A 56,620-nucleotide genomic window follows, 5' to 3' on the forward strand; every position below is an offset into this window, starting at 1 on the left:
TTTCGCCCCCTCCGCCCCTACCCGTCCCGTCCCTGGGGGCTCCGCCCCCAGACCCCCGTATCGCGCTAACGCGCTCGTCCTCAAACGCCGGACGGGCTGAAGTCTCCAGCCCCGGCCGGCGAAAGTTCAGCCCCTCCGGCGTTTGAGGAGCGGGGTCTGGGGCGGAGCCCCAGGGACGGGACGGGTAGGGGCGGAGGGGGCGAAGAAACTCACCGCCCCTGCAGCCGGGCCGCCAAGTCGCGGATCTCGGGGAGGCGGGCCGTCAGGGCGGCGCCGGGGCAGCTGGTCATGAAGCCGTCGTTGTGGCCCGCCACGGTGGGCAACTCGGCGGCGGTCCCCGCCCGGTACCGGGCAAGGTTGTTGCTGGACACCAACCGCACTTTTGCTCGCGGATCGATCCCGGACAGCCCGAGCTTCCACGCCGCCAGCGCAGCTATCGCCTCGGTCATCGCCCGCGGCACCACCGTCCCCGCCGTGAACGTACCGATCGCCGCAACCCCCGCGGTCCGATGATTGAAGCCCTGCGCATGCGCCCCGGTGACGGGCCGGTCGACCCCGCCCGCACGCCCCTCGTAGATCGTGCCGCAGCGGTCGACGAGGAAGTTGTAGCCGATGTCGTCCCAGTTCTTGGCGTCGGTCTGGCCTGCGTAGAGGTAGCGGATGATGCGGGGCGTGTCGGCGCAGTTGTACCCGTTCGGCGAGTCGGTGTGGTGGACGAAGATCGCGACGACCCGGTCGTCGTAGCGGGGCGCCGGCTGGGCGTGCGCGCTCGCGGCGTCCAGCCAGCGCGACCGCGGCACGATGGGCGGCCGGGCCGCCGGGTGGGCGGTCCCGGCGGGCCGGGCGGGCCGAGCGGCGGCCGGCGGCGGCTCGGGGCGGGCCCCCGTACGGCCCACCCCGATCGCGCACATCACCAGCGCCATGACCGCGACGAGACCGAGCACGCACCCGAGTGCCACGAGGACCGCCCGCGGCATCCGCACGCTCCACGGGAACCGCGCCGCTCGCGCGCCCCGCCCCGACGACGGCACCCGAACATCCCGCGAGGCCCGTTCCCGCCACGGCACCCGTTCCCGGCGTGAAAGCCGAGACGGCCGTACAGCCCGCAGCACACGGGTCCCACGAGCCCCACGAGCCCCACGAGCCCTAAGAGCCCCAAGAGCCCCACGAACCGCACCGCCCCCACCCGCCCGGCGCCCCCGTCGCACCGCACGCGACACCGGCCCCACGGCCCGTGTTCGTGCCCCCCGCGCCTTCCGGAAGACACGCATGGACCCACCCTGACCCCGATCCGCTCCCTCCGCGATGTGTGCTGTGCCACCCGGTGGAACCATCGTCCCGGTTCGGGACGTTTTTACAGGTCCACGCACGTGTGGTGAACAGGTCCACGCACGTGTGGCCGTTCCCGACGGCCACGCGCGCGTGCCTGATCACTGGGCCCGCCCCGCGCGTACTAAGGGGCCCAAGAGAAAGGCGGCTCCGTGGACGTGCTCGACCTCCTGCTGATGCTGGTGATCCTGGTCTACGCGGCGTCGGGCTACCGTCGCGGCCTGGTCGCCGGCTGTGTCTCGCTGGCCGGTTTCGTGGGCGGCGCCGTCATCGGCGTATGGGTGCTGCCGTGGGTGATGGAGCTGGCCAGGGCGGGGACGGCGGCGGCGACGGTGACGGCCGTGCTGACGGTGCTGGTGCCCGCGGTGGTGGGCCACGAGCTGGCGGGACGGCTGGCGCTGAAACTGCGCCGCGAGCTGGACCGCGGTCCGCTGCGGGTGGCCGACGGCATCGGCGGGGCCGCGGCGAACACGGTGGCGGTGCTGCTGGTGGCCTGGGTGGCCGCGAGCGTCCTGGGCGCGTCCTCGTCGACGGTGGTGACGCAGTCGATCCGCAGCTCGGCGCTGCTGGGCGCCGTGCAGAACGCGATGCCAGAGACCACGCCGACCTGGTTCTCCCGCGCGACCTCCGCGCTCACGGAGGCGGGCTTCCCGCAGGTCTTCAACCCGTTCGAGAACGAGCCGGCGGCGGGCGTCGCGAAGCCCTCCGGGGACAGCGTCACGGCGACCGCGACGAACGCGGCCAAGCTGAGCACCGTGAAGGTCGAGGGCGTCTCCGGCGACCAGGGGCGGGAAGGCAGCGGTTTCGTCTACACGTCCGAGCATGTGATGACCAACGCCCACGTCGTGGCGGGCATCGACCGGCCGACCGTACGGGTGGGCGGGGTCGGACGCGCGTACGACGCCAGGGTCGTGCTCTTCGACCCGCAGAAGGACGTCGCGGTCCTGTACGTACCGGGGCTGCGGGCGCCCGTGCTCGGCTTCGACGACGGCGCCAGGCGCGGCGACTCGGCGGTCGTGGCGGGCTACCCGCAGGACGGCGGCCTCGACCTCCAGGCGGCCACCGTCGCGAGCCGCATCGACGCGACGGGCCAGAACATCTACAACACGGACACCGTCACGCGCCAGATCTACTCGATCCGCTCCACCGTCCGCCCCGGCAACTCGGGCGGCCCCCTCCTCACCACCGACGGCAAGGTGTACGGCGTCGTCTTCGCCCGCTCGACCTCGGACGACGAGACGGGTTACGTGCTGACGGCGGACGAGGTCGCGGGCGACGCCCAGCGCGCGGCGAACGCCACGGCGCCGGTGGACACGGGCGACCTCGTCACCTCCTGAGTCCCGCTCCGGGGCTCAGAAGCGGCCGTCCAGCAGGGGGTGATCAGCCCCAGAACGGTCAGGGTCGATCAGAGAGAGCGCCCCATGAGTACGTCATCCACGTACGCGCCGTCCAGCAGGAACTCCTCGGGCAGGATCCCCTCCACCACGAACCCCTCCGACTCGTAGAGCTTCCGCGCCGGGGTGTTGTGCCCGAGGACGCGCAGCGTGATGCGCCGGGCGCCCTGCCGGCGGGCCTCGTCCTGTACCGCCCGCAGCAGCGCGCGTCCGACCCCGGCGCCGCGCGCCTCGTCGGCGACGACGAGCCCCTGGATCTGGCGCACATGGGAGTTGGACGCGAGGGACGTGGGAAATCCCAGCCGGATGTAGCCGACCACCGTGTTGTCGATCTCGGCGACGAGATGATCCCGCGGGCCGAACCGTTCGCTGTAGAAGGGCTCGTACGGCGGCCGGGGGCGCGGCATCACGGCGTGCAGCGGGGACCAGGTCTTGCGGTCGAGCCGGCCGAGCACGTCCTCGTCGTCGAAGGTGGCGGTGCGTATGTACGGAGCTGGCATGCCGATCACTGTACGGCGGCCGTACGCGGGCCCGTCCCGCTATTTCCCAGGCCGCCCGGGCAGGATGGACCCCATGAGCGACTCCCCCCTTCCCCCCGGTTCCCGCATCGCGATCGCCGGCGCGTCCGGCCTGATCGGCTCGGCGCTGACGCGCTCCCTGACCGCGGACGGACACGAGGTGGTCCGCCTCGTCCGCCGCGCGCCCCGCTCGAAGGACGAGGTCCAGTGGGATCCGGAGGGGCAGCGGATCGACGCGGCGGGGCTCGTCGGCTGTGCCGTGGTGGTCAATCTCGCGGGGGCGGGGGTTGCTTCGCGGCGCTGGACGGAGGCGTACAAGCGGAAGATCCGGGACAGCCGGGTGCTGGGCACAGCAACACTCGCCGAGGCGGTGGCGTCGCTCGACGAGCCGCCACGGGTGTTCGTCAACGGGAGCGCGATCGGCTTCTACGGCGATACGGGCGAGCGGGCGGTGGACGAGTCCGCGCCGCCCGGGGACGGGTTCCTTCCCTCGGTGTGTGTGGAGTGGGAGGAGGCGACGGGTGCGGCCCAGGAGGCGGGCATCCGCACGGTCTTCGCCCGTACGGGCCTGGTGGTGGCCCGCAAGGGCGGGGCCTGGGGGAAGCTCTTCCCGCTCTTCAAGGCGGGGCTCGGGGGGCGGATGGGGGACGGGCGCCAGTACTGGAGCTTCGTTTCTCTGCACGACGAGGTGGCCGCGATCCGTCACGCCATCGACACGGAGTCGCTGTCGGGTCCGATGAACGTGACGGCCCCCGACCCGCTGACGAACCGTGAGATCACCGAGGCCATGGGCCGCGTGCTCCACCGCCCGACCCTCTTCACCACCCCCGCCCCCCTCCTCCGCCTCGCCCTCGGCGACATGGCCGGCGACATCCTCGGCAGCCAACGCGTCCTCCCCACCCGCCTCCTGGAATCGGGCTTCACCTTCGCGTTCCCGTCGATCGAGGGGGCGTTGCGCGCGGCCGTCGGCTGACAGAGTCGCTAAAAGACTGCGCAGTTCCCCGCGCCCCTGAAGGGGCGCGGGGAACTGCGCGACAAGCCCCCACCCACCCGCAGCCGAAGGATCATGTACGGGACGGGCAGGGGCGGAGGGGGCGAAAAAACCTCCCCCAACCCCCGCCGGACAGGTACATGCACCCCCCATGCACCCGTGCACGCCCGCCACGCGACTTCCCCTCACCGTCGACACCCCACACCCTCGACCCGAACTCGGGTATCCCAGACGCTTGTTGGGGGCATGACGTTCCCACCGGCCGCGCAACCTCGAGGAGGGGCACGTGCTAGAGCCCGCACGCCAAGCCGCACACATCGCGGAGATCGCGGAAGACGTGGACGTCGTCATCGTGGGAGCCGGGGTAGCCGGCCTCGCCGCCGCCCGACATCTGACCAGGGCGGGTCTCACCACCACCGTCCTGGAGGCGGCGCCGAACGTCGGCGGCCGTATGTCCACGGAGAAGGTCGACGGCTTCCGGCTGGACCGACTGGGCCGGCTCCTGTCCACCTCGTACCCCGAACTGCGCCGCACCCCGGGCCTGAACTCCCTGACCCTGCGCACGTTCTCCCCGGGCGTCCTGCTCCACAGCGACGGCCACCACCACCGCGCCGCCGCCCCCCGGAGCGCAAGGGGCGCACTCACCACCGCGCGCGCCCTCGCGAGCGCCCCCCGCCTCCCCCTGCCCCGCCCCCAGCGCGGAGCAACACGCCCCGGCCCCCTCGGCGGCCCGCTCGACCAGTCCCGTCTCGCCACCGCCCTCGCCCGCCTCGCCACCACCCCACCGGACCAGCTCCTCGCGCGCCCGGACCGCACCGCCGCGCAGGCGCTGACCACCCAAGGCCTCCCGGCGCGTACGGTCAACGGTTTCCTCCGTCCCCTCCTCGCGGCGCTTCTGTGCGACCCGGCCCTGCAGACGTCGAGTCGCTGCGCGGACCTCGCCCTGCACTCCTTCGCGTCGGGCCGTCTGTGTCTGCCGGAGGGCGGCGCGGACACGCTCCCGGAGCTCCTCGCGGCCGGCCTGCCGCCGGGCACGGTCCGCACGGGCGTTCAGGTCACCGCGGTCTCCACCACCACCGTGACGACGAAGGACCACGGCGAACTCACCTGTCGCGCCATCCTGCTCGCCACCGGAGCCCGCGCGGCCGCCCGGCTGCTGCCGGGTCTGCACGTTCCCGCCTTCCACCCGGTGACGGTCCTGCACCACACCACGGACGAGCCCCCGCTCACCGACCCGGCCCTGCTCCTGGACGCCGACCGGAGCGGTCCGGTGGCGCACACGGCGGTCATCAGCCAGGTCGACCCCACGCGGGCACCCGCGGGCCGCGCCCTCATCTCCTCGACCGTGCTGGGCACACCACCGGCCGCCGCCCACCTGGACGCGACGGTCCGCGCCCAACTGGCCCGCCTCTACGGGACGTCGACCACCCGCTGGGAACTCCTCGCGGTCCACCACGACCCCGAGGCGGTTCCGGCGATGCCGCCGCCGCACGACCTGCGCCGCCCGGTACGGCTGCTGTCGGGCCTGTACGTGTGCGGCGACCACCGGGACACGAGCACGGTCCAGGGCGCCCTCCACTCGGCCCGCCGGGCCACCCACGCCCTGCTCACGGACTTGGGCGCCCTGCCGACCACGTTAGAGGAGCCTTTGGAGACGGCCGAGACCGCCGCGGCCTGAACCGCCTCAGCTCAGCGCCGCCACCTTGTCCCGGTATCCGCGCACGGGCGCCGCGTCCTTGTAGGGCTCCAGGCGGCGCTCGAATTCACGTACGTACTCGATGGCCCGTACCGACCGCATCTCCGCCGCCTGGCCGGCGGCCTCGGCGCCCAACTGGCAGGCCTGGTCGAGCTCTCCGAGCCCGAGCCGTGCCGAGGCGAGCACCACGCGGCAGAACAGCCGGCTGCGCGCATAGCCGGGCGCCCGCAGTTGCAGCGAGCGCTCGGCGTGCTGCGCCGCGGCGCGGAACTGCTGAAGGTCCCGGTGGCAGTGCCCGAACTCGTCGGCGAGCTGCGCCTCGTCGAAGAACCGTGCCCAGTAAGGGACTTCGTCGCCGGCCCGGGACGCCTCCAGCGCGCGCTCGGCGCGCACGAGGGACGCCGTGCAGGCCCGCACCTCCCCCAACACGCCGTGCCCGCGCGCCTCGACGGAGTGCAGCAGCGCCTGCACCACGGGGGGCGCCGCCGATCCGACGCCCTGCTGGGCGACCCGCGCGAGCTGCACGGCCTCCCGTCCGTGGCCGAGGTAGACGGCCTGGCGGCTCATCGTCACCAGCACGTAGGAGCCGTACGCCCGGTCCCCGGCCGCCTGCGAGAGGCGCAGCGCCTGAACGAAGTACCGCTGCGCGAGCCCGTGCGCGGCGATGTCGTACGAGGTCCAGCCGGCGAGCCGGGTGAGGTCGGCGGCGGCGGCGAACAGGCGCCGCCCGGTCTGCTCGCCGTACGCACCGCGCAGCATCGGCTCGGCCTCGTGCTCCAGATAGCGGACCAGGGCCTGGCGGGCGTGGCCGCCGCCGTAGGCGTGGTCGAGGGCGCGGAAGAGTTCGCCGACGGAGCGGAGCGCGGCGATGTCGCCGCCGGTGACCTTCTGGCCGGGGCCGCGCTCGGTCTGGCTGCGCTGCCGGGGCACAGCGGGGCGTCCCTGCGCGGGGATGCGCGAGGGCCCCGAGTCGCCGCGGCCGACCCGGTCGTCGGCCCGCCCGATCAGCCAGTCCCGGCTGGGGACGACGAGTCCGGCCGGGGTGAAGGCGATCTTGCGCAGCTCGGCGTGGCTGCCGGAGTCCTTGCGCCACAGCCCGCTGACGATGTCGACGGCCTCTTCGGGGGTCGCGGCGAACTCCAGCCCCGCGTACACCGGGGCGCACGCGTCGAGCCCCAGGTCCTGCGCGCTGAGCCGACGGCCGAGGCGCCGGGTGAACACCTCGGCGATGAGCGCGGGCGTGGTCCCGCGAGGCTGCTGTCCGCGCAGCCACCGCGTCACCGATGTCTTGTCATATCTCAGGTCGAGTCCGTGTTCGAGGCCGAGCTGGTCCACGCGACGGGCGAGACCTGCGTTGGAGAACCCCGCTTCTGCGATGAGCGCGGCGAGCTGGCGGTTGGGGGTGCGCTGCGCGGGTCGTTCCGTCATCTGCGGTGCGGTCTCCTGCCTTCAGGTCCCCCAGCGGCCTCGGGGAGGTGCGTGGACCTCCCCGAGGCCCGCTGGGTGCCCGGATTGCCTGTGAGCAGCCCTTATGGCCTCGTGAACGGCGCGAATGTAGCGGAGCGTAAGCACCCCATCGCACACTTCGGCGTGCATTCATCCGATCGTGTGAGGATTAGCCGCACGGCTGACGGTCACCGGCCGGACGTACAGTGGCGTGGGCGCGTTACGTACCTGACGAAGGGCCCCTGCGTACCGGCGAAAGGTTCTTTCGCGTGCCCCACACGGGCACCGCCGTGTGCCTGACGAAGCTTCTAGGGAGGCGCTTGCCGTGAGTGAGTTGCGGTTCGTCCGTATGGGATTCGGTGCCGAGGCCGTCGAGTACCAGGAGGCGTGGGACGAGCAGCGGCGTGTACATGCCGCCCGTTTCCTGGACGAGGTCCCCGACACCTGTCTACTCCTGGAGCACCCGCCGGTCTATACGGCGGGCCGGCGTACGGCGGACAACGAGCGGCCCCTCGACGGCACACCCGTCGTCGACGTGGACCGCGGCGGCAAGATCACCTGGCACGGCCCCGGCCAGCTGGTGGGGTACCCGATCCAGAAGCTGCCCCGCCCGGTGGACGTCGTAGCACATGTCCGCCGCCTGGAAGAGGCACTTATCCGTACGTGTGCGGAGTTCGGGCTCGAGACCAGCCGTGTCGAGGGCCGCAGCGGCGTCTGGGTGCTCGGCGACCCGGTCGAGCAGCGCCCGTCACTGGGCGGGCTGTCGCTGGACTTCGACCCGCGCCTGCAGGACGAGGAGTTCGACCCGCGGCTCAACGGGCCGGAGTACGCCCCGTCCAACGCCGGGCAGCGGCGCGAGGACCGCAAGATCGCCGCGATCGGCATCCGCGTCGCCAAGGGCGTCACCATGCACGGCTTCGCCCTGAACGTGAACCCGGACAACGCCTGGTTCGACCGCATCATCCCGTGCGGCATCCGTGACGCCGGCGTCACCTCCCTCGCCAACGAGCTGGGCCGCGACGTGACCATCGCGGAGGTCCTTCCCGTGGCGGAGAAGCACCTCAGGGACATCCTGGAGAACGCGGACCTGAGGCCACGGGTGGTGGAACGGGCGCCGGCGTAGGGCTTTTTCGCGCCGCCGCGCCCCGTCAGGGGCGCGGGGAACTGCGCGACCAGCCCCCACCCACCCGCAGCCGAAAGACAACCAGGGGTCTGGGGGCGGAGCCCCCAGGTACGGGACGGGTAGGGGCGGAGGGGGCGAGAAACCCTCCGGGAATGCACCCCCGCTCCCCAAGGTTGCCCACCCCGGGGACCGAGAACCGCACGGGCGTACCCTGGTGTACGCCGAAGAATCGAAGCTACAGGGAGCCGATGTGTCCGCAGTCGCACCCGACGGACGCAAGATGCTGCGCCTGGAGGTCCGGAACAGCCAGACCCCCATCGAGCGCAAGCCCGAGTGGATCAAGACCCGGGCGAAAATGGGCCCCGAGTACACGAAGATGCAAAGCCTCGTGAAGAGCGAGGGTCTGCACACGGTCTGCCAGGAGGCGGGCTGTCCCAACATCTACGAGTGCTGGGAAGACCGCGAGGCCACGTTCCTCATCGGCGGCGACCAGTGCACGAGGCGTTGCGACTTCTGCCAGATCGACACCGGCAAGCCCGAGGCGCTGGACCGCGACGAGCCCCGACGCGTGGGTGAGTCCGTGGTCACCATGGACCTCAACTATGCGACGATCACCGGCGTCGCCCGCGACGACCTGGAGGACGGCGGCGCCTGGCTGTACGCCGAGACGGTCCGCCAGATCCACCAGCAGACCGCGCACCGCGAGGCCGGCCGCACCAAGGTCGAGCTCCTCGCCCCCGACTTCAACGCCGAGCCCGACCAGCTCGCCGAGGTCTTCTCCTCCCGCCCCGAGGTCTTCGCGCACAACGTCGAGACGGTCCCGCGGATCTTCAAGCGCATCCGCCCCGGCTTCCGCTACGAGCGCTCGCTCAAGGTCATCACCCAGGCCCGGGACTACGGTCTGGTCACGAAGTCGAACCTGATCCTCGGCATGGGCGAGACCCGCGAAGAGGTCAGCGAGGCGCTCCGGCAGCTGCACGAGGCGGGTTGCGAGCTCATCACGATCACGCAGTACCTGCGCCCCTCCGTGCGCCACCACCCCGTGGAGCGCTGGGTCAAGCCGCAGGAGTTCGTGGAGCTGAAGGAGGAGGCCGAGGAGATCGGCTTCTCCGGCGTCATGTCGGGCCCGCTGGTCCGCTCCTCGTACCGCGCCGGGCGGCTGTACCAGATGGCCGTCGAGCTGCGTCAGTCAGCTGCTCCGCAGCGGGGCGGCGCGTACGTCGCCTCACAGGCCGTCTGAGACGACGTACGACACCAACCCACAACGAAGCGGTGGCACTGAGTGCCACCGCTTTTGTGTGAATCGGCGCACAAGCAACTCCCCCTTCAAAGTGGCCCGTTCCCCCCGTCCCGACCGTCCCCGCAGATGGGGACGCCGTTTGGAGCACATCAAGGTGCGGGCTCGCCGCATCAAGGTTTCATTGGTGTTTGACCGGTCGGTCACGCCCTGGTAACACCAATCAGTGACCCTGGTCTTACGCCACGTACAACCCCGGTAGAGCCGCCGATCCCGAGGGGGGACCTCCATCATGCAGGCCGCGCCCGTACGCGCCACCGCCATCCCGTCGTTCACCGATGCACTCCGTGCCGTCGAGTCGCTGCTCATGAGCAGCGGTCAGCGCACGGCCCGTCGCAATGCCTGGACCTCCGTCCTGGAGGACCGCCGCCGTGCCAAGGACCGGGTCGAGGCGCAGCGCGTACTGGAAGCCGTCGCGACGCGTTCGTGACGCCCCCTCCCCCGGTACCGCGGCCCCGCTCCCTCGGTACTGCCGTCGTCGGCGTCTCCCGGGCCACGTAGACTTCGTGGCATGGCGAGGAAGGAAACTGCAGCGGACGCTGCGAACCCCGGGCGACTCAAGCAGATCGCCCTTACCTACAAGATGACTCGCAAGGCCGACTCCAAGATCGGTCTTGTACTCGCGGCTGTCGGAATCGTCACCTTCGGTGTCTTCCTCGCGATCGGCTTCTTGATCGGCCACGAGATCTATCTCGGCATTCTCGGCCTTCTGCTCGCCTTCCTCGCGACGGCGATCGTCTTCGGGCGCAGGGCCGAGCGCGCGGCCTTCGGGCAGATGGAGGGACAGCCGGGCGCCGCCGCGGCCGTTCTCGACAACATCGGCCGAGGCTGGACCACGACCCCGGCGGTGGCGATGAACCGCAGCCAGGACGTGGTGCACCGCGCGGTCGGCAAGGCCGGCATCGTGCTGGTCGCCGAGGGCAACCCGAACCGGGTGAAGAGCCTGCTGGCCGCCGAGAAGAAGAAGATGGCGCGGATCGTCTCGGACGTCCCGGTGCACGACATTCTCGTGGGCACCGGCGAGGGCCAGGTGGAGCTCAAGAAGCTCCGCACGACGATGCTGAAGCTGCCGCGCGTCCTCACCGGCCCGCAGGTCACCACGACCAACGACCGGCTGCGCGCGATGGGCGACCTGATGAGCAACATGCCGCTTCCCAAGGGTCCGATGCCGAAGGGCATGCGGATGCCGCGCGGCGGACCGAAGGCCCGCTGACACCCCTCCTACTGCTTGTACGACGATGGGGGCGCCCGGATCTCTCCGGGCGCCCCCATCGTCGTACAAGCACAGTCGACAGATGTCGTCGTACAAGCGCAGTCGCTAGATGCGGACCTCGATCGTGCGGGCGATCCGGTCGTGCAGGCCGCGGCCGTCGCGGTCCCAGATCATGGCGGGGATGAACAGGCACAGCAGCACGGTCCGCAGCAGGACGCGCAGCGGGTTCAGCCAGCCGCCGCCCTCGGGGACGACTCGCAGGCCGAGCAGGCGCTTGCCCGGGGTGAAGCCGACCGTGCCGACGGTGAGCAGGCTCAGCACGAAGAAGATGAGCAGGGCCCAGTTGCCGGTCGCCTGGTTGTAGCCGTCGGTGAGCAGCCCGTATGCGATCAACAGGCACAGCCCCCAGTCGATGGCGAGGGCGCCGAGCCGGCGGCCCGGGCGGGCGATCGAGCCCGGTCCGTGTTCCGGCAGACCGAGTTGCTCGCCGCGGTATCCGAAGTCGACACCGGCTTCCTCCGCGGCCGCGCGGGGTCCGGAGAGCCACGATCCGATTGCTTGCCTGTTGTCCACCCGTCCACGGTACTGCGCCCGTTTTGGCATGCGGACAGGAGGGGCCTGGCCGCCCCGAGTCGGTTAACTTGGGCGAAACAAATGGGTCACGCTGGAGAAATCACCCGTCCCTATGGTCGGCCTCAGCGTGTGCCACCGCACTGGCCGCACGAACGAACTACCACCCCGGTCCACAGTGGGCGGGAGTAGGAGGAGCTGGATGTTCCAGAACGCCGACGAGGCCAAGAAGTTCATCGCGGACGAGGACGTCAAGTTCATCGACGTCCGCTTCTGCGACCTGCCGGGTGTGATGCAGCACTTCACGGTGCCGGCGGAGGCCTTCGACCCGGCCGAGGAGCTCGCGTTCGACGGCTCCTCGATCCGCGGCTTCCAGGCCATCCACGAGTCCGACATGGCGCTCCGCGCCGACCTGTCCACCGCGCGCGTCGACCCCTTCCGCCGCGACAAGACGGTCAACATCAACTTCTTCATCCACGACCCGATCACGGGCGAGCAGTACTCCCGTGACCCGCGCAACGTGGCGAAGAAGGCCGAGGCCTACCTCGCGTCGACCGGTATCGCCGACACCGCGTACTTCGGCCCCGAGGCCGAGTTCTACGTGTTCGACAGCGTGCGCTTCCAGACCTCCGCGAACGAGTCCTTCTACCACGTCGACTCCGAGGCCGGCGCCTGGAACACCGGTGCCATCGAGGACAACCGCGGTTACAAGGTCCGCTACAAGGGCGGTTACTTCCCGACCCCGCCGGTCGACCACTTCGCCGACCTGCGTGCCGAGATCTCCCTGGAGCTGGCCAACTCCGGCCTCCAGGTCGAGCGCCAGCACCACGAGGTGGGCACCGCCGGCCAGGCCGAGATCAACTACAAGTTCAACACGCTGCTCGCCGCGGCCGACGACCTCCAGCTCTTCAAGTACATCGTGAAGAACGTCGCCTGGCGCAACGGCAAGACCGCGACCTTCATGCCGAAGCCGATCTTCGGTGACAACGGCTCGGGCATGCACGTCCACCAGTCGCTGTGGGCCAACGGCGACCCGCTGTTCTACGACGAGGCGGGCTACGCGGGCCTCTCGGACACCGCCCGCTTCTACATCGGCGGCATCCTGAAGCACGCGCCCTCGCTGCTCGCCTTCACCAACCCGACGGTGAACTCGTACCACCGCCTGGTCCCCGGCTTCGAGGCCCCGGTCAACCTGGTGTACTCGCAGCGCAACCGCTCGGCCGCGATGCGTATCCCGATCACCGGCTCGAACCCGAAGGCCAAGCGCGTCGAGTTCCGCGCGCCCGACTCCTCCGGCAACCCGTACCTCGCCTTCTCGGCGCTGCTGCTCGCGGGCCTCGACGGCATCAAGAACAAGATCGAGCCGGCCGAGCCGATCGACAAGGACCTCTACGAGCTGGCCCCCGAGGAGCACGCGGGCGTCCCGCAGGTCCCGACCTCCCTCCCGGCCGTCCTCGACTCCCTCGAGCGCGACCACGAGTTCCTCCTCCAGGGCGACGTCTTCACGTCCGACCTGATCGAGACCTGGATCGACTACAAGCGCACCAACGAGATCGCCCCGCTCCAGCTGCGCCCGCACCCGCACGAGTTCGAGCTGTACTTCGACGTGTAAAAACCGTCGCACCAGCGGTACGCCATCGGCCGTGCCCTTCCTCCGGGAGGGGCACGGCCGATGTGTTGTCCGGGTCACGAGTGACGCCCGCGGCCATCGGGAAGGACTATGGCCTCAGGGGCATCGTGGGGGGCAGCCGGTGAATTCGGACACGGTCACGGCCATAGCGGCGACAGCAATAGCGCTCGGCTCACTCTGGACCAGTTACGCGCAGACCAGAGCCACCCGGGTGCACAACCGCCAATCCGTCAGGCCCCTGCTCCAGCTGCGCCACACCAAGAAGTACGACGACCACAAGGCAGGCCTCCGGGTCGTGAACGCGGGCCTCGGGCCGGCCATCGTGACGAACACGGTGGTGCGGCTGGACGGAGTGGAGATCGGGCAGTGGAACATCCAGACCATTGACCGCATCACCGCACCCCTGCCGGTGTGGCCCAAGACGTACACCCTGCGACCGGGTGCCGTCGTTCTCGCGGGGCAGTCCACCTTCTTGTTCTACCTGGAGCATTTCAGCGAGGACGAGCACGACTGGTTCTGGGATCTCGTCGCCCGACGACTGGTGGTCGAGGTCACCTACGAGTCCCTGTACGGCGGCGAGAACTTCAAGGCGGTCCCGCCCACGTCCTGACACCGGCCGTTCTTTGCCTGCCGTGGAGCCTTTCGGGCCCTGTTCATGGGACATCACGGGCGCACAATGGATAGCGGGACGAGTGCCTGAGTGCAGGGGTGATGCGAGATGCAGAGCCGGTTCCGGAGTGATCGGCGGCTGACCGTGCGGATGACGGTCACGTTGTTTCTGCTCGGATTGCTGTACGTGGCGTTCGTCGCCGCGTTGATCGTGCTGCTGAAGTCCTGGGTGCTGGTCGTGGTGATCGCGGCCGGGCTGCTCGGCGCGCAGTACTGGTTCTCGGACCGGATCGCGCTGTACGCGATGCGCGGGCGGGTCGTGGAGCGGGAGGAGTATCCGCAGCTCCACGGGGTCGTCGACCGGCTGTGTGCCGTGGCCGACATGCCGAAGCCGCTCGTGGCCGTGTCGGACCTCGATATGCCGAACGCGTTCGCGACCGGACGCAATGCCGATCATGCCGTGCTGTGTGTGACCACCGGACTGCTGCGGCGGCTCGAGCCCGATGAGCTCGAGGGTGTGCTCGCGCACGAGCTGTCGCATGTGGCGCACAAGGATGTCGCCGTGATCACCGTGGCGTCGTTCCTCGGAGTGCTCGCCGGGCTGATCGTCCGGTTCGCCTTCTACTCGCAGCTCTTCGGCGGGGGGCGGAGGGATCAGAACACGGCCATCGTGTTCTTGGCCGTCATGAGTGTCTCCGCGGCCGTCTACGCGATCAGCTTCCTGCTCATCCGGGCACTGTCCCGGTATCGCGAGCTGGCCGCCGACCGGGCCGCGGCCCTGCTCACCGGGCGGCCCTCGGCGCTGGCGTCCGCGCTGACCAAGGTCACCGGGGACATCGCACGGATTCCGACCAAGGACCTGCGGACGGCGCAGGCGTTCAACGCCTTCTACTTCACGCCCGCCCTCGGCGCCGAGCCGGGCCTCGCGAACCTCTTCTCCACCCACCCGAGCCTGGAGCAGCGGCTCGAACAACTGGCACGTATCTCCGCCGAGTTGGGCGAGGCGGCGACCCCCGGAGACGCCGCCTGACTCTCCGGAAACGCCACCCGCACGCTCTCGGAAAGGCCACCCGCAGTCTCTCCCGGAAAGGCCACCTGCATGGGGTTCCTGGACATCCTGCTCGGCCGCAGCAAACCCGTCGCGCCCGACCTCGACCAGCTCTTCGGGCTGCCGTCGGCGGCCGTGACGCTGCAGGCGGCCGCCGGGTTCACCCCGACCGGGACCGGTGCGGTGTGCTTCGCGAGCGTCGAGGGCGCGGCCTTCGCCCAGGCGCACCAGGAGGTGCAGGCGCTGCTCGACGCGGACGCCGAGCGGACGGGGCCGCCGGTGGAGCTCACCCGGGACGAGTACGGGTACTCGTGGCTGGTCTCCCGGCGGGAGCCCGACGACCTGCCCGCCCTGGTGAGTGATCTGCACGCGGTGAACAGCGCCCTGGAAGGCAGTGGCTTCGGGCCGCAGCTGCTCTGCTCCGTCGCCGCCTTCGAGGACACCGCGCGGCAGCGGCGGCTCGGGCTCGTCTATCTCTACAAGCGCGGGACCTTCTATCCCTTCGCGCCGCTGGCCGGTGCGGACCAGCGGCGCGACAACGCACTGGAGTTGCAGATCAAGGCGGCGCTCGCCGACGATCTGCGGATCGAGCAGGACCTCGGCCGCTGGTTCCCGATCTGGGGCGCGCCCGGTCTGTGAACCGGTGACCGGAGGTTACTTGCTCTGTTCGCGCGCCTGGCGGCGGGACTCCAAGGGGCGCTCGCGTTGGTAGCGACGCTCCCACTTCGCCTGCCGGTCACGGCGGTCGCGGTAGGCCTTGTACGTCGCGGGCGTGGCCCCCGACGGGGGTCCCGACGGGGGTCCCGACGGGGGTCCCGAGGCCGATCCGCCGCTCGACGAGGACGAGGTCCGCCCGTACTGCAGGTACAGGAAGAGCACGGCGACCGCGGCGAGCCACCAGGTGTGATTGCCGAATCCTAAGACGACCAGGACAACGGTCCCGGAAATGACGATGGTGCCCATGACGGGCCTCCGTGGGCGTGGGTGATGACTGGGTGGTGTCTGGTGTGTCCGACGGGGCGCTGGGGGTGGGCGGCCGCCAGTCGGTGCGTAGAGAGTAGCCCTCAGTCCGCCGGGTGATGCCTGTCCTGCGGAAAGCGGTGGTGGGCAGCTCCGCAACGCGTGTCCAGCGTAGGGAACTGGTCACTCCGCGTGCATCTCCTTTTTCATTCAGACGGTCAACCAGACGGTCAACCAGACGGCAACCTCAGCCGGAATCCGGTGGCATGAGTAAATGAGGGGTGCTTTCCTCCTTCCTTCACGACCACGACGGTGAACGACTGAGCTGCGTCAGCGGCGGTGGTAGCAAGGGCGGTGGCGATGGCGGTAGCAACGGCGGTGGCGATCGGGAGACGGCCACCGCCGTCCTGCTGCACGGCGCCGGCAACGGAAGCAAGGAGCGACTGCTCCCGCTGCTCGAGGAGTTCGTCGCCCGCGGCTGCCGAGGCCTCGCCCTCGACTTCTCCGGGCACGGTGAAAGTTCGGGCGAGCTGCGGGAGTTGAGCCTTCGGCGGCGTTTCGAGCAGGCCGTCGCCGTCATCGACGCGACGGTTCCCGCGGAGGGTCCGCTGATCCTCGTCGGGTTCAGCATGAGCGGCCAGACGGTGGCCGATCTCGCGGGGCACTACGGGGAGCGCGTGGTGGCGCTCGGGTTGTGCGCCCCCGCGGTGTACAGCGCAGAGGCGTGGCCGGTTCCGTTCGGGAACCGCGACGGCCGCTTCAGCGAGATCATCCGTACGCCGGACAACTGGCGCCAGGCTCCCGCGCTCGGCGTTCTGCGGGCGTTCGCGGGGCGGGCGGTGCTCGCCGTGCCCGGCACGGACACCGTGATCCCGCCCGCCGTGACCGAGGCCGTGGCGGAGGCGCTCGCCACCAACGCACACTTCACTCGGTTCGAACTGCCCGACGCTGAGCACATGTTGGGCCTCTGGTTCCGCGAACACGCCGAGGACCGGCAGCGGTTCGTGGACCTCGTCCTGACCGGACTCGGCGACCGAGGACGGACACAGGGCCGAGGTCAGCTGTACGTGCACGACTGACAGCTGGGTGACTGACAGTTGTATGACCGACAGCAGCTGCACCTGTAAAGCCGACGGGAGCTGTACGAGTATGGCCGGCGGCCGCGGTCAGACGCCCGGTGCCGCCGCGATCACCCCCGCCGCCACGGCCGCGCCGAGTGCCGCGTGGTCGGCGGCGTTCTGGTCCGCGTACCGCAGCGCGAAGTCCGCGACGGCGCGTTCGAAGGTGTCGCCGCCGCCGAGGTACGCGGCGATCGCGATGCGGTCCCCGGAGCGGGCGTGGGCGCGGGCCAGGGCGGTGCCGCACAGGCCCGCGTAGTTCTGGAGCCGGCGGGGGCTCATGCCGCCGACATCCGCGGAGCCCTTCATGTCGCGCAGCTGACGCCAGTAGAACGCCCGCCCCTCCGGCCCGGTCATCCAGCCCAGGAAGATGTCGCTCGCCGCCTGCAGCAGCCGCTGACCGGCGACGACACGATGGCCCGGATGGACGTACGGGCCGCTGGGCAGATGCTCTTCGAGTACGGGCTTTCCCGCCTCCTTGATCTGCAGGAACAGCGGGTCGTCCGTGTCCCGTCCGGCGAGCAGCACGATGAAGCAGCGAGTGCCGACGCTGCCGACGCCGACGACCTTGCGGGCGGCGTCGACGAAGCGGTAGCGGTCGAGGAGGAGGCGGCGCTCCTCGGAGAGCGTGGAGCGGTAGTCGCTGAAGATCTTGCGGAGCGAGGCCGTGTCGGGGGCTCCGGCCGGTTCCAGCAGGGGCGGGTCGTGGACGATGCGGAGGCGTCCGTCGACGGTCTCGGTGAGTTTGCCCAGCGCGTGCAGGCTGGTGCGCCGGCGGGCACGGCTGAGGGTCGACTCGACCTGCTTGCGACGGCGGGCGGAGCGGATCAGTGGGAGCAGCTGATCGGCGTCGATGCGCTCGTGCCAGACGGCCAGCTCGCCCTGCCCGGCGAGCCGTCGTATGGCCGTGCGGTACGCGCCCGCCGCGGCCTGCGCCGCACGGCGGACCTGCTCCTCGTCGTGCCCGTTCTCGCGGGCGGCGACCGCGACGCTGGCCGCGAGCCGTTTGACGTCCCACTCGAAGGGGCCGGGAAACGTCTCGTCGAAGTCCTTGAGGTCGAAGAGCAGGCTGCGTTCCGCTGAGGCGTACAGGCCGAAGTTCAGGAGGTGGGCGTCGCCGCAGAGCTGGACGGTGAGCCCGGTGTGCGGCTGGGCCGCCAGGTCGGCCGCCATGACGGCGGCGGAGCCGCGCAGGAACGCGAACGGCGACGCCGTCATCCGCCCGTACCGGATCGGCAGCAGCTCCTGCAGCCGGTCCTTGCCCTGCCGTTCCAGTACGGCGACGGGGTCGGGGCGGTCGGCGGCCGGGATCCAGCCGGCGTGCGAGGAACGGGAGGCGCGTTTGCGGGCGGCCTTGCCCTGGGCGGCGCGGTCCGCCGGGGTGGCCGTGGCGCCGTTCTGTGCCACGGCCGTCATTTCCGCACGGCTCGGGCGACGTCGGCGGTGACGTGGCCGGAGAGGGTACGGGTGCTGCGGGCGGTGGCGTCCTTGGAGGCGCCCGCCGCGACGTCGTTCAGGGTGACGACGACCGTGTCGAGGAGGTTGCCGTCCTCGTCGCGGAAGTCGACCTGGACGGCGTACGACTTCTCCGAGGACGCGGAGTTGGTGACAGTGAGCTTGACGGTGGAGCGCCCGCCGGAGTCGGTGGTCACCTCGCTGTCGAGCTTCACGTCACCCTTGGCGTTCACTCCGTTTTTGAACTCGTCGAACTTGCGGCCGGCCTCGGCGGTCGCGGAGGCCAGCGCGTCGCCGGCCGCGGACGCGGCGGACGCTGCCTTGGACGCAGCGGACGCGGCCTTGGAGGCGGCGGACGCGGCCTTGGAGGCGGTGCTCGCGGGGGTGTTGTCGTCCGAGCAGCCGGTCAGGGGCGCGGCGAGGGCCGCCGTCGTGGCCGCCGCCAGGATCAGCCCTCGGATGCCGTGCTTGCTGTGCGTGCGGTGCCTGCGGTGCCTGCCGTGCCTCTGCATCGCGTCTCCCGACGTGCTCCTTGTTCGATCTCCTCCGGAATCCGCTCGTCGCGGTGGTCCCAGTCAAGGCTGTGAGCAGGGCGTACGCATGCCGGGTACGGCGAATGGGTGAAGCGCACCCTTGGACGGGCAGGTGTTCGAGAGGATTTCGGGAGCATGAGTTCGAGAGGATGAGGACGACCGGACGGTGAGACGACCGGACGGTACGGACTGGGTGGAGGCGGCGTGGGCGGGCAACTGCGGCACATCGGAGTGGTGGAGCGGCGGGCCCGGCTCGCGCTGCGCCAGCGGCTCGCGGTCGACGCGCGGGCGGCGACTCCCGAGGAGGTCGCGGATGCGCTGGTCGCGCTGCACGGCACCGACCCGGCGACGGTGTACCTGGCGGTGGGCGCCCGGCTGGCGGACGCGGGGGCTGTGGGGGGCGCCGGGGATGCCGGGCTCGGGCAGGACGCCCGCGACGCCATCTCGACGGAGGCGGCACGTCTGCAGGCGTGGGTGGGGTGGACGCGGGTGACCCCACGCTTCCGGACACCACTGGAACGCGAGCTGTCATCGGGGTGAGTTTTCTCGCCCCCTCCGCCCCTACCCGTCCCGTACCTGGGGCTCCGCCTCAGCCCCCGCTCCTCAAACGCCGGGGCGCCACCGCAGCGACGCGGTGGCGCCCCGTGCCGGCGAGGCTGATGTGCGGCCCCTCCGGCGTTTGATTGAGGACGACCGCGTCAGCCCCCGGTCACCCCCCGAGCACCTTCGCCTCCACCGCCGGGTCCAACCCCACCGCCGGCCGATCGGCCCGTCGCGGCGGGACCCCGCCAAGGCCCCGCAGCCAGCTCCACGTGTCGGCCACGGTCTCGGAGACGGGCCGGCACCGCAGCCCGGCCGCCACCGCACGGGAGACATCCGCCGAGTGGAGCGCGTCATGAAGGTCGCTCCCGGCCGGCACCCACACCGGCAACTGCGTCCACGGCTCGATCCCGGCGTCGAGGACGACGTCCGGTTCGGTCCACCGGAGCTCCGCCTCGGCCCCGGTAGCCCGGACGCACGCGTCGAGAAGACCCCCCATCGTCGTGTGCCCCCGCGGACTGACGAGGTTGTACGCCCCGCCCAGCCCCGCCTCCACCGCCCCGAGCATCCACTCGGCGAGGTCACGGACATCGACGTACTGGAGCGGCAGATCACGGGGCCCGGGCGCGAGCACGGGACCACCCCGGGCGATCCGGTTCAACCACCACGGCAGCCGCCCGATGTTCTCGTACGGCCCGAGGATCAACCCGGACCGCACCAGCAACGCCCCCTCCGCACCGAAGGCGTCGAGCGCGGCCAGCTCTCCGCCCCGCTTGTCCCGCGCGTAGTCGGTCTGCTCCGCGCCCGCAGCGGCCCCCTCCACGAGGGGCGCGTCCTCGGCGTACCCGGCGACGGGGGCCCACGCGTACACGGAACAACTCGACACGTACACATACCGCCGAACCCGGCCGGCCAGCAGCCGAGCCGTGTCGCGGACGGCCCGCGGCGCCGCCGACCAGGTGTCGACGACGACATCCCACTCACCGTCGGCGAGCGCCGCAAGCCCGTCGGGCACGGTGCGGTCACCCAGCAACGACCGCACCCCGGCGGGGGGTTCGTGTCGGCCCCGGTGGAAGACGGTCACGTCCCAGCCTCGGCCGAGCGCCGCCTCCACAGCCGCTCGCCCCACGAATTCCGTACCGCCCAGCATCAGAAGTCTCATGCCGGTGACTCTGCCCGGACGACCCGCCGGACGGAACGGGAATCTGCTGACAGAAGATCCGCTGCCAGCGGCGTATCAGGGGGCGTTATCAGCGGCGTACGGTCAACGCCCGGTCGGCGGCGCGTACTTGTACCCGACCCGCCGCACCGTCTGGATCGCCTTACGGTGCTCCGCGCCGAGCTTGCGTCGCAGCCGGGCGATGTGGACGTCCACGGTCCGCCCGTCGCCGACATGCCCGTAGCCCCACACCGTGGTGACCAGCTGGTCCCGGGTGTGCACCCGGTTCGGGTGGCCGACGAGATGAGCGAGCAGCTCGAATTCCAGGTAGGTGAGGTCGAGCGGCCGTCCGTCGACCTCGGCGGTGCGCTGCACGGCGTCGATGCGGACGAGCGGGGCGTCGCCGTCGGCGGCCGCCGACGGCTCGCGCTGGTCCGGCACGGCGACCGGCAGCGCCGGCTGCTGGTCGGCCGGTACGAGGACCAGGTAGCCGATCATCGGCGGCTGCCCGGGCAGTACGGGCAGGGCGTGCTGGGGAGCGGGCAGCCAAGTGGCGCCCGGCGGCAGGAAGTCGGCGACGTTCACCACCTCGTCCCGGTCGACGGCACGCAGTCGGTGCCGTCCGGAGCCGGTGGAGGCCGTGGGAGCGGTCGCGAGGGAAGAGAAGGAACGAGTGGTCGCCATGAGAGGTCAGCTCTTTCGCGCGAGAAGTTCGTCGGGAAGGTCGACGACCGCGAGTTCGTGGTCGGGGCCGTCGAGGACGTACGTCGTGCGCGCTGGCCGAAGGCCGGGGTGTACGGCTTTAGAGGGCCGGCGCGTTCATCGCGCGGCAACACACCCGGTCGAAGTCGTGGTGCTGACGGGAAGGCCAGAAGGGCTCGAGGTCATGGCGACCTGTCGCGGTGTACTTCTGGAAGCTGGCCATGCCCCCATTGAAGCAGAAGCCGAAGCCGGGCAGGAGACTCCTCTCACCGGTCGGACGCTTCCTTGGCCCGAACTTGACGCTGCGTCCCCTCACCCGACCAGCCGTTTGTGCCATGTCAGCGCCGTGACCGTGATCGCGCTGTCCGGGGAACCGTCCCACTCCGTGGACAGTCCGGCCGCGCCGAGCGCCGCGACGACCTCGCGTCCGACGGCCGCGGTGGTCTCGGCCGAGCCGTCGAACCCGCCGTACAGGAGCATCAGCCCGTGCCCGGCGGCCGCGCTCTGAGTGCACTGCGAGTGGAAGTAGACGAAACCGCGCGCTGCTTCGCGGCGCTCGTCGGCTATCTCGGCCGTGCCGCAGGTGCGGCAGCACGTGAAGTTCTCGCGCGCGGTGATGCCGTCCGCGTCGAGCGCCTCGAAGGCCCGGGTGACGCGCTCCGGGTCCGTGACCCCCTCCCAGGTCTCCTGCTCGGCGAGGCGCTCCAGCCACAGCCGGTCCACGAGCTCGCGGGCCTGCGGCTTGGACACCGGCCGGTAGTCCCCGTCGACCAGACATTCCTCCGCGTCCTCGGCCAGCCGGGCCCGGTCGTCGTACCCGCAGCGCAGCAGCTCCCGTACGCGCTCCTCGACCTCTTCGCGTACGTCGGCGGGCAGCTCGGGGACCTCCTCGGCGGGGTCGACGGGAACCGGCTCCCAGGCGATCCCCGCGTCCCAGCCGTCTTCCTTGCGCACCCAGCCCACCATGGCGTCCGCGACCCGGCCGGGGTCCGCGACATCGGTCCCGAAGAACAGCTCACGGCTGTCCCGGTACTCCAGCCGGTAGTCCCCGCCGCTCTCGTGCCACACCTGGAGGAAGACATCCGGGATATCCGGTATGCGCTGCACGACCAGATAGCGGTCGCCCTCGCCCCCGATCCGGTGCACCAGGTCGCGCAGCTGCTGCCCCGAAATCCGCGCGTGCGTCTGCCAGTTCTCCGTCTCGACCTTGATGGCCAGGGCGTCGTTGTGGTCCATGGATCAAGACTGGCATGCGCCACTGACAACGCGAGGGGGCGCCCACCGGGATGGTGGACGCCCCCTCGCGGAGCTGCGGGGCGGATCAGACCTGGCCGGCCTTCTCCAGGGCGGTGCAGCAGGTGTCGACGAGCAGACGCGTCACCACGTACGGGTCGACGTTGGCGTTGGGACGGCGGTCCTCGATGTAGCCCTTGCCGTCCTTCTCGACCTGCCACGGGATACGGACCGAGGCCCCACGGTTGGAGACGCCGTAGGAGTACTCGTTCCACGGGGCGGTCTCGTGCAGACCGGTCAGGCGGTCGTCGATGCCGGCGCCGTAGTTCTTGACGTGGTCGAGCGGCTTGGAGCCCTCGCCCAGCGACTCGCACGCGGTGATGATCGCGTCGTAGCCCTCGCGCATCGCCTTCGTGGAGAAGTTGGTGTGCGCGCCCGCGCCGTTCCAGTCGCCCTTCACCGGCTTCGGGTCCAGCGTCGCGGAGACGGCGAAGTCCTCGGCGGTGCGGTAGAGCAGCCAGCGGGCCACCCACAGCTGGTCGGCGACCGTCAGCGGCGCCAGCGGGCCGACCTGGAACTCCCACTGGCCGGGCATGACCTCGGCGTTGATGCCGGAGATGCCGAGGCCCGCCTTGAGGCAGTTCTCCAGGTGCGCCTCGACGACGTCACGGCCGAAGATCTCGTCCGAGCCGACACCGCAGTAGTAGCCGCCCTGCGCGGCCGGGAAGCCGCCCTCGGGGAAGCCGAGCGGGCGCGAGCCCTTGAAGAAGGTGTACTCCTGCTCGATGCCGAAGATCGGCTCCTGCGCGGCGAACTTCTCCGCGACCTCGGTGAGCGCGGCACGGGTGTTGGACTCGTGCGGCGTCATGTCGATGTTCAGGACCTCGCACAGGACGAGGACGTCGTCGCCGCCGCGGATCGGGTCCGGGCAGGTGAAGACCGGCTTGAGTACGCGGTCGGAGGCGTGACCCTCGGCCTGGTTCGTGGAGGACCCGTCGAAGCCCCAGATCGGCAGCTCGGCACCCTTGGCGTCGTCGCCCAGTATCTTCGTCTTCGAACGGAGCTTGGCCGTCGGCTCGGTGCCGTCGATCCAGATGTACTCAGCCTTGAAGGTCACGGGCCACATCCTTCGGGGTGTGTCTTAGGCGCACTTGCGGGTGCTGCGGCGCTGCGGCACTGGGGCGCCGCGGGGGATGCCCGGCAGCCTGTCAACAGGCGATTTCCCGATCATTGCCCGAATGTGAACCCCGTGTTACCTGGGCTGTGTGTGCCCGGTGTCACGCGACCTCGCGCGACGGGAGTCTGTGCGCGGGAGCGTTCGCGACCGCGATCGGCGGGCCCTGCCGATCCCGCCGGTCCGTCTGTCCCGGGAGCGACCGCTCGTATGCGAGGGGAGTGAACCCGGCATGGGCGGGGGTACGGGCGCATGCGCACGCGAAGGCCCTGCCGCTCCCGACCGGGAGCGGCAGGGCCTTCGGCCCATGGCCGACCGTCACCCCACCTTCTCGATACGGGCCTTGCGGATCAGGAATTTGCCGGGCTCCCGGACCTGTTCGAACGCCGCGTTGTTCAGCAGGACGCAGCTGCCGGAGACCGAGGTGACTTCCACGGTCGTGGACTTGTTGTTGTCCAGGTTGGTGACCTTGAGCTTCGTCCCGGCCGGGAACTGGTTGCTGGACGCGGCCGGGGCGCCGCCCTCACCGGAGAGCGTGACGGTCGAACCGGCACAGACCTGCTGACCGGTGGCGGCGCCGCCCCCGTTGTTCGCCGGGGCGGTCTGCGCGGGCGCGGACTGTGCGGGCGCGGACTGTGCCGGAGCGCTCTGCGCGGGAGCCGACTGCGCCGGCTGCGTGGCGGCCTGGGAGTCCTGAGCCGACTCCCCGACCGTGCAGCCGGACGCCTCCTGCTGGCGCTTGATCTGTGCGATGACGGCCTCGCGGTTGGCGATCCGGGCCGCCGACTGCGCGTCGGGACTGGCCTTTTGGCCGTCGATGAACTTCTGGTTGTTGCCGAGCGCCGTGGCAAGGCCCTTGCAGACCGCCGAGCTCTGCGCGTTCTGCACCGGCGCCGCGTTCGAGGTGGCGGCCAGGGCGAAAGCCCCGCCTCCGGCCACGGCCGCGGCGCTGACCAGCAGTGCGAGCTTCTTCTTGGTGCTGAGAGTTCTCCTACGCGACATGCGCGCCTCCTGGATGAGGGGGAGCGGTACGTCGCTATGTACGAGATGCCGAACGAGGTTACTCAACGGTTACAGGAGTCACTGAAGTAACATAGATCACAAGGGAGTTGGCGACCACACCTGTGCCTACCGGGACAAAACATCCCGCACCGCTTCATCCGTGCGCGCCACGACGGCCGTCCCGTCGTCCGCGGTGATGATCGGCCGCTGGATCAGCTTCGGATGCTCGGACAGCGCGGTGATCCACCGGTCCCGCGAACCGGCGTCCCGCACCCACTCCTTGAGCCCCAGCTCCTTGGCGACGGCCTCCTGGGTCCTTGTGATGTCCCACGGTTCGAGCCCGAGGCGATCGAGTACGTCGCGGATCTCGCCCTCGGTCGGTACGTCCTCCAGGTAGCGGCGGACCGTGTAGTCGGCGCCCTCCGCGTCGAGCAGGCTGAGAGCGCTGCGGCACTTCGAACAGGCCGGGTTGATCCAGATCTCCATGCCGCACACGTTACGTGAGACACCCTCCTGTGCTGGTGTCACGGCACTCCCAAAGCCCTTGTGGCCAGCGGCTTTTGTCAGTGCTCGACGGTAGAATAGAAGCAGTGTTCGAGGGTGCCGCCGGGGGGTCCGGATGGTGCCCTGACCGCGACAGGAGGATGCCTGTGCCCGCTGCCGCACTGAAGCCGCTGCCCACTCAGTCCACGTCCAAGAGGGCGGTCCTGCTGGACCTGCCGTACGAGCCTGTTGAGAAGCGCCCGCTGCCGCCGGGGCGTCCTCGCGAGTGGTACGTCACGCACAACCGTCGCCTCAAGGCGATGCGTCTCGCGATCGCTCTGCTCGACTCCGGTGTCTACATGCCGAACCAGGCGCGCAACGAGAAGATACGCAGCACCGCGGAACTCATCGGTGTCCACCCGCCGTCGGACACCACGTGCCACATGGTCCGCGCCCTGATGAGGTACGCGCGCTGACAGGGGTTGGCGGGGGCAGGTTTTCTTCGCCCCCGCCGCCCCTACCCGTCCCAAACGCCGGAGGGGCTGAATCTCTTTCAGCCCCTCCGGCGTTTGAGGACGAGCGTGTCAGCGCGATACGGGGGGTCTGGGGGGCGGAGCCCCCAGGGACGATGGGGGTCCCCCCTGCTCGAGCGAAGCCGAGAGCTTGGGGGAGGGAAGGGGCGGAGGGGGCGAAAAACCCACCGCACCACCAGCCGACGGTGCTGCTAGCACCACCCCCCACCGGGGTGCCCAGCCCAGTGACCCCGTCCGGCGGGTCGGTGAGACTGGGGCGCATGGAGACGCAGAGCAGCGATGTGCGGACGCGAGGGCGGGAGGCCGTCGTGGCCGGGGTACGGGGACTCGCGGTCGCCGTGGTGGGCCTGGCCGGCTCGGTCATCCTCTTCGTACTGACCGTCGTATCGATCGCCCTCGTGCCGCTGGGCATAGGAATCGTCACCGCCCCATGGGCACTGACCGGCGTACGGGCCTTCGCGAACGCACGGCGGATCGTCGCCGCGGAGTGGTGCCAGGTGAGGATTCCGGCCGCGTACCGGCCGATCCCGGAGCACGCCAACCCCTGGACGCGGTGCTTCCGGATGCTCGGGGACCCTGCCACCTGGCGGGATCTGGGGTGGCTGCTGGTCGACATGACCGCCGGGTTCGCCACCGCGCTGCTGTCCGCCGCACTGCTCTTCTACCCGGCGGAGGGTTTCGCGCTGGCCCTCGGACTGTGGCGGGTGTTCACCGACGGCACGGGCAGGGTCGGCTGGTGGTACGGCTTCGTGCCGGTGTCCGGACAGGGCAGCGCCCTCCTCGCGGGTGCCCTCGCCGCCGTACTCCTCGTCGCCGCCTACTACCTCTCCCCACCCCTCCTGCGCCTCCACTTCCAGCTCACCCGCTCCGTGCTCGCCTCCGGCCAGGGCGAACTGGCCGAGCGGGTCCGCGTGCTGACCGAGACCCGGCGTGACGCCGTCGACACCTCGGCGGCCGAACTCCGGCGCATCGAGCGGGACTTGCACGACGGAGCGCAGGCGCGGCTCGTCGCGATGGGGATGGATCTGGGGACCATCGAGGCGTTGGTCGAGAAGGATCCGGCCAAGGCGAAGGAGTTGCTCGCTCAGGCCCGGCAGTCCTCCGCCGACGCGCTCACCGAGCTGCGGGATCTCGTCCGCGGCATCCATCCGCCCGTGCTCGCGGAGCGCGGACTCGGCGACGCTGTCAGGGCGTTGGCGCTGCGGCTGCCCCTCGCGGCCGAGGTGGACGTCGACTTGGACGGCCGTGCCGACGCGCCCGTCGAGTCCGCCGCGTACTTCGCCGTCAGCGAGGCGCTGACCAACGCGGTCAAGCACTCCGGCGCCGACCGCGTCTGGGTCGACCTCCACCACACGGACGGCATGCTGCGCATCGCGGTCACCGACAACGGCAAGGGCGGCGCGCGGATCGGCGCGGGATCGGGCCTGGCCGGAGTCGAGCGGCGACTGGGTACATTCGACGGCGTCCTGGCCGTCAGCAGCCCCGCGGGCGGTCCCACCATGGTCACCATGGAGATCCCTTGCGTGTTGTCCTAGCCGAAGACCTGTTCCTGCTGCGCGACGGACTGGTCCGGATGCTTGAGGCGTACGACTTCGAGGTCGCCGCCGCCGTCGAGAGCGGGCCCGAACTCAGCCGAGCGCTGGCCGAGTTGGAGCCGGACGTCGCCGTGGTCGACGTACGGCTGCCGCCCTCGCACACGGACGAGGGGCTGCAGTGCGCGCTTCAGGCCCGCCGCGACCGGCCGGGGCTGCCGGTGCTCGTCCTGTCCCAGCACGTGGAGCAGCTGTACGCGCGGGAGTTGCTCGCCGACGGTACGGGCGGGGTCGGCTATCTGCTCAAGGACCGGGTGTTCGACGCGGAGCAGTTCATCGACGCCGTACGCAGGGTCGCCGCGGGCGGTACGGCGATGGATCCGCAGGTCATCCAGCAGCTGCTGTCGCGGCGGTCCACCGTCGACCAGCCGCTCGGCCGGCTCACCCCGCGCGAGCTGGAGGTGCTCGAACTGATGGCACAGGGACGGTCGAACGCGGCGATCGCGGCCCAACTCGTGGTCACGGAGCGGGCGATCGCGAAGCACACCTCCAACATCTTCGCCAAGCTGGGCCTGGAGGTCTCGGACGACGACAACCGACGCGTCCTCGCGGTGCTCGCCTATTTGGATCAGGGCGCCCGCTGAATGGGATCGGGGAAGCAGGGCCCAGGCGCCGCTGAATATCAGTCAAAAAGCACCGCCAAACCTGTTTCAGGAGATCAACTCCCGGAGAAACGCGGGCTTCTGGGCCCATTGTGCCGGAATTGACCTCACGAACTTCTAAGATTTTCCGAGGTTTCTGAACGCCTCACGCGCCCCCTCCGTATGGAATGGCGCCGCTTCACTCCTGTCGGGCGCCTCGATGCCCCCGCAAGGAAGTCAGAGGAGTTCCATGGGACGCAACATACGAAAACGCCGTTCGCCGCTGGCCGTTCGCGCCGTGGCCGCGTCGGCAGCTCTCGCGATCGGCGGGGGCGGGCTGATCTGGGCGAATTTCTACGCCTCGGCACACGAGGAGAACAATTCTCCCAATACCACGAAGGCCGCCTCCGCTCAGGTCGCCACGATCAGCTGCCCTGACGTCGGGCAGAAGTTGACCAACGTGCCGAGCGGGGCGAAGTCGGGCGTCGACACGGAGCTGGCGACTCTCGACAAGCAGATCACCGAGGCATACGCCCGGCTGGCCTCGACGCGACAGGCCCAGACGAACGACGCGGGCTTCGTACAGAACGCCATCCTGAGCCCGCTGAAGGACAAGCGGACCGCGGTGATCGACCGGATCAAGATCGACTTCAGGCGGGTCGGCGCCACCGCCCCGGGCTCGCTGGACGGTCTCGCCGCCTGTACCGGGACCACCGCCGACCAGGCCCAGACCAACGCGGGCGGCGGCTGGAACAACAACGGCGGCCAGCAGAACGGCGGCGCCTCGGCCAGCGCGGCCCCGAGCGCCTCGGCCAGCCAGCCGGCCGGCAACGGCGGTCAGCAGAACGGCAATGGCGGTCAGCAGGCCGGCAATGGCGGTCAGGCCGGAAACGGTCCTGTCGCCGCCGACTTCGTGGATATCACGAAGGTCCAGCCGAATGTCGCCCAGAAGGCCCGGACCCAGGCCGGCGGTTCGAACGGCACGTTCACGAGCATTTGCGGTGTGAACGCCAACAAGAAGTTCAACACCGACAACGTGATCGTGGCGCCCGGTGTCACCAATGGCGCACACCACCTGCACGACTACGTCGGCAACCAGTCGAACGACGCCTTCGCCAACAACGACACGTTCGCCGCAGCCCAGACCAGCTGCACGAACCAGGGCGACAAGTCGTCGTACTACTGGCCGGTCGTGCGTATCCAGAACGGTACGCAGGACTTCGACCAGAACAACGACGGCGGTGGCAAGGAAGGCAACGTCGGCGCGATCCAGCAGGCCAAGCAGGCGCAGATCAAGTTCGTCGGTAACCCGAAGAGCAAGGTCGTCGCGATGCCGAAGTTCCTGCGGATCATCACCGGTGACGCGAAGACCACGACCAACGGCCTCGCGAACGCCAACGCCCACTGGAGCTGCACCGGCTTCGAGAACAAGGTGCAGCTGACGACGCAGTACCCGATCTGCCCCCAGGGCAGCAGCGTGGTGCGCACGTTCAAGTTCCAGAGCTGCTGGGACGGCCAGAACATCGACAGCGCGAACCACCGTACGCACGTGGCCTTCGCCGACGCCCAGGGCAACTGCGCCAATGGCTTCAAGGCGATCCCGCAGCTGTCGATGCGCCTGGTGTACAACGTGCCGGCGCCGACCATCGAGAACGGGCAGGTCAAGAACGCCTACGCGGTGGACGGCTTCCCGGAACAGCTGCACAAGCCCGCAACCGACCACGACGACTTCATCAACGTCTTCGACGAGAACGTGATGAACAAGATGGTCAACTGCGTCAACAGCGGCCAGCGCTGCAAGTGACGCACTGAGAAGGCCGGTGGCGGGATCTCCCGCCACCGGCCTTCGTCACTGCCGCACGAAGCAAGGCCGTCCAAGTCCTGCGCGGTCAGCCGCTGTGGTGACCGGAGTGCGTGGTCTCGGTTCCCCCACCACCGCTACTCCCCGAGTGGTGCGAGGCCCCCTCCTCCACGGTCCCGCCGAGCTGGCCGCGCAGCGTCGTGACCATCTTCTGGTCCCCCACGGCGACCCACTTGGCGCCGACGAGGTACGAACCGCCGTAGTCCTTGGCCCCGTTGAGCCACTCGCGCTGGCCGCGGTCGGTGGCGAAGGTCGCCAGGATGAACTTGCCGTCGCTGATCCTGCAGACGCCCTGGCGGATCTCGTCGGCGTCCGTCTGGATGTCCGGCTTGCACTTCACCTCGGCCGCCAGGTCCTCCAGACTGCCGGTCGCCGTGGCCGGGACCTTGTCGTCCGTGGCCGCCTTGTCGCCCGATCCGCCGCAGCCGGTCAGCGTCAGCAGGGCCACGGCGGCCCCGGCCAGAAGCGTCTCGCGTGTCAACCTCATACGTTCCTCCGGTACCTGTCGGCGCTCACGCCGATAAGAGCCCCGGCGGGGACTCTGCCTTCGATACGGCTCCCGGGCGCGCCGCGCTCAATCGGCCGCTGTTCCGCGGGTAAATGCCGCTGCCGCCAGGGGCACAGGTGTGCGAGGGTGTCCCCCGTGAACGAAGACTGGGAAGAGCGTACGGCGGCCGCCTGGGCCACGTTCGACGACTACGAAGAACAGGACGCGGCGGACTTCCGGGCGGTGATCGACGCGCTGGTGGCCGAACTGCCCGCCGGCAGCCCCCTCGGACCGTTCGAGCAGGCCTGCGCCTGGGACTCGACGGGCCACTCGGACAAGGCCGCACCGCTGTACCGGGAGGCGCTCGCCCGCGGCCTCAGCGGCTACAAGGGCCGCCGCGCCAAGATCCAGCTCTCCAGCTCGCTGCGGAACATCGGGCAGGCGGAGGAGGGAGTCAAGCTCCTCACCCCCGAACTCGACGCGCCCTCGGACGAGTTGGACGACGCGGTACGCGCCTGTCTCGCGCTCTGCCTGTCCAGCCTGGGCCGCGACCGCGAGGGCCTCTCCCTCGTCCTCGGCGCCCTCGCGCCCCATCTGCCGCGCTACCAGCGGTCGATGGCGAACTACGCGCGGCTGCTCGTGGAGCCCGAGGAGTAACGCCCCGGGGGACCAGGTGACCATCCACCGATTCGCTCGTTTTGCTGAACGTGCAGTCACAGGATGTAGCCCCGCGCCCCGCGCCCCCCTCAGGACCGGTCGTCGACGTCGAGCAGGCCGAGGCCGCGCTCGTCGAGCACTATCCCCGGCTCGTCCGGCTCGCCTATCTGGTGCTGCCGCCGAGCCTCGGCCGCAACCGACGGGTGCTGACCGCGCACGCCCTCACCCAGCGCGCGCTGCCCCGGGGCCGTACGTCCGGTGACGCGTCGGTCATCCCGGCCCAGCAGACCGCCGACGGCCGCGACGGCGACCCGGGCTACGCCTTCGTCCGCCTCCGGGTGGTGCGTACGGCGCTGGAGGCGGGCCTGCCGCTGAAACGGCGGGCGTGGCCCAAGCGGTCCCAGCTGCCGCCGCTGCTGCCCCAGGTGTGGGGCCTCAGGCTCTTCCCACGCTCGGGCGGCGCCGACGAACTCGCCCTGGACCAGCGGCTGTCCGCGCTGTCCGCGCCCGCCCGCGCCGCGTATGTGCTGCGCGGTCTGGAGAAGCTGTCGGACGCGGACGTCATGAAGGTGCTGACGGCGGCGGGCGTCAAGGCCCCCGGTACGGCGCTCTCGGAGGCCGGCGGGGTGGCGGCCCAGGACGCCCTCCTCCACTCCCCCGAGTTCGATCCCTGTTCGCTGCACGCCCGGCCGACCGATCTGATGCGGCGCAGGCAGCACATGAAGGCCGCGCTCGCCGCCACCGCGGCCGTGGCCGTGTGCGGCGCCCTGCTCGGTCTGCCCGGCGACGGATGGGGCCCGGACGGCGCCGCGGCACCCTCCTACGCGCAGAACCCGGCGGCCGAAGCCGCCCTGAATCCCGCCCGGTTGACCAGGGTGGCGGCCACGGCCTGGCAGTCGTCGGCCCGCACCGACTTCTCCGTGTGGCCCGCGCGCGGCAACCTCGTCAAGGACACCGCCCTGCTGCGCCGCGCCCTCGCCGTATGGGCTCGGCCCGGCGAATCCGTGCAGCTCTCCTGGACCCCCGGCACCCCCTTGGGCGCCCCGCCCGGACCGCCGCAACTGCTGTACGCGGGCGACGTCGACCAGGCGCGCGTGGTGCTCCTCTACGACGGTCTGCGCATCGCCCGGTACGCCGAGCCGAAGAACGGCACCAGCGAGGCGGGCCTCGACTTCGCGCGCGTCGACGGAGCGAGGGGGGCCGAGGCGAACGCGGTGGTCCTGGACCGTGCCGACGGCAACGTCCGCTATCTGACGGCCCCTTGGGTGACCAAGGCCGCCGAGCGGGACCTGCTGAAGCCGTCCTCCGGCGCGATGGACCTCGACCTGTCGGCGGATGGCATCACCTCGCCGCTGGCCGGCCCGGCCCAGCAGACCGGCGCGTGCACGTCGTGGAACGTGCTGCAACTGAAGGACGACTCCGGCACCCGTCTGATGGCCGACCTCGGCGAGCTGACCCCGGCCCACCTCACCTCGGGCCGCCCCTCGGCGCCCCACGAGGCGTCCGGCGCGGAGGCCCTGCGGACCTGGTCGCCCTTCGCCTGCTCCCTCGCCGCCGTGCGCTCCCAGGGCGTGCGGTCCGTGAACGCCTGGCAGTATGCCGAGCAGCCGCTGCCCGACGCGAGCGGCAGCGCGGAGTGGGTCTGCACCCGGGCCGACACCTGGCGGGGCGGCGGCACGCGGGTGCTCGCCCAGTTCCACACCCCGGGCAGCGCGTATGGGGCGGTCGCGGCGAAGGCCGAGAACTCCCCCGCGTGCGGCTCCCGCGACCCCCATGTGCTGGCCAAGGTGCTGTGGAAGTCGACGGCGGGGTCCTGGTATCTGCTGGCGGCGGGCAGCCGGGACACGGAGTCGATCCGGGCGACGGGCGGAGTGCGCGGTGCCTCGCAGGGCCACCTGCTGACCGTGCGGGCCGAGCAGGGCGCGCAGGCGGGCCTGAAGGGGACGCTGAGCGACGGCAGGTCCATCAGCGGACTGCGCTAGTCGCGGTGCGTCGCGGCCTTCAGGCCCGGCTGTTCGTCAGCGGTTGAAGGACTTGCCCAGCTCGAAGTTGCTGCCCTCCGCGAAGCCGAGGCTGGTGTTGGTGAAGGACTTGGAGCCCGTGCCCGTGGCGCTGCCCGGGAGCGCCCACAGACCGCCGAGGTAGCCGTCCGCGGCCCCGGCGTGGACGGTGTACACGCCGAGCAGCGCGTCGGCCCGGCCGTCGCCGTTGACGTCGGTGGCCTTGGCGCTCGCGCCGAAGCCGCCGTACCGGATGGCCTCGCCCGGCACCCCCGCCGTGTTCTGGGTGAACGAGGTGGCGCCGCTCCCGGTCAGCCCGCCGGGGCCGCCGCGCAGGACGGTCACCTTGCCGGGGTCGGTCAGGTTGCTGTGGTTCTCGTCGGGGCTGGTCGCGATCACGTCCGGGTAGCCGTCCCCGTTGACGTCCCCGACGGCGACCTGCTTGCCGAAGTGGTCCGATCCGACGTCGGAGTTGCTGTCGGGCACGCCAGGCGTGTCCTGGCTGAAGTGCACCGGCTTGCGGGCCGGGTCCTGGCCGTTGGCGCCGCCGTAGACGACGAGGAACTCGCCCTTGTGGTCCAGGGCGAAGGGCTGCGGAACGACCACGTCGTCGTGGCCGTCGCGGTCCAGATCTCCGATGGCCAGGCGCTCGCCCTGGCGGTGGTTGAGCTCGCTGCCGAGCGCGTCCTTGAGGGTGCCGATGTCCGTGAGTCCCCCGGAGCCGCCGCGCAGCACATGGATCCCCTGCGTCGGATCCAGCGTTCCGGAGTCCCACGACACCAGCACGTCGGTCACGCCGTCGCCGGTCAGGTCCCCCGTGGCCAGCATGGTCTCGGCGTAGTAGGGCGTTCCGGTGGCGACTCCCAGCGGCTTGCGGGACGCGGCCGAACCGGTGCGGGTGAAGGGGCCGAGCAGCAGCGTCCCGGCCTCGCCGCCGCGGCCGTTGCCGACCACCAGGTCCCGCTTGCCGTCACCGTTGAAGTCGCCGGACGCGAGGTCGATGCCGGCCAGCTGGCGATCGACCGTGGGGGTGCCGAGCTTGACGGTGGTGCCGCCGTGGTAGGTCAGGCCGTCGGGGCCGCCCCAGATCAGCGTCACCTGGCCGGCGTCGGTCCAGGTGGTGTCGCCGGAGACATAGCCCTCGCGGGGGGCCGACACGGCCAGGTCGGCGTAGCCGTCGCCGTCGAAGTCGCCGGTCGTGGAGGCGTGGCCGAACCAGTCGACGGACTCGGCGGTGCCGGGCACCCCGGCGGTGTTCTGGGTGATCAGCTTGCGGTGCGTGCTGCTCAGGCCGCTCGCCGAGCCGTAGAGCACCATCGCCGCGCCGCTCAGGTGCCGTGTCGACGTGGAGTGGAAGGGCAGGTTGAGGACGACGTCGCGGTAGCCGTCGCCGTTGAAGTCGTCGGAGAGCTGCTGGGCCGGGGCCGCGGTGGCCGCGGGCGTGGAGGTCAGCGCGAGACCGCCGGCGGCGAGCGCGGCCGTGGCGGCGCAGGCGAGGACGCGTCTGAGGGACATGTGCACCGAATGGTCTCCTGTTGAGTTCGTGCAGGTAGGCGCGTAAGTGACCTGTGTGGCGCGGACTTGGTTGTACGGAACCCATGAGTCCGTCTCTGCGACCCCTGCTCCACCCGCCTCTGAGTCCGTCCCTGCACGAGGGTTCCCCGCGGACTTACCCGTCAGTACATTGACAACATGTCTAATACGCAGGCCCGGCTGCCCCGGCCGGTCGAGTCCGAGCGGGTGGCGCTCAAGGCGCGGAAGGTGTCGTTCTCCTGGGAGGACACGCCGTTGCACTGGGTGCCGGGGGATCCGTTCGCCACCCACACCATCAATGTGCTGCATCTGCTGCTGCCGGCCGGTGAGCGCTGGTTCGTGCACGTCTACAAGCAGGTGCTGCCCCACATCCGCGACGAGCGGCTGCGCGAGGACGTCATCGGGTTCATCGGGCAGGAGGCGATGCACTCGCAGGCGCACGACGAGGTACTACCGCACCTCAAGGAGCTGGGGCTCGACCCGACGCCGTACACCGCGCAGGTCGACTGGCTCTTCGAGAAGCTGCTCGGCGATCGCACGCTGCCGCCCGGGAAGGCCCGGGAGTGGTGGCTGATGGAGCGGGTCGCCCTCATCGCGGCCATCGAGCACTACACCGCCTTCCTCGGCAACTGGGTGCTGAACGCCGAGGAGTTGGACCGGCGCGGCGCCGACCCGACCATGCTGGACCTGTTGCGCTGGCACGGGGCCGAGGAGGTCGAGCACCGGTCCGTGGCGTTCGAGTTGTTCATGCACCTCGACGGGAGCTACCGGCGCCGTGCGCGGACCTGGGCGACCGCGTTCACCGCGCTCGTCTTCCTGTGGCAGCGCGGGGCGCGCTTCTTCATGGAGAACGACCCGACGCTCGCCGCGGGCAGGGCGAGCTTCAAGGATTTCTATGTGAGCGGGAAGCAGGGCGTGCTGCCGTCGACCGGGGACATGCTCAAGTCCATCCCCCGCTATCTCAGCCGTACTTATCACCCCTCCCAGGAGGGCTCCACCGAGCAGGCCGTCGCCTATCTCGCCTCCTCCCCCGCGGCCACGGCGGCGGAACGGGGGGTGGCCTGATGCTCCGGCCGCTGACCGTCGTGGCCGTCGCCGGTGCGGCGCTGCTCGTCAGGCGCGCGATGCGCCGCCGGATCGAGGCCTCGCCGCTGTGGCCGCTGCCCGCCCTGGAGAACCCGATCTCCGGGCGGCCGCGTTCCCGGGCGCTGCGGCTGCTGCTCACCCGGCACGAACGGGTCGCCGACGGGGTCGTACAACTGCGCCTGGAAGGGCGGGACTTGCCGGTCTGGGAGCCGGGCGCGCACCTCGATCTGATGCTGCCGTCGGGGCTCGTACGGCAGTACTCGCTGTGCGGGGACCCGGAGGACACGTCGTCGTACACCGTCGCGACACGGCTGGTCGAGGACGGGCGGGGCGGCTCGCGCGAGGTCCACGAACAGCTCCAGGAGGGCATGGAGGTCGAGGTGCGCGGGCCGCGCAACCGCTTCCCGCTCGCACCGGCGCCGTCGTACGTCTTCGTCGCGGGCGGCATCGGGATCACGCCGATCCTGCCGATGCTGCGGGCCGTCCAGCAGGAGGGCGCGGACTGGCGGCTGTTGTACGGCGGGCGGACGCGGGCCTCGATGCCGTTCCTGGAGGAGATCGAGAAGCTGCGCGGCGGCACGGTCACCGTCGTCGCCGAGGACGCGGACGGACTGCCGGACCTCGACGCGCTGTTCGCGGACGTTCCCGAGGGCGCGGCGGTCTACTGCTGCGGTCCGGAGGGGCTGATGGAGGCGGTCGAGGCCCGTCTCCCGGACGGGGCGACGCTGCACGTGGAGCGTTTTTCCGGCCGGGGGTCCGGCGGTCGTCCCCCGGGAGAACACAGCGCGCCCCATACGTCGAGCGAGGGCGACGGCGCCTTCGAGGTCGAACTGCGCCGCAGCGGACGGACGGTGACCGTCTCGGCCGACTCCACCGTCCTCGCCGCCGTGCGCGCGGAGCTGCCCGGCACCGTCTACTCCTGCGAGCAGGGGTTCTGCGGAACCTGCCAACAGCGGGTCCTGGAAGGGGAGATCGAGCACCGGGACGAACTGCTGACGGATGCGGAGCGTGGTGACTCGATGCTGATCTGTGTATCGCGGGCGCGCGGTGAGCGAATCGTGTTGGACATGTGAACACCCGTGGCCGGACCGGCCCGTTTCGGGCCGGATCCGATCGGTAAGGTGTTCGTATGACAACCGGGGTACGCCGCAGGATGGGTGTCGAGGAGCGGCGGCAGCAGTTGATCGGCGTCGCCCTCGAACTGTTCAGCCGACGCTCGCCCGACGAGGTCTCGATCGACGAGATAGCCTCGGCCGCCGGTATCTCGCGGCCGCTGGTCTACCACTACTTTCCCGGCAAACTCAGCCTGTACGAGGCGGCGTTGCAGCGCGCGTCGGACGATCTCGCGGGCCGGTTCGTGGAACCCCAGGAGGGACCGCTGGGGGCGCGACTGCTCCGGGTGATGCGCCGCTTCTTCGACTTCGTCGACGATCACGGGCCCGGTTTCGCGGCGTTGATGCGCGGCGGCCCCGCGGTCGGCTCGTCCACCACCAACGCGCTGATCGACGCCGTACGACAGGCCGCGTACCTCCAGATCCTCTCGCATCTGAAGGTCGAGGACCCGCCCGCCCGTCTCGAACTGGTGATCCGCTCCTGGATCTCGCTCGTCGAGTCGACGGCGCTGATCTGGCTGGACGGGCGGCGGATTCCGCGCGGCGAGCTGGAGGTGCAGCTCGTGCACGACTTCGCGGCGCTGGCGGCGGTGAGCGCCGCGAACGACGAGGAGGTGGGCGAGCTGCTGCGCAAGGGGCTCAAGGACGAGCCGGGCGACGGGCCGTTCAGCGACCTCGTCGTCCGGCTGGTCGCACTGGCGTCGCCCCCGGCGGCGTAATCCCCCTAGGCCTCGAACTTGCGGTACGACGGGTCGAGGTCGCGCACCTCGGCGGACACGTGCAGCGCGAGCCCGTCGGTGGGCTCGATGTACTTGCGCAGCAGCTCCAGCGCGGATTCGGTGAGCTTCGCCTTGGTGTCGTCGGTCCGGCCGGCGAGCAGGGCGATCGTGACGTTGACGATCGCCTGCCCGTCCGCGTCCGCCCCCACCACGTCGTCCTCGGTCCGCAGGGTCCGCGTTTTGCACGCTTCGAGCCGCGCGGCCGCCGTCTCGACGACCACGGGGTGCAGCGCGAGCGCGAACCCGCGCCAGTCGACGTGGTCGAGCGCCGAGGAGAACTCGACGGTGATCTGCGGCATGGGCACTCCTGTTCTAGGGGTCTCCCGGTCACCTTAACCGCAGCGCCAGCAGCGCGATGTCGTCCTCCCGGTCCCGGCCGAAGCAGGCGAGCAGGGTGTCGCAGAGGGCGGCGGTGCCGGGCGGGGCGGCGGCCGCGGCGGTGCGCAGCTGTTCCAGGGAGACCTCCAGGTCCGTGCCGCGGGTCTCGATGAGGCCGTCGGTGATCATGAGGAGCCGGTCCGTGGGCAGCAGGGTGACCTCGGTGGGCGGCGGGCGGTCCAGGCCGAGGCCGAGCAGCGGACCGCGCGCCTCGACGTATCCGGCGGTGCCGTCGTCGCCGACGACCAGCGGCGGGATGTGGCCCGCGTTGGCGATCCGGGCCCGCCCGCTCGCCGGGTCGACCAAGGTCAGACAGACGGTGGTCGTGGCGTCGGGGTGGTAGTGCTGCAGCATCTGGTCGAGCCTCCGGGCCAGTACCCGGGGTTCGGGGTCCTCGACGCAGTAGGCGCGCAGCGCGTGCCGGATCTCGACCATCACGGTGGCCGCCTCCAGCGAGTGCCCGACGACGTCGCCGACCGCCGTGAGCACCCCGGCCGAGGTATTCAGCGCCGCGTAGAAGTCGCCGCCGATCTCGGTCTGCCGGGAGGCGGGCACATAGCGGACGACGACCTCGACGCCCGGCATCGCGGACAACTCCTGTGGCAGGAAGCTGTGTTGCAGGGTCAGCGCGACATGGCGTTCCGCCTGGTACATGAGCAGTGGCTCGGCGGCCAGTGCGGTGGCCTGCGCGAGGCGGGCCACCAGGGTGTCGGTCCGCGGCGCCGGCTTGCGGTCGGTGCGCGCGGGGGTGGCGAGGCACACCGGTGTCCTGCCGTCCTGGGCCTGGGCCAGCACGAGGTGCGCGTCGTCGGACGCGCCGGGCCGGAAGAACCCCGCGGGCCACAGCGGCGCGGGGACGACGGTGCCGCGCACCCCGGTGTGTCCGGCGGTGGCGTGCCGGATCAGCCGGGCCACGGTCTCGTGCGCGCCCCGGTCGGGCAGCGCCGCCCGCGCCCTGCTCCGGGACATGCCGCAGAACAGCTCACCGTCCTCGGCCGGCACGAACACGGCGGCCGGCGAGCCGGTGAGCCGGGCGGTGCCGTCGGCCGCCGCGTCGGCGAGCTCCCGCAGACAGCGCGCCGTCTGGACGGCGGCGATCGTCTCGGACAGCAGCGTCAGCCTCCGTACGAGCGTCTCGGCACCCGTGCGCTTCCGGGCTCCGCGCACCGCGGCCCGTACGACCGCCTGGATCTCCTCGGGTTCCGCGGGCACCGCCAAGTACGCCTCGCCGCCCGCGTCCAGGCCCCGGCAGCGGTAGGCGGGTCCCGCGGACACGGCGGAGAAGTGCACCACGGGCAGGGCGGCCGTGGGCGGCTGCGCCTTGAGTCTGCGGCACAGCTCGAAGCCGTTCATGTCGGGCAGCCCGACGTCCACCAGCGCCACATCGGGCAGCACGCCCGCGCGCAGCCGTACGTCGAGTTCGACGAGCGCCTCCCAGGCGCTGGCCACCGGAATGACGCTGTGCCCGGCACGGCTGAGCACAGCGCCCAGCGCATAGCGGCCGGCCGCCGTGTCGTCGACCACCATCACGGTGGACTCCACGTCGTTGCCGTCCATACGAACAGCCCCTCGAGGCACGGGTGGCGGGGACGGGCCGGGAGATCCCGGCCCGCCCCCATCAAACTAGTGCGCCCTCACGAGGCCCGGGTGAAAACGGCCACCGTGCGGCCCGGAACGACGAACGTGCCCGATTCCGCCGCGTAGGACGAGGACTTCACGATAGGGTCCGCGCCCGACGCCTGCACCGGATGCAGCGCGTACGCCGTTCCGGCCAGGGCACCGATCGTCTGCTTCTGCTTCTCGGGCGTCGCGTTGAAGACGACGACGAGGTCGCCGAGCTCCATCGTGATCACCCCGGGGGTCTCGTCCTTCCCGGACAGCGGGAAGGACAGCTTCGACTGCACCTGGTCGGCCGTGCCGAGTCCGAAGACGCTTTCGCTCGTACGGATCTTCAGCAGGTCCTGGTAGGCGGCCGAGGCACCCTCGATCTGGTCGCAGCCCACCTTGACGGACGTCAACAGTGGTGTGGCGTAAGGCCATTTGGACTGGTTGTCGGCCGCCATCGGCAGCCCGCGTCCGAAGCCGTTGCCGTCCTGGCAGTTCCAGTGGATGGCGTTGAACCAGTCGCCGCTGTCGTACGAGTTGCGGTCGAGCGACTTGGAGCGCAGCAGGTCGGAGCCGGCCTGGGAGAGGGACGGGCCCTGCGAGAGGGTGGCCGTCGCCATGGCCAGGACCTGCATACGGGCCCGGTCGCCGGCGCTCGTCCCACGCGGCAGCTTGTAGGTGAGCGCGTCGTACAGCGACTCGTTGTCGTGCGCGTCGGCGTACGCGAGGGCGTCACCCGGCGCGTCCGCGTATCCGGCGGGCTGGCCGTTGTAGTCGACCTCGGAGCCCTTGACCTCCTTGCCGTCGGAGTCGGTGAAGTGGTACCTGGCGAGGTTGCCGGTCAGGCCGACCTTGATGAGGTCCTGGTAGTGCAGGAGCCTCGCCTTCTGCTCCGCCGAAGTGCCGTTGGAGTCGGAGGAGTTGGGGTCGGTGTAGAGACCGGAGGCGAAGCCCTGGATGCCTGGGTCGCTGTCGAACGGGCCGCCACCGCGTACGGCGTCACGGGCCCGGTCGGAGAAGGTCGCGATGCCGGTCCCCGCCATGTTCTTCTGGGTGGCCTGCACGAAGCGGGCGTCGTCGGCGACCTCACCGAAGTTCCAGCCCTCGCCGTACAGGATGATCTTCTTGCCGTCGACGCCGTCCTTTTCGAGGGTGAGCGCGTCGAGGGCCTTGCGTACGGCCAGGATGTTGGCCTTGGGGTGGTGGCCCATGAGGTCGAAGCGGAAGCCGTCGACCTTGTACTCCTTGGCCCAGGTGACGATCGAGTCCACCACGAGCTTGCCCATCATGGCGTTCTCGGTCGCCGTGCCCGCGCAGCAGGTGGACGTGGCCACGCTGCCGTCGGCGAGGAGGCGCTGGTAGTAGCCGGGCACCACCTTGTCGAGCACGCTCGTGTCGGCCTGGCCGCTGGCCGCGGTGTGGTTGTAGACCACGTCCATGACGACCCGCAGGCCGTCCTCGTTCAGCGACTTGACCATCTCGCGGAACTCGACGGTGCGCTCGGTGCCGTCGGGGTCCGTGGCGTACGAACCCTCCGGGACCGTGTAGTGGTACGGGTCGTAGCCCCAGTTGTAGGCGTCCTTCGCGGCGACCTTCGCCACGCACTCCTGCTGCTTCTCGGAGTCGGCCGCGTAGGAGGCGAGGTCGCAGTCGGTGGTCGCCTGGTCGGCCTTCTTCTCGGGGATCGTCGCGATGTCGAACGCGGGCAGCAAGTGCACATACGACGTACCGGACTTGGCCAGCTGCCGGAGGTGCTGGGAGCCGTCGCTGTCCTTGTCGGTGAAGGCGAGGTAGGTGCCGGGGTGCTGGGCCGTCTTGTCCTCCACCGAGAAGTCCCGGATGTGCAGCTCCTGGATCTGGGCGTCCTTCAGCGCCACGGCCTTGGGCTTCTTGAGGGTCGACCAGCCGCTCGGGGCAAGGGACTTGGCGTCGAGGTCGACGACCAGGCTGCGCTCGGAGTCGGCGGTCAGGGCCACCGAGTACGGGTCGGTGACCTTGTTGGTGACCAGCTTCTGGACGGTCGGCGCCCACACCTTCACGACGTACCGGTAGGGCTTGTTCGTCCAGGACTTCCTGCCCGTGACGGACCAGACGCCGCTGCTGTCGTTCCGCTTCATCTTGACGGCGGAGCCATCGAGTTCCAGAGACACGCTCTGCGCGGTGGGCGCCCACACGGCGAGCGTGGGACGGCCGTTGCGGAACGTCGGCCCGAGCTCCGCCTTCGTCGCGTCGTACACATCGTCCAGTACGCCGGCGATCTGGACGCCCGTCGCCGCGAGCACCGCGCCGTTGGCAGCCCGCTGCGAGGCGACGATCTGACCGCTCAGCGCCTGCCGCACCCGGTCGCGGTCGCGCGGGTCGACGGACCAGGCGGTGTAGCCCTTCAGGTGCGGGAACTTCGCCTTCTGGGCGTCGGTGAGCGTGGTCTTGGACAGCCGGAGCCAGCGCTCGTCGTCGCTGGTCAGCGTTCCGTCCTTCACCGCGATCGAGCCGTTGCGGGAGTACAGCAGCTGGGTGGAGACCGCCGCGTCGGAGCCGTTCCAGGCGACCGTGTTCCGGTCGATCCACACCGCCTTGGAGGTGGTCAGGTCGAGCGCGGCCGCGCTGCCCGCCGGCTGCGGGAGCAGATAGTTCTCCTGGCCGTTCAACAGCCACACCTCGTGGCCGTTGGAGGAGAGGTCCAGCGACTGGTCGGCGGCGAGGTCCTTCTCGTCGCCCTTGTGGATGATGTAGCTGAGGCTGGTGGCACCCTCGGCGAGCGGCACCTCGAAGACAGCGCCATAGGCGTCAGTCTTCACCGGCTCCAGGGGCTTCGACCAGTCCGTGGGCGCCGCGGCGCCGGTCCAGACGTGCAGTCCCCAGCCGGTGTAGTCGCCGTCGGCGCGGTGGTAGTGGAGGACCGCCTTGGTCTTGTCCTGCGCCGGGTAGTCGGGCTTTTCGGTGAGGACGGCTTCCTTGCCCTGCTCGACCCAGACCTCGCCCGTCTTGGTGACGTCGATCGTGCGATCGGCGGCGACGTCCTTGTTGCCGTCCTTGTCGATGACGAGGAAACCGACACTGGAGGCACCCGGCTTCAACTTGACGTAGGCGAAGGCCCCGTAGGCGTCGCGGCCGACGAAGTCGTGGCCCGCGGGCCAGGTCGTCGACTCACCGTCGGCGAGATCGCCCCAGGCGTACAGCCGCCAGTCGGTGTAGTCGCCGTCGGTGCGCTTGTAGTGGACGATCGCGTAGTCGCGCGAGGAGGCCGTCGGGACCTCTTCGGCGGGCGGGGTGCCACTCGTACTGGCGGCCGTCGCGCTGGAGGTACGTCCGGGCGAGTCGATCACCACCGCCTTGTAGCGCAGGGCGGTTCCGGCCGGTACGTCCTTGCCGATGGCCTGGGTGACCTTGTACGGGGCGTGGTCGGCGGAGCCGAGGGTCTGCCACTTGCCATTTCCGACCTGGGCGGCGAAGACGACACGGTTGAGCCCGCCGCCGTCGACGTCGGCGCTCAGTTCCACGGTGCCGGTGGCTCCCTCGGAGGGGGCCTTCAGCGTCAGCGAGGGCTTGGAGGCGGGGGCGCCGAGCCTGCCCTCGGCCTTGAGGACGACCGCCGAACCGGCGGGCACGGTGACCGTGACCTTCTTGTCCGAGTCGCTCTTGACGGACGTGTCGGTCCCGTAGATCCCCCGGAACGTCATGTCGGCGGAACCGGTCGCGAACGTCGCCGTCTTCGCCTCGTCGGCGTTGTTGAGCGCGACGACGTACTCGGTCCTGTCGGTGCCCGTACGGGAGAAGGCGTACACGCCCGCGCCGTCGGCGGCGTACCGCTCCGTCTGGACGCCGTCCGTGAGGGCCGGGTTGTCCTTGCGGAGCTTGGAGAGAGCGCTGATCTCCTTGTAGAGCGGTGCACTCGTGTCGTACGCGTCACTCGCGTGCGTGCGATCGGTGCCGATCTCGTCGTCGTCGAGGTAGTCGGCGACCTTGGAGGCGAACATCGTCTGGCGGGCGTCCTTGTCGCCGCCGGAGCCGGTGAAGCCCTGCTCGTCGCCGTAGTAGACGACGGGGTTGCCACGGCTGAGGAACATCAGCCCGTTCGCGAGCTCGTCCTTCTTCACCAGCTCGGCGTCGGTCGCCTTCGGGTTGTCCTGGTTCAGGAAGTACCCGATGCGGCCCATGTCGTGGTTGCCGAGGAAGGTGACCTGCTCGTAGGCGTTGGCCTTGTCGGTCGTGTACTTGTAGTCGTCACCGAAGACCGAGGCGAGCTTCCTGGCGCTGCCGCCCTGGGAGGCGTACGAGCGTGCCGCGTCCTGGAAGGGGAAGTCGAGCGTGGCGTCGAGGCGGCCCTGGGTGACGTACGGCGAAGTGATCGAGGTGTCGGCGGAGTAGACCTCGCCGAACATGAAGAAGTCCTTGCGCCCGTGCCGGGCGGCGTACGCGTCGAGGGCGGTGGCCCACTGCGTCCAGAACTCCATGTTCACGTGCTTCACGGTGTCGATCCGGAAGCCGTCGATGTCGAAGTCCTTGACCCACTTCTCGTAGATCTTCTCCATGCCGCTGACGACCTCGGGACGCTCGGTCCACAGGTCGTCGAGGCCGGAGAAGTCGCCGTTCGTGGAGCTCTCGCCGGCGAAGGTGGAGTCGCCGCGGTTGTGGTACATCGTCGGGTCGTTGAGCCACGACGGGACCTTGGCGTTCTTCTTCGCGGCGGCGACGGTCGGCGTGCGGGGGAAGGAGTCGGCGTCGACGGCCGGGAACTTGGAGGTGCCGTCCGCGTAGTCGGCGTCGTCGAAGGGCACGCCGTCCTTGGTCAGATACGGGAAGGCACCCTTGGAGAGGTAGTCGTAGGACTTCTCCTCGTAGTCGACGACATCGGCCGTGTGGTTGGTGATGACGTCGAAGAAGACCTTCATGCCCTTGGCGTGGGCCTTGGAGATCAGCGTCTCCAAGTCCTTGTTGGTGCCGAAGTGCGGGTCGACCTGGGTGAAGTCGGTGATCCAGTAGCCGTGGTAGCCGGCCGAGGCGTCCTTGCCGGTGCCCTGCACGGGCTGGTTCTTGAAGATCGGCGCCATCCAGATGGCGGTGGTGCCGAGCCCCTTGATGTAGTCGAGCTTCTTGGCCAGGCCCTTGAGGTCGCCGCCCTGGTAGAAGCCCTTGTCGGTGGGGTCGTAGCCGGTCGACAGGCGTGAGCCGGTCAGGCCGCCCTCGTCGTTGGACGTGTCGCCGTTGGCGAAGCGGTCCGGCATCACGAAGTAGAACTGCTCGCGGGTGTCGTCGTGCCGGGACGGCTCGGCGGCGAGCTTCGCGTCGGCCGGCGGTGCGGGCGGGGTGTCGGCCCGCGCGGCGAGGGGCTGCGCAAGCGATACGGCCAGAGCGGCGGCGAGGACGGCTGCGCGCAGCCTCAGGCGGCGGCGCGCCGGCCCTCTCGGTATCAGGTCCACAGGTGTGAACTCCTAGCGATTACGGCGTATTCGGGTCCGACCCCGCGCTGCGTTCCGGCTTCGGTGCCGAACGCCCGCGTGACCGTATCGCTCACGCAAGGTTTACAGCAAGAGTCTTGCAATGTGCGGCAAGAAGTTTCACCTGCTGCCCGCGGTGCGGGACCCAGTCGGGCGAGGATGGGCGAGTTGGACACCCGGCTCTTCAGGCAGGCGAGGTTCTCGTTGGTCCACTGCCCCGGACCGAAGTCCCGGGCTTGCAGCTCGGCTCGTCGATGGCTTCGGCGAAACCCGGCCGCGTCCAGCCCTTACGCGATAAGCGTGAGGACAGGGGCTTGTGACTCAGCCCCGCGGACCCACATCCACCAGCCGCGAGCGGCGATGTTGTGGGACGAATTCAGGTCGGCGTGCTCAACGAAGCCGCACGACCTGCACGCGAACACCGCCTGCGAAGGCCGGTTACGTCTGTCGATGTGGTGACACTGGGAGCACTCCTGGCTGGTGTAGGCCGGATCGACGTACACCACCGGGACCCCGGCACGTTGCGCCTTGTAGGCGATGAACTTGCCGAGTTGATGGAAAGACCAGGAGTGCAGGGTGACGCGTTGGGGCTTCCTGAGCCGTGCCCGCTCGCGGATCCTGCCCAGATCTTCCAGGGCGATCCCGCGTCCGGTGCGTTGAGCCTCCGCCACGATGCTTTTGCTGATCTTGTGGTTGATGTCACGGGCCCGGCGCGCTTCCTTGCCCGCATGCTTCTTCGCCCGCCGCTTCGCGGACTTGGTGTTCTTCTTCTGGAGCTTGCAGCGCAGGGTGCGGTCGCGCTCGCGGGTGCGGTTGAGGCGGCGACCGCTGTGCCTCGCCCCCGTGCTGGTGGTGGCAATGTTGACCACGCCCAGATCCACGCCGAGGAAGCCGTCGGGCTTGTCGTTCAATTCGCGCTCAGGGATGTCACAGGTCGCCAGCAGGTACCAGCAGCCGTTCTGCCACAGGAGGTCAGACTCGCCCTTTCGATGGTCGGCCAGCATCTCCAATTGGACGGCCGAGCCAGTGAAGGCAATGCCCTTCATCCGTCCAGCGACGGTCCAGATCGACACCGTGCCTGCCTTGGCCTGCCAGGACAGGCAGCGATCGTCGAAGGGCTGGGCCGCCCCGGGCCGGAACGCGATCGGCTTGCCGGTGACCCTCGCATGTCGCTTCGAACCTGGCTTCCCGAGGTTGCCAGCCTTCAAATTCGCCTTCAGCGCGGTGTAGGCGTCGGCGACCTTACGCAGCACGTGCAGGGCAGGCTGCGCGGACAGCCCCCGCGCCCTCAACTCGGCGTATGCCAGCACCTGGAGGGCCGCACGAGAGGTACGCCCTCGCGCGAAGGCCTGACCCGAGAGCCAGTTCGCAGCCTCGTTGCACGCATCCAGCGTCGCCTCAAGCGCAGCCGCCTGTACGGGCGTCGGCAACAGCTTCACCTGCACCACCAACTTCATGGTCACCGACTCTAAACAGCCAGCAGCACAAACGAACCACCCTCGTACAAGCATCCCCATATCAAGCGATCGCTCGCCCGCGCGTTCGCATTCCACTGCTCCGCCTCCAGCTCAAGACTGCGCCGAAGCCGAAGGCCCGGTCACCCACGGGAGCGGTGACCGGACCTTCTCCTGCAACGGTGGGTCAGCAGCTCGACTTGCCCGAGTAGATCGCCAGCGCCGTATTGGCGCCGAGGGTCACCGTGAACTGTCCGGAGCTGTTCACCGTCACCGTCGTGTTGTTCTGCACGTTGCAGTACCTGCCCGCCGCCAGTGAGGTCTGGTAGGTGCGGGCGAGGGAGCTCGACTCGTGGTTGATGGCCACGAAGCCCTTGCTGCCGCGGCCGAAGGCGATGGCGTCGGCGCCGTTGTCCCACCAGTTGGTCATGGACTCGCCCCGGGTGGCGTTGCGGAAGGCGACCATCGACTTGATCTCCGGCCAGGCGTGCTGGCACTTCCAGCCGTCCTGCCAGCAGGCGTTGACCGTTCCGCCGTTGGGCGGACCCGCGTCCGCGTCGGACCACTCGTAGCCGGAGTTGATGTCGGGCGCGCCGTAGGGGTAGGCGAGCATGAAGACGTTCGCGAGGGTGTAGTTCGCGCCGTCCTTGTAGTTGAGCGTCGAGCCGTTGCGCTCGGTGTCGTGGTTGTCGACGAAGACGCCCGCGACTGAGCTGCTCATGTACCCCCAGCCCTCGCCGTAGTTCTTCAGATAGGCGAGGTTCTCGTTGTTAAAGACCCGCTTGAGGTCGTAGGCGTACCGGAACTCCTGGACATCGCCGTTGCCCGTGTACTCGGTCGGCTGGACGGCCTCGCCCGAGCCGTAGATCACCTCCTGCTTCCAGTACACGGACGGATTGCTCAGCCGGGACTTGATGTTCGCGAGGTCGGCCGCCGGTATGTGCTTGGCCGCGTCGATGCGGAAGCCGTCGACGCCGTAGCCGAGCAGGGTGTTCATGTACCCGGCGATGGTCTTGCGGACGTACTCCTCGCCGGTGTCCAGGTCGGCGAGCCCCACGAGTTCGCAGTTCTGGACGTTGGCGCGGTTGGTGTAGTCGCTGATCGTCGCCGTGCAGTCGTCCATGTCGTAGGACGAGTACAGGCCCGGGTAGTTGTACTTCGTGTACGAAGAGCCGCCCGTGCCGGTGCCGGAACCGGCCGACATGTGGTTGATCACCGTGTCCGCCACGACCTTCACGCCCGCCGCGTGGCACGTGTTCACCATGTTCTGGAACGCGGTGGCGTCGCCGAGCCGGCCGGCGATCTTGTAGCTCACGGGCTGGTAGGAGGTCCACCACTGCGAGCCCTGTATGTGCTCGGCGGGCGGGGACACCTGGACGTAGCCGTAACCGGCCGGGCCCAGCGTGTTGGTGCATTCCTTGGCGACCGAGTCGAACTTCCACTCGAAGAGGACGGCGGTGACGTCCTTGGTGCCGGGTGGGGAGGCCACCGCCGTACCGGGGGGAACGGTCACCGAGACCGCCAGGCCCGCCGCGAGGGCGAACGAGGCGGCAAGCGTTTTCCTTGCCATGTGGGTGCTCCTGCACTTCGTCGTGCGGGTGGGGGATCGGAAGGTATCTCTTGCAAACAAGTTTCAGCAAGATGTCGTAAGAACTTTCAACTTCCTTATTGACGCCGCCCCTTCAACAGTCCCACGCTCCACACGTGTCAACTCCCGCCCGCCCCGCTCGAGTTGACCGATCCGGAGAGGAGCCGCATCACGATGGCCTTACGACGACGAAGAGTCACCAGACTGCTGGTGACCGCAGCGCTGGCAATCGGCGGCCTGGCCGCACTGCCCGCTCAGCAAGCCGCCGCGGCCGACACCGGTGTTCCCAACGGCGATGTGATCGCCAACCTGTGGGAGTGGAACTGGAAGTCGGTCGCCTCCGAGTGCACAAACGTCCTCGACCCGGCCGGGTACGGAGCGGTCCAGGTGGCCCCGCCCGCCGAGTCGCTGAAGCAGACGAACTCCTACTGGTGGGACGTCTACCAGCCGTACTCCTACAACCTGAACAGCCGCTTCGGCACCGCGAGCGACTTCAAGACCATGGTCGACACGTGTCACGCGGCGGGCATCAAGGTCTACACGGACGCCGTGATCAACCACACCGCCGCGCAGACCGGCACCGGCTACAACGGCACGACCATCACCAACAAGTACGACACCCCGGACTACGACCCGGCCGACAGCGACGACTGCACCACGACGATCTCGGACTGGTCCAACCGCTACCAGGTCCAGCACTGCGAACTCCTCGGCCTGCCCGACCTGGACACCGCCGAGAGCAACGTCCGCACAAAGATCATCGGCTTCCTCAACCAGCAGATCGACCTGGGCGTCGACGGCTTCCGCGTCGACGCGGCCAAGCACATCGAGGCCGCCGACATGAGCGCCATCGTCGCCGGTCTGCATACGACGACGTCGGGCTCGGCGCCGTACATCACACAGGAGATCTACCCCGGCACCCCGCCCTCGCTCGACGAGTACTACGGCACCGGTGATGTCCTCGACTTCACCTTCGCCGCGCAGATGAAGTCGCAGTTCCAGGGCGACATCGCCAACCTGTCGTCTTTCGACAGCAGTTGGGGCCTGGCGACCGAGGCGAACTCCAACACCTTCGTCACCAACCACGACACCGAGCGCAACGGCTACTCGCTCAGCTACAAGGACGGCGACACCGCGGTCCTCGCCAACATCTTCCAGCTGGCCCGCGGCTACGGCCGGCCCTCCGTCTACTCCGGCTGGACCTTCAGCCAGAGCGACGAGGCCCCGCCGAACTCGGCCGGCTTCGTCACCGACACCAACTGCGCGAGCGGCTGGTACTGCCTCGACCGCAACACCGCGGTCTCCGGCATGATCGGCTGGCACAACGCGGCGACCGGTTACTCCGTCGCCAACTGGCAGTCGCCCACGTCCAATGTGATCGGCTTCAGCCGGGGCGGAGCCGGGTTCGTCGCCATCAACAACAGCTCGAGCGCGAACACCTACACGTACACGACGGGTCTCGCCGACGGCACCTACCCGAACGTGATCGACGGCGGCGCCACGACCGTCACGGTCGCGAGCGGCAAGGCATCACTCACCGTGCCCGCCAAGGGAGCGGTCGCCTTCTACGACCCGGACTACGTCTGCACGGTCAACTGCGGCGGCGGCAGCGGTGGCGGCGGCACCGGCACGGTCACGGCGACCTTCAACGAGTACGCGTCGACCACCACCGGCACCGATGTGTACGTGGTCGGCTCCGTCTCCGCGCTGGGCAGCTGGAACACGGCGAGCGCGGTGAAGCTCTCGTCGTCCGGCTATCCGATCTGGAAGACGGACGTCTCGGTGCCGCAGAACAGCACGATCGAGTACAAGTACATCAAGAAGGACTCTTCGGGGAACGTCACCTGGGAGTCCAACGCCAACAGGCCGCTCGAGACCGGCGCTTCGGCCGTGGAGGTCGACAACTCCTGGAACGTGGCGAGCGCGAGCGCGACGGACGTGACCTTCGGCGTGACGGCGACGACCGACTACGGCACCAATGTGTATGTCGTCGGCTCGATCCCCTCGCTCGGCTCCTGGAACACCGCCGACGCGATCCCGCTCTCCTCGGCGTCGTACCCGTACTGGGGCAGGCTCGTGATCGTGCCCAGGTCGACGTCGTTCGCGTACAAGTACATCAAGAAGGACGCGTCCGGCAATGTGACCTGGGAGTCGGGCGACAACCGCTCGTACAGCACCGGTTCGGGTGTCGGCTACAGCGTGAGTGACACCTGGAGGTAGCGCACAGGGCGGTGCTCCGGTCCCCTGGGGACCGGAGCACCGCTCACGCGTGCGTCAGGCCGCCCACCACACGGTCGTGTCCGCGGGCAGCTTCGCCTCACCGTCCTGCGACAGGGTCACCTCGCCGCTGGCGAGGAGGACACGGCCGTACGCCGGGACGGCCACCGCCTCGCCCCCGGTGTTCGCGGTGCAGACGAACTCCCCACGGCGGAAGGCGAGTACGCCCTCGGGCGCCTTCAGCCAGGTGACGGAGTCGCCCGCACCGAGGTCGGGCTCGGCGCGCCGGAGGGCGAGCGCGCTGCGGTACAGCTCCAGGGTCGAACCCTCGGCCCCCGTCTGCGCCTCCACGCTCAGCTCGGCCCACTCGGCGGGCTGCGGCAGCCAGCTGCCACCGCTGCCGAAGCCGTACGAGGAGCCGGTGCGGGTCCACGGGATCGGCACCCGGCAGCCGTCGCGGAACCCGTCCTGGCCGGCGCCCCGGAAGTAGGCGGGGTCCTGACGCACCTCGTCCGGCAGGTCCACGACGTCCGGCAGGCCGAGCTCCTCGCCCTGGTAGAGGTAGGCGGAGCCGGGCAGCGCCAGCATCAGCAGGGTCGCCGCCCGGGCCCGGCGCAGCCCCAGCTCCCGGTCGCCGGCGGTGCGGATCTGGGTGCCGAGCCCGGCCTCGTTGGCGAAGCGTGTGGCGTGCCGGGTGACGTCGTGGTTGGACAGCACCCAGGTGGAGGGGGCGCCCACCGGCCGCATCGCGTCGAGGGTGCGGTCGATGACGGAACGCAGCTCGGCCGCGTCCCAATGGGTGCCCAGGTACTGGAAGTTGAAGGCCTGGTGCAGCTCGTCGGGGCGCACGTAGTTGGCGGTGCGCTCGATGGTCGGGGTCCACGCCTCGGCGACAAAGATCCGCCCACCCGTCTCCCACCACCGCCCTTCCAAGGAAGGCCCTTCGGGCCCCTTCTCAATTCCCGCGTACTCGTCCAGGATCGTGCGCCACTGACGGTAGATGGCGTGCACGCCGTCCTGGTCGAAGAACGGCATGACATCGTTGCCCAGCAGCTTCAGCTGGTCGTGGTCGCCCAGGTCCGGCAGCCCGTCCGCCTTCACCAGGCCATGGGCGACGTCGATACGGAAACCGTCGACGCCCATGTCGAGCCAGAACCGCAGGATCGAGCGGAACTCGTCGCCGACGGCGGGATGGTCCCAGTTGAAGTCGGGCTGCTCGGGCGCGAAGAGGTGCAGGTACCACTCGCCGGGGGTGCCGTCCGGCTCGGCCACGCGCGTCCAGGCCGGGCCGCCGAAGATGGACTCCCAGTCGTTGGGCGGCAGTTCGCCGTTCTTGCCCTTGCCGGGCCGGAAGTGGTAGCGCTCCCGCAGCGGCGAACCGGTGCCTTCGCGCAGGGCCCGCTTGAACCACTCGTGCTGGTCGGAGGAGTGGTTGGGGACCAGGTCGACGATGATCCGCAGTCCCAGTTCATGGGCCTCGCGGATGAGGGCGTCGGCGTCCATGAGGTTGCCGAACATGGGGTCGACGGCCCGGTAGTCCGCCACGTCGTAGCCGGCGTCGGCCTGCGGCGAGGCGTAGAAGGGGCTCAGCCACACGGCGTCCACGCCGAGGTCGCGCAGATACGGGAGTCGGGAACGTACGCCCTCCAGGTCGCCCATGCCGTCGCCGTTGCTGTCGGCGAAGCTGCGCGGATAGACCTGGTAGATCACCGCGTCGCGCCACCAGTCGCGGTGGCCGGCGACGGTGGCGAGAGCGGAGTTCGGGGCCTGGTCGGCGGAGTGCTGGCTCATGGCGTCCTTGATGCGATGGGGGTCCCCCGCTCCGCGAGTCCTCCCAGGCCTTTGAGGCACTGGGAGAGAAGCCGGGAGTGGGGAGGAATTCGGGTCATAGCTGCGTCTGGGGGCGGAGGTGATGAGGCGGCCGCGGTGCCGGCGGGGTCGGATGGGCACCGCGGCCGCCACCCGCGCGCCGGGCGCACGGGAGCCTTCGGGCGACGTGGGCGGATCAGCCCTTCGTTCCGCCCGCGGTGAGGCCGCTCACCAGGTTCTTCTGGACGAGGTAGAAGAACGCGGAGACGGGTATCGCCACCAGAACCGCGGTGGCGGCCATCAGGTTGCGCTGCGCGTCGTGCTCGCTGACGAAGCTCTGCAGTCCCACGGCGAAGGTGTACTTCGTGTCGGACAGCATGAACGTCGAGGCGAAGGCGACCTCGCCGAACGCGGTGATGAAGCTGTAGAAACCGGCGACCGCCAGGCCCGGCTTGGCGAGCGGCAGGATCAGTCGGAAGAAGGTGCCGAAGGGGGACAGCCCGTCGACGCGTCCCGCCTCGTCGATCTCGAACGGGATGGTGTCGAAGTAGCCCTTGAGCAGCCAGGCGCAGTACGGCACGGCGGTCGAGCAGTAGACGAGGATCAGGCCGAGATAGCTGTCGATGAGCTGCAGGTCCGAGAGGATCTGGTACATCGGCACGATGAGCACGGCGATCGGGAACATCTGGGTGACCAGGAGCACCCACATGAACTTCTTGTAGCCGGGGAAGCGCATGCGGGACACCGCGTAGCCGGTGGTGGCGGCGACCATCACACCGATGACCGTGGTGCCGAGCGAGACGATGAGGGAGCTCTTCAGCCACTCGAAGAAGTTCGTGTGCTGCAACACGAACGAGTAGTTGTCGAACGTCATCTTGTCCCAGATGCCCGCGGGGTGCAGATAGTCGTCCTTGTCCGGGCCGAGGGACAGGAAGACCAGCCAGCCGACCGGGAACAGCGCGATCAGGCTCGCGACGATCAGGATGCCGTGGGAGGTGAGGGAGCCGGCGAGGCTGCGCTCACCGCGTTTGCGCGCCTTGCGGGGCTCGTCGTACGCGGGGACCTGGTCGGCCGGAGGCGTCTGCAGGGTGGTGGTACTCATGGGGGCTCCTGCCTCAGATCGCGAGCTGCTGGTCATTGCGGTTCAGCCAGCGGCGGTAGAAGGAGGTGAAGACGATCAGGATGGCCAGCAGCAGCATGCCGTAGGCCGCCGACTGTGCGAAGTCGCGTGGCTGTTGGCCGAAGCCCAGGTAGTAGGCCCAGGTGACGAGGATCTGCGCGTCCGGGGCGGTGGTGCCGAACAGCAGGAAGATGACGGCGAACTGGTTGAAGGTCCAGATGATGCCGAGGAGGACGACGGTGGAGCTGACGGACCGCAGACCCGGCAGGGTGACGTACCGGAACTGCTGCCAGGGGCTCGCGCCGTCCATCTCGGCAGCCTCGTACAACGTGGAGTCGATGGACTGCAGTCCGCCGAGCAGCGAGACCATCATGAACGGCACACCGCACCAGGTGTTGACCATGATCGCGGCGAACCGCTGCCAGAAGGTGTCCTCCAGCCACAGCGGCGACGGCAGATGCACCGCGTCGAGCATGGAGTTGATGATGCCGCCGTCCGCGAGCATGAAGCGCCAGCCGAAGACGGTGACGAAGGTCGGCACGGCCCACGGCAGGACCAGGATGAGCCGGTAGAGGGTCCGGCCGCGCAGCTTCTGGTTGAGCAGCAGGGCGAGACCGAGGCCGATGCAGTAGTGCAGCGCGACACAGAGCGCCGTCCACACGATCGTCCAGATGAAGTGCGACCAGAAGCGGTCGTACGAGGTGGGGCCCCACAGAATGTCTTTGTAGTTGTCGAGGCCGATGAACTTGTAGGTGGCGTCGATGTGATTGACGCCGATCGTGCGGGCCGAGTTGAGGCTGTTGGCGTCCGTCAGCGTCAGGTAGAGGCCCCGCACCAGCGGATAGAGCACCAACCCGCCGAGTACGACGACGACCGGGGCGATCATCGCGTACGCGTACCAGTACTTCTGGTACGAGTGCTTCAGACGCTGCAGCCGGCCGGGGCGCGGTGCTCGGTCACCGCGGCGCTTGCCGGTCGCTCGGTCGATGGCGACTGTCATGGTTCGACACCTTCTGCAAAATCAGGAGTTGGGCGCACACAGCCGGTGGCCGCCGGATCTGTCCCCCCAACTCAGGCAGATCCGACGGCCACACGGACTACTTGCTGAAGTCCGGGACCAGCTTGGCGATCGCGAGTTCCGCGTTGCTCAGGCCCTTGTCCAGGGACTCCTTGCCACCCGCGATCTTCGGCAGCTCGGTGTCGAGCGGGCCCCAGAGCGAGCTGTACTCGGGCAGCGCCGGGCGCGGCTGGGCGGCGGAGAGCACACCCTGGTAGCCGGCGATGCCCGGGTCGGCCTTGACCTTGGCGGTGTAGGCGTCGTCGCGCGTCGGCAGCGTGGAGTTCTTCAGGGCGATGGTCTCCTGGGACTTCGCCGAGGTCATGAACTTCACGAACTTCAGCGAGGCCTCCTGGTGCGCCTTGTCCGAGCCCGCGTACACCGAGAGGTTGTGACCGCCGGTCGGGGCGCCCGCCTTGCCGGTGGAACCGGCCGGGACGGCGGCGATGCCGAGGTTGGCCTTGTCCTTGAAGGCCGAGCCCTTGTAGAAGTTGGTGATCTCCCACGGGCCCTGGACGATCGCGGCGACCTTGCCGTTGACGAACGCGTCCTGGATGTGGGCGTACGCGTCGGCGGTGGTGTCGGCCTTGTGCAGGCCCTTGCCGGAGAACAGGCCCTGCCAGGTCCCGTACGCCTTCTTCGCGGCGGCCGAGTTCACTGTGATCTTCTTGGCGGTGGCGTCGACCGTGTCGGTGCCCTCGCCGTAGAGGAAGGACTGCGCGTAGTACGCCTGGGTGGAGCCCCAGTAGCCGTCGACGCCGGTCTTCTTCTGGATGGTGGCGGCGTCGGTCTTCAGCTCGGCCCACGTGGTGGGCGCCTTGTCGATGCCGGCCTTCTCGAAGAGGGCCTTGTTGTAGACCAGCGCGAGGGTGTCGGTGACCAGCGGCACGCCGTAGGTCTTGCCGTCGTACTTGGCCTGCTCGATCAGGCTGGACTGGAACTTGCCCTGGTCCGCGAGGGCCTCGGTGCCGTCCAGCGGCAGGAAGTAGCTCTTCTTCGCGAAGGCGGGGGTCCAGCCGACCTCGGAGCGCAGGATGTCCGGGGCGCCCTTGGAGCCGGCGGCCGTGTCGAACTTGTTCTGCGCCTGGTCGAAGGGGACGTTGACGTACTTGACCTTGATGTTGGGGTTGGCCTTCTCGAATTCCTTGGCCAGGGCCTTGTACGTCGGCGCCTCATTGGTGGCGTTGGAGGTGTCCCACCAGGTGATGGTGGTGGGGCCGTCCGACTTGTCGCTGCCGCTGTCACTGCCGCCGCAGGCCGTCGCCGCGAGGGCGAAGGACGCCACCAGCGCGGTGGCCGCTATGCCACGCCGCATGAGATCTCCTTGAGGGTGAAAGCCCGAGTGGTTGAGGCAGCGGTCCCGCCCGCTCCTCTTGCCGACTTGCCGACTGCGCCGTTGCGTCCGCCGGGCGACGTGAACGTAACAGCGTTGTAAGCGCGACGAAAGACCTTGCAGCAAAAAAGTGCAAGAACCGCTGAGAGTTACCCGCCCGTGACCTCTCCCTCTTGATCGCGAAGCCCTGGTAAAAGGCCGCTCAGCAGACATGGGAGCCGCTGTGCAAGACTCTGCAAGCTCTTGCCATAGCTGTCGGGTACGGGGATCATCTCCCCGTCAGCGCTTGCAGGAGCCACCCCTTCCCGCGGCGCACGCACGGGACGCCGAGCCGACCAGAACACGAGGGAGCGCGATGACGCAGCAGCCCGGAACGGGCCGATCAACCGCCCGCACACGGCGTCTGGTTGGTGGGCAGGGTGAGGGCCGGCCGGTACAGTCCAATCCTGTGACCACACGGCTTGCCGACATCGCAGCCCAGGCGGGGGTCAGCGAGGCGACTGTCAGCCGCGTCCTGAACGGGAAGCCGGGCGTCGCCGCTACCACCCGCCAGTCCGTCCTGGCCGCGCTCGACGTACTGGGCTACGAGCGCCCCGTCCGCCTGCGACAGCGCAGCGAGGGCCTCGTGGGCCTGATAACCCCGGAGCTGGAGAACCCGATATTCCCTGCCCTGGCGCAGGTCATCGGCCAGGCGCTGACCCGGCAGGGCTACACACCGGTCCTCGCGACGCAGACCCCGGGCGGCTCCACCGAGGACGAGCTGACGGAGATGCTGGTGGACCGCGGCGTCGCCGGGATCATCTTCGTCTCCGGCCTCCATGCCGACACCTCGGCGGACATGCAGCGCTACGACCAGCTGCGCGCCCAGGGTGTCCCCTTCGTCCTCGTCGACGGTTTCTCGCCGAAGGTGCAGGCGCCGTTCATCTCGCCGGACGACCGTGCGGCCATGGCCCTCGCGGTCACGCACCTCGTCTCGCTCGGGCACACCCATATCGGACTTGCCCTGGGTCCCAAGCGGTTCGTGCCCGTGCAGCGCAAGATCGAGGGCTTCGTGCGCACGATGCAGGAGCTGCTGGGCCTGAGCCCCGCCGACATCGAGGAGCGACTGGTCCAGCACTCGCTGTACACGCTGGAGGGCGGTCAGGCGGCGGCGAGCGCGCTGATGGACCGTGACTGC

48 protein-coding genes and 1 pseudogene (1 of these 49 cut by a window edge) are annotated in these 56,620 nt (G+C 69.8%); 24 read left to right on the forward strand and 25 right to left on the reverse strand.

All coding sequences use genetic code 11. The features are described from left to right. Positions 1-209: 209 nt before the first annotated feature. Complete coding sequence (locus ACFY0T_RS46235; RefSeq protein ID WP_388884570.1) at positions 210-977, reverse strand: peptidoglycan recognition protein; 768 nt, start codon at positions 975-977, stop codon at positions 210-212. Between the two features lie 504 nt (positions 978-1,481). Between ACFY0T_RS46235 and ACFY0T_RS46240 the strand changes: the two genes are divergently transcribed. After that, a complete protein-coding gene (locus ACFY0T_RS46240) occupies positions 1,482-2,666 on the forward strand; it encodes a MarP family serine protease (RefSeq protein ID WP_388884571.1) in 1,185 nt (394 codons plus the stop codon). A 68-nt stretch (positions 2,667-2,734) separates the two neighbouring features. Here ACFY0T_RS46240 and ACFY0T_RS46245 read toward each other — a convergent pair whose 3' ends face one another. Next, on the reverse strand, positions 2,735-3,223 hold the full coding sequence (locus ACFY0T_RS46245) for a GNAT family N-acetyltransferase (protein WP_388884572.1): 489 nt from the start codon (positions 3,221-3,223) through the stop codon (positions 2,735-2,737). A gap of 73 nt (positions 3,224-3,296) precedes the next feature. Here ACFY0T_RS46245 and ACFY0T_RS46250 point away from each other — a divergent pair, with 73 nt between their 5' ends. Both ACFY0T_RS46250 and ACFY0T_RS46255 read left to right on the forward strand, forming a co-directional pair. Then, positions 3,297-4,214 carry a TIGR01777 family oxidoreductase gene (locus ACFY0T_RS46250; protein ID WP_388884573.1) on the forward strand — a complete coding sequence of 306 codons (918 nt, stop codon included), beginning with the start codon at positions 3,297-3,299 and terminating at the stop codon, positions 4,212-4,214. A gap of 304 nt (positions 4,215-4,518) precedes the next feature. Next, a complete protein-coding gene (locus tag ACFY0T_RS46255) occupies positions 4,519-5,910 on the forward strand; it encodes an NAD(P)/FAD-dependent oxidoreductase (RefSeq protein WP_388884574.1) in 1,392 nt (463 codons plus the stop codon). 6 nt (positions 5,911-5,916) lie between these two features. Here ACFY0T_RS46255 and ACFY0T_RS46260 read toward each other — a convergent pair whose 3' ends face one another. Then, on the reverse strand, positions 5,917-7,356 hold the full coding sequence (locus ACFY0T_RS46260; RefSeq protein ID WP_388884575.1) for a regulator: 1,440 nt from the start codon (positions 7,354-7,356) through the stop codon (positions 5,917-5,919). 343 nt (positions 7,357-7,699) lie between these two features. Here ACFY0T_RS46260 and lipB point away from each other — a divergent pair, with 343 nt between their 5' ends. The 4 genes from lipB (at position 7,700) to ACFY0T_RS46280 (ending at position 11,007) form a co-directional block, all read left to right on the forward strand. Beyond that, complete coding sequence (gene lipB / locus ACFY0T_RS46265) at positions 7,700-8,497, forward strand: lipoyl(octanoyl) transferase LipB (RefSeq protein WP_388884576.1); 798 nt, start codon at positions 7,700-7,702, stop codon at positions 8,495-8,497. Between the two features lie 250 nt (positions 8,498-8,747). Then, positions 8,748-9,737, forward strand: a complete 990-nt coding sequence (gene lipA / locus ACFY0T_RS46270) for a lipoyl synthase (RefSeq protein ID WP_388884577.1) — start codon at positions 8,748-8,750, stop codon at positions 9,735-9,737. A gap of 289 nt (positions 9,738-10,026) precedes the next feature. Continuing rightward, a complete protein-coding gene (locus ACFY0T_RS46275) occupies positions 10,027-10,224 on the forward strand; it encodes a hypothetical protein (RefSeq protein WP_189190500.1) in 198 nt (65 codons plus the stop codon). A gap of 81 nt (positions 10,225-10,305) precedes the next feature. Beyond that, a complete protein-coding gene (locus tag ACFY0T_RS46280) occupies positions 10,306-11,007 on the forward strand; it encodes a DUF4191 domain-containing protein (RefSeq protein WP_388884578.1) in 702 nt (233 codons plus the stop codon). Positions 11,008-11,112: 105 nt separating this feature from the next. Here ACFY0T_RS46280 and ACFY0T_RS46285 read toward each other — a convergent pair whose 3' ends face one another. Beyond that, positions 11,113-11,580, reverse strand: a complete 468-nt coding sequence (locus tag ACFY0T_RS46285) for an RDD family protein (RefSeq protein WP_388884579.1) — start codon at positions 11,578-11,580, stop codon at positions 11,113-11,115. A gap of 199 nt (positions 11,581-11,779) precedes the next feature. On the opposite strand from ACFY0T_RS46285, the gene glnA reads away from it, so the two are divergent. The 4 genes from glnA to ACFY0T_RS46305 all read left to right on the forward strand — a co-directional run bounded on the left by glnA (position 11,780) and on the right by ACFY0T_RS46305 (position 15,503). After that, entirely contained in the window at positions 11,780-13,189 is a 1,410-nt protein-coding gene (glnA, locus tag ACFY0T_RS46290; RefSeq protein ID WP_388884580.1) for a type I glutamate--ammonia ligase, read from the forward strand. A 139-nt stretch (positions 13,190-13,328) separates the two neighbouring features. Continuing rightward, positions 13,329-13,817: a hypothetical protein gene (locus tag ACFY0T_RS46295; protein ID WP_388884581.1), complete on the forward strand. Its 489-nt coding sequence runs from the start codon at positions 13,329-13,331 to the stop codon at positions 13,815-13,817. 108 nt (positions 13,818-13,925) lie between these two features. Continuing rightward, entirely contained in the window at positions 13,926-14,846 is a 921-nt protein-coding gene (htpX, locus tag ACFY0T_RS46300; protein ID WP_388884582.1) for a zinc metalloprotease HtpX, read from the forward strand. A gap of 69 nt (positions 14,847-14,915) precedes the next feature. Then, complete coding sequence (locus ACFY0T_RS46305) at positions 14,916-15,503, forward strand: hypothetical protein (RefSeq protein WP_388884583.1); 588 nt, start codon at positions 14,916-14,918, stop codon at positions 15,501-15,503. A gap of 15 nt (positions 15,504-15,518) precedes the next feature. Here ACFY0T_RS46305 and ACFY0T_RS46310 read toward each other — a convergent pair whose 3' ends face one another. Next, entirely contained in the window at positions 15,519-15,827 is a 309-nt protein-coding gene (locus ACFY0T_RS46310; RefSeq protein WP_388884584.1) for a hypothetical protein, read from the reverse strand. A gap of 278 nt (positions 15,828-16,105) precedes the next feature. On the opposite strand from ACFY0T_RS46310, the gene ACFY0T_RS46315 reads away from it, so the two are divergent. Further along, positions 16,106-16,903 (forward strand): alpha/beta hydrolase, encoded by a 798-nt coding sequence (locus ACFY0T_RS46315; RefSeq protein ID WP_388884585.1) that lies wholly within the window; start codon positions 16,106-16,108, stop codon positions 16,901-16,903. Between the two features lie 87 nt (positions 16,904-16,990). Here ACFY0T_RS46315 and ACFY0T_RS46320 read toward each other — a convergent pair whose 3' ends face one another. After that, complete coding sequence (locus ACFY0T_RS46320) at positions 16,991-18,358, reverse strand: DUF2252 domain-containing protein (protein WP_388884586.1); 1,368 nt, start codon at positions 18,356-18,358, stop codon at positions 16,991-16,993. Further along, a complete protein-coding gene (locus tag ACFY0T_RS46325; protein WP_388884587.1) occupies positions 18,355-18,909 on the reverse strand; it encodes an FxLYD domain-containing protein in 555 nt (184 codons plus the stop codon). The genes ACFY0T_RS46320 and ACFY0T_RS46325 overlap by 4 nt, the downstream gene beginning before the upstream one ends. Positions 18,910-19,134: 225 nt before the next feature. Between ACFY0T_RS46325 and ACFY0T_RS46330 the strand changes: the two are divergent. Further along, positions 19,135-19,321, forward strand: a pseudogene (locus tag ACFY0T_RS46330) (winged helix DNA-binding domain-containing protein); the annotation flags it as partial. Between the two features lie 318 nt (positions 19,322-19,639). Here ACFY0T_RS46330 and ACFY0T_RS46335 read toward each other — a convergent pair. From ACFY0T_RS46335 to ACFY0T_RS46365, 7 genes are all read right to left on the reverse strand, one after another. Continuing rightward, positions 19,640-20,632: an SDR family oxidoreductase gene (locus tag ACFY0T_RS46335; RefSeq protein ID WP_388884588.1), complete on the reverse strand. Its 993-nt coding sequence runs from the start codon at positions 20,630-20,632 to the stop codon at positions 19,640-19,642. 102 nt (positions 20,633-20,734) lie between these two features. After that, positions 20,735-21,313, reverse strand: coding sequence for a winged helix-turn-helix domain-containing protein (locus ACFY0T_RS46340; RefSeq protein ID WP_388884589.1), 579 nt, complete (start codon positions 21,311-21,313; stop codon positions 20,735-20,737). 118 nt (positions 21,314-21,431) lie between these two features. Beyond that, positions 21,432-21,668 (reverse strand): hypothetical protein, encoded by a 237-nt coding sequence (locus tag ACFY0T_RS46345; protein WP_388884590.1) that lies wholly within the window; start codon positions 21,666-21,668, stop codon positions 21,432-21,434. Next, entirely contained in the window at positions 21,644-22,567 is a 924-nt protein-coding gene (locus ACFY0T_RS46350) for a DUF6891 domain-containing protein (protein WP_388884591.1), read from the reverse strand. The genes ACFY0T_RS46345 and ACFY0T_RS46350 overlap by 25 nt, the downstream gene beginning before the upstream one ends. Before the next feature lie 85 nt (positions 22,568-22,652). Continuing rightward, positions 22,653-23,681 (reverse strand): glutamine synthetase, encoded by a 1,029-nt coding sequence (gene glnII, locus ACFY0T_RS46355; RefSeq protein ID WP_388884592.1) that lies wholly within the window; start codon positions 23,679-23,681, stop codon positions 22,653-22,655. Positions 23,682-24,056: 375 nt separating this feature from the next. Further along, positions 24,057-24,740, reverse strand: a complete 684-nt coding sequence (locus tag ACFY0T_RS46360; protein ID WP_388884593.1) for a hypothetical protein — start codon at positions 24,738-24,740, stop codon at positions 24,057-24,059. A 126-nt stretch (positions 24,741-24,866) separates the two neighbouring features. Continuing rightward, positions 24,867-25,226, reverse strand: coding sequence for an arsenate reductase family protein (locus ACFY0T_RS46365; RefSeq protein ID WP_388884594.1), 360 nt, complete (start codon positions 25,224-25,226; stop codon positions 24,867-24,869). A 164-nt stretch (positions 25,227-25,390) separates the two neighbouring features. Here ACFY0T_RS46365 and ACFY0T_RS46370 point away from each other — a divergent pair, with 164 nt between their 5' ends. From ACFY0T_RS46370 to ACFY0T_RS46385, 4 genes are all read left to right on the forward strand, one after another. Further along, positions 25,391-25,699, forward strand: coding sequence for a hypothetical protein (locus ACFY0T_RS46370; protein WP_388884595.1), 309 nt, complete (start codon positions 25,391-25,393; stop codon positions 25,697-25,699). A 317-nt stretch (positions 25,700-26,016) separates the two neighbouring features. After that, positions 26,017-27,291, forward strand: a complete 1,275-nt coding sequence (locus ACFY0T_RS46375) for a sensor histidine kinase (RefSeq protein ID WP_388884596.1) — start codon at positions 26,017-26,019, stop codon at positions 27,289-27,291. Beyond that, on the forward strand, positions 27,276-27,932 hold the full coding sequence (locus tag ACFY0T_RS46380; RefSeq protein ID WP_388884597.1) for a LuxR C-terminal-related transcriptional regulator: 657 nt from the start codon (positions 27,276-27,278) through the stop codon (positions 27,930-27,932). Before ACFY0T_RS46375 ends, ACFY0T_RS46380 begins: the two co-directional genes overlap by 16 nt. 247 nt (positions 27,933-28,179) lie before the next feature. After that, complete coding sequence (locus ACFY0T_RS46385) at positions 28,180-29,733, forward strand: DUF1996 domain-containing protein (protein WP_388884598.1); 1,554 nt, start codon at positions 28,180-28,182, stop codon at positions 29,731-29,733. An 85-nt stretch (positions 29,734-29,818) separates the two neighbouring features. Here ACFY0T_RS46385 and ACFY0T_RS46390 read toward each other — a convergent pair whose 3' ends face one another. Then, the gene (locus tag ACFY0T_RS46390) at positions 29,819-30,277 is read right to left on the reverse strand and encodes a hypothetical protein (protein ID WP_388884599.1); all 459 of its coding nucleotides are present in this window, start codon (positions 30,275-30,277) and stop codon (positions 29,819-29,821) included. A 156-nt stretch (positions 30,278-30,433) separates the two neighbouring features. On the opposite strand from ACFY0T_RS46390, the gene ACFY0T_RS46395 reads away from it, so the two are divergent. Both ACFY0T_RS46395 and ACFY0T_RS46400 read left to right on the forward strand, forming a co-directional pair. Beyond that, on the forward strand, positions 30,434-30,934 hold the full coding sequence (locus ACFY0T_RS46395; protein ID WP_388884600.1) for a tetratricopeptide repeat protein: 501 nt from the start codon (positions 30,434-30,436) through the stop codon (positions 30,932-30,934). 50 nt (positions 30,935-30,984) lie between these two features. Continuing rightward, positions 30,985-32,916: a hypothetical protein gene (locus ACFY0T_RS46400; RefSeq protein WP_388884601.1), complete on the forward strand. Its 1,932-nt coding sequence runs from the start codon at positions 30,985-30,987 to the stop codon at positions 32,914-32,916. 36 nt (positions 32,917-32,952) lie between these two features. On the opposite strand, the gene ACFY0T_RS46405 is transcribed toward ACFY0T_RS46400, so the two are convergent. Next, positions 32,953-34,449 (reverse strand): FG-GAP-like repeat-containing protein, encoded by a 1,497-nt coding sequence (locus tag ACFY0T_RS46405; RefSeq protein WP_388884602.1) that lies wholly within the window; start codon positions 34,447-34,449, stop codon positions 32,953-32,955. Between the two features lie 177 nt (positions 34,450-34,626). Between ACFY0T_RS46405 and ACFY0T_RS46410 the strand changes: the two genes are divergently transcribed. The 3 genes from ACFY0T_RS46410 to ACFY0T_RS46420 are packed head-to-tail and all read left to right on the forward strand — an operon-like array spanning position 34,627 to position 37,384. Beyond that, positions 34,627-35,532, forward strand: a complete 906-nt coding sequence (locus ACFY0T_RS46410; RefSeq protein WP_388884603.1) for a metal-dependent hydrolase — start codon at positions 34,627-34,629, stop codon at positions 35,530-35,532. Next, on the forward strand, positions 35,532-36,626 hold the full coding sequence (locus tag ACFY0T_RS46415; RefSeq protein WP_388884604.1) for a PDR/VanB family oxidoreductase: 1,095 nt from the start codon (positions 35,532-35,534) through the stop codon (positions 36,624-36,626). The genes ACFY0T_RS46410 and ACFY0T_RS46415 overlap by 1 nt, the downstream gene beginning before the upstream one ends. A 56-nt stretch (positions 36,627-36,682) precedes the next feature. Beyond that, complete coding sequence (locus ACFY0T_RS46420) at positions 36,683-37,384, forward strand: TetR/AcrR family transcriptional regulator (RefSeq protein WP_388884605.1); 702 nt, start codon at positions 36,683-36,685, stop codon at positions 37,382-37,384. 5 nt (positions 37,385-37,389) lie between these two features. On the opposite strand, the gene ACFY0T_RS46425 is transcribed toward ACFY0T_RS46420, so the two are convergent. The 5 genes from ACFY0T_RS46425 to ACFY0T_RS46445 form a co-directional block, all read right to left on the reverse strand. Next, positions 37,390-37,743: a 5-carboxymethyl-2-hydroxymuconate Delta-isomerase gene (locus ACFY0T_RS46425; protein WP_388884606.1), complete on the reverse strand. Its 354-nt coding sequence runs from the start codon at positions 37,741-37,743 to the stop codon at positions 37,390-37,392. A 28-nt stretch (positions 37,744-37,771) separates the two neighbouring features. Beyond that, on the reverse strand, positions 37,772-39,379 hold the full coding sequence (locus tag ACFY0T_RS46430) for a SpoIIE family protein phosphatase (RefSeq protein ID WP_388884607.1): 1,608 nt from the start codon (positions 39,377-39,379) through the stop codon (positions 37,772-37,774). 77 nt (positions 39,380-39,456) lie between these two features. Next, positions 39,457-44,841, reverse strand: a complete 5,385-nt coding sequence (gene pulA, locus ACFY0T_RS46435; RefSeq protein ID WP_388884635.1) for a pullulanase-type alpha-1,6-glucosidase — start codon at positions 44,839-44,841, stop codon at positions 39,457-39,459. 311 nt (positions 44,842-45,152) lie between these two features. Then, on the reverse strand, positions 45,153-46,322 hold the full coding sequence (locus tag ACFY0T_RS46440; RefSeq protein ID WP_388884608.1) for an RNA-guided endonuclease InsQ/TnpB family protein: 1,170 nt from the start codon (positions 46,320-46,322) through the stop codon (positions 45,153-45,155). A gap of 184 nt (positions 46,323-46,506) precedes the next feature. Beyond that, a complete protein-coding gene (locus ACFY0T_RS46445; RefSeq protein WP_388884609.1) occupies positions 46,507-47,889 on the reverse strand; it encodes an alpha-amylase family protein in 1,383 nt (460 codons plus the stop codon). A 228-nt stretch (positions 47,890-48,117) separates the two neighbouring features. Between ACFY0T_RS46445 and ACFY0T_RS46450 the strand changes: the two genes are divergently transcribed. Then, a complete protein-coding gene (locus ACFY0T_RS46450; protein ID WP_388884610.1) occupies positions 48,118-50,127 on the forward strand; it encodes a carbohydrate-binding module family 20 domain-containing protein in 2,010 nt (669 codons plus the stop codon). A 54-nt stretch (positions 50,128-50,181) separates the two neighbouring features. On the opposite strand, the gene ACFY0T_RS46455 is transcribed toward ACFY0T_RS46450, so the two are convergent. The 4 genes from ACFY0T_RS46455 to ACFY0T_RS46470 all read right to left on the reverse strand — a co-directional run bounded on the left by ACFY0T_RS46455 (position 50,182) and on the right by ACFY0T_RS46470 (position 55,425). Continuing rightward, positions 50,182-51,915: a glycoside hydrolase family 13 protein gene (locus ACFY0T_RS46455; RefSeq protein ID WP_388884611.1), complete on the reverse strand. Its 1,734-nt coding sequence runs from the start codon at positions 51,913-51,915 to the stop codon at positions 50,182-50,184. Positions 51,916-52,129: 214 nt separating this feature from the next. Further along, positions 52,130-53,035: a sugar ABC transporter permease gene (locus ACFY0T_RS46460; RefSeq protein WP_388884612.1), complete on the reverse strand. Its 906-nt coding sequence runs from the start codon at positions 53,033-53,035 to the stop codon at positions 52,130-52,132. 13 nt (positions 53,036-53,048) lie between these two features. Beyond that, positions 53,049-54,053 carry a carbohydrate ABC transporter permease gene (locus ACFY0T_RS46465; RefSeq protein ID WP_388884613.1) on the reverse strand — a complete coding sequence of 335 codons (1,005 nt, stop codon included), beginning with the start codon at positions 54,051-54,053 and terminating at the stop codon, positions 53,049-53,051. Positions 54,054-54,150: 97 nt separating this feature from the next. Continuing rightward, on the reverse strand, positions 54,151-55,425 hold the full coding sequence (locus ACFY0T_RS46470; protein ID WP_388884614.1) for an extracellular solute-binding protein: 1,275 nt from the start codon (positions 55,423-55,425) through the stop codon (positions 54,151-54,153). 466 nt (positions 55,426-55,891) lie between these two features. Between ACFY0T_RS46470 and ACFY0T_RS46475 the strand changes: the two genes are divergently transcribed. After that, on the forward strand, positions 55,892-56,620 hold the 5' portion of the coding sequence (locus ACFY0T_RS46475; RefSeq protein ID WP_369246120.1) for a LacI family DNA-binding transcriptional regulator. 306 nt of this gene lie beyond the right edge of the window; 729 of the gene's 1,035 nt are visible here — the first part of the coding sequence; the start codon lies at positions 55,892-55,894; its stop codon lies off the right edge, out of view.

Origin of the sequence: Streptomyces sp. NPDC001530 (genome assembly GCF_042894545.1) — a bacterium.
Lineage (GTDB): Bacteria > Actinomycetota > Actinomycetes > Streptomycetales > Streptomycetaceae > Streptomyces.

Excerpts from the sequence above, each read along its gene's own strand:
- ACFY0T_RS46235 (WP_388884570.1), bottom strand. The coding sequence starts at position 977 with ATGCCGCGGGCGGTCCTCGTGGCACTCGGGTGCGTGCTCGGTCTCGTC.
- ACFY0T_RS46245 (WP_388884572.1), bottom strand. The coding sequence starts at position 3,223 with ATGCCAGCTCCGTACATACGCACCGCCACCTTCGACGACGAGGACGTG.
- ACFY0T_RS46250 (WP_388884573.1), top strand. The coding sequence starts at position 3,297 with ATGAGCGACTCCCCCCTTCCCCCCGGTTCCCGCATCGCGATCGCCGGC.
- ACFY0T_RS46260 (WP_388884575.1), bottom strand. The coding sequence starts at position 7,356 with ATGACGGAACGACCCGCGCAGCGCACCCCCAACCGCCAGCTCGCCGCG.
- ACFY0T_RS46275 (WP_189190500.1), top strand. The coding sequence starts at position 10,027 with ATGCAGGCCGCGCCCGTACGCGCCACCGCCATCCCGTCGTTCACCGAT.
- ACFY0T_RS46280 (WP_388884578.1), top strand. The coding sequence starts at position 10,306 with ATGGCGAGGAAGGAAACTGCAGCGGACGCTGCGAACCCCGGGCGACTC.
- glnA (WP_388884580.1), top strand. The coding sequence starts at position 11,780 with ATGTTCCAGAACGCCGACGAGGCCAAGAAGTTCATCGCGGACGAGGAC.
- htpX (WP_388884582.1), top strand. The coding sequence starts at position 13,926 with ATGCAGAGCCGGTTCCGGAGTGATCGGCGGCTGACCGTGCGGATGACG.
- ACFY0T_RS46305 (WP_388884583.1), top strand. The coding sequence starts at position 14,916 with ATGGGGTTCCTGGACATCCTGCTCGGCCGCAGCAAACCCGTCGCGCCC.
- ACFY0T_RS46310 (WP_388884584.1), bottom strand. The coding sequence starts at position 15,827 with ATGGGCACCATCGTCATTTCCGGGACCGTTGTCCTGGTCGTCTTAGGA.
- ACFY0T_RS46320 (WP_388884586.1), bottom strand. The coding sequence starts at position 18,358 with ATGACGGCCGTGGCACAGAACGGCGCCACGGCCACCCCGGCGGACCGC.
- ACFY0T_RS46325 (WP_388884587.1), bottom strand. The coding sequence starts at position 18,909 with ATGCAGAGGCACGGCAGGCACCGCAGGCACCGCACGCACAGCAAGCAC.
- ACFY0T_RS46335 (WP_388884588.1), bottom strand. The coding sequence starts at position 20,632 with ATGAGACTTCTGATGCTGGGCGGTACGGAATTCGTGGGGCGAGCGGCT.
- ACFY0T_RS46340 (WP_388884589.1), bottom strand. The coding sequence starts at position 21,313 with ATGGCGACCACTCGTTCCTTCTCTTCCCTCGCGACCGCTCCCACGGCC.
- ACFY0T_RS46345 (WP_388884590.1), bottom strand. The coding sequence starts at position 21,668 with ATGGCACAAACGGCTGGTCGGGTGAGGGGACGCAGCGTCAAGTTCGGG.
- ACFY0T_RS46350 (WP_388884591.1), bottom strand. The coding sequence starts at position 22,567 with ATGGACCACAACGACGCCCTGGCCATCAAGGTCGAGACGGAGAACTGG.
- ACFY0T_RS46360 (WP_388884593.1), bottom strand. The coding sequence starts at position 24,740 with ATGTCGCGTAGGAGAACTCTCAGCACCAAGAAGAAGCTCGCACTGCTG.
- ACFY0T_RS46365 (WP_388884594.1), bottom strand. The coding sequence starts at position 25,226 with ATGGAGATCTGGATCAACCCGGCCTGTTCGAAGTGCCGCAGCGCTCTC.
- ACFY0T_RS46375 (WP_388884596.1), top strand. The coding sequence starts at position 26,017 with ATGGAGACGCAGAGCAGCGATGTGCGGACGCGAGGGCGGGAGGCCGTC.
- ACFY0T_RS46385 (WP_388884598.1), top strand. The coding sequence starts at position 28,180 with ATGGGACGCAACATACGAAAACGCCGTTCGCCGCTGGCCGTTCGCGCC.
- ACFY0T_RS46390 (WP_388884599.1), bottom strand. The coding sequence starts at position 30,277 with ATGAGGTTGACACGCGAGACGCTTCTGGCCGGGGCCGCCGTGGCCCTG.
- ACFY0T_RS46405 (WP_388884602.1), bottom strand. The coding sequence starts at position 34,449 with ATGTCCCTCAGACGCGTCCTCGCCTGCGCCGCCACGGCCGCGCTCGCC.
- ACFY0T_RS46410 (WP_388884603.1), top strand. The coding sequence starts at position 34,627 with ATGTCTAATACGCAGGCCCGGCTGCCCCGGCCGGTCGAGTCCGAGCGG.
- ACFY0T_RS46415 (WP_388884604.1), top strand. The coding sequence starts at position 35,532 with ATGCTCCGGCCGCTGACCGTCGTGGCCGTCGCCGGTGCGGCGCTGCTC.
- ACFY0T_RS46420 (WP_388884605.1), top strand. The coding sequence starts at position 36,683 with ATGACAACCGGGGTACGCCGCAGGATGGGTGTCGAGGAGCGGCGGCAG.
- ACFY0T_RS46425 (WP_388884606.1), bottom strand. The coding sequence starts at position 37,743 with ATGCCGCAGATCACCGTCGAGTTCTCCTCGGCGCTCGACCACGTCGAC.
- ACFY0T_RS46430 (WP_388884607.1), bottom strand. The coding sequence starts at position 39,379 with ATGGACGGCAACGACGTGGAGTCCACCGTGATGGTGGTCGACGACACG.
- ACFY0T_RS46440 (WP_388884608.1), bottom strand. The coding sequence starts at position 46,322 with ATGAAGTTGGTGGTGCAGGTGAAGCTGTTGCCGACGCCCGTACAGGCG.
- ACFY0T_RS46445 (WP_388884609.1), bottom strand. The coding sequence starts at position 47,889 with ATGGCAAGGAAAACGCTTGCCGCCTCGTTCGCCCTCGCGGCGGGCCTG.
- ACFY0T_RS46455 (WP_388884611.1), bottom strand. The coding sequence starts at position 51,915 with ATGAGCCAGCACTCCGCCGACCAGGCCCCGAACTCCGCTCTCGCCACC.
- ACFY0T_RS46460 (WP_388884612.1), bottom strand. The coding sequence starts at position 53,035 with ATGAGTACCACCACCCTGCAGACGCCTCCGGCCGACCAGGTCCCCGCG.
- ACFY0T_RS46465 (WP_388884613.1), bottom strand. The coding sequence starts at position 54,053 with ATGACAGTCGCCATCGACCGAGCGACCGGCAAGCGCCGCGGTGACCGA.
- ACFY0T_RS46470 (WP_388884614.1), bottom strand. The coding sequence starts at position 55,425 with ATGCGGCGTGGCATAGCGGCCACCGCGCTGGTGGCGTCCTTCGCCCTC.